Source organism: Segatella buccae ATCC 33574 (genome assembly GCF_000184945.1).
GTDB classification, from domain to species: domain Bacteria; phylum Bacteroidota; class Bacteroidia; order Bacteroidales; family Bacteroidaceae; genus Prevotella; species Prevotella buccae.
Genome location: NZ_GL586311.1, coordinates 1,457,435 through 1,515,105, shown reverse-complemented (window position 1 = coordinate 1,515,105; position 57,671 = coordinate 1,457,435). Strand labels below are relative to the sequence as shown.

44 protein-coding genes and 1 tRNA gene (1 of these 45 cut by a window edge) are annotated in these 57,671 nt (G+C 51.8%); 32 read left to right on the top strand and 13 right to left on the bottom strand.

All coding sequences use genetic code 11. The features are described from left to right. Together HMPREF6485_RS05645 and HMPREF6485_RS05640 are read left to right on the top strand one after the other, a co-directional pair. Positions 1-867, top strand: partial view of a diaminopimelate dehydrogenase gene (locus tag HMPREF6485_RS05645; RefSeq protein ID WP_004340094.1) — the 3' portion only. Its footprint begins 33 nt before the window's first position; 867 of the gene's 900 nt are visible here — the last part of the coding sequence; its start codon lies off the left edge, out of view; the stop codon is at positions 865-867. A gap of 144 nt (positions 868-1,011) precedes the next feature. Then, positions 1,012-1,407, top strand: a complete 396-nt coding sequence (locus HMPREF6485_RS05640; RefSeq protein ID WP_004345283.1) for an FMN-binding protein — start codon at positions 1,012-1,014, stop codon at positions 1,405-1,407. Positions 1,408-1,907: 500 nt separating this feature from the next. Here the strand turns inward: HMPREF6485_RS05640 and HMPREF6485_RS05635 are convergent, their stop codons facing one another. Then, complete coding sequence (locus HMPREF6485_RS05635) at positions 1,908-3,314, bottom strand: C1 family peptidase (protein WP_004345281.1); 1,407 nt, start codon at positions 3,312-3,314, stop codon at positions 1,908-1,910. An 80-nt stretch (positions 3,315-3,394) separates the two neighbouring features. On the opposite strand from HMPREF6485_RS05635, the gene dxs reads away from it, so the two are divergent. The 4 genes from dxs (at position 3,395) to HMPREF6485_RS05615 (ending at position 9,254) form a co-directional block, all read left to right on the top strand. Further along, complete coding sequence (gene dxs / locus HMPREF6485_RS05630; protein WP_044125874.1) at positions 3,395-5,362, top strand: 1-deoxy-D-xylulose-5-phosphate synthase; 1,968 nt, start codon at positions 3,395-3,397, stop codon at positions 5,360-5,362. A 50-nt stretch (positions 5,363-5,412) separates the two neighbouring features. Continuing rightward, on the top strand, positions 5,413-6,750 hold the full coding sequence (trkA, locus tag HMPREF6485_RS05625; RefSeq protein ID WP_004345279.1) for a Trk system potassium transporter TrkA: 1,338 nt from the start codon (positions 5,413-5,415) through the stop codon (positions 6,748-6,750). Positions 6,751-6,755: 5 nt separating this feature from the next. After that, positions 6,756-8,213: a TrkH family potassium uptake protein gene (locus tag HMPREF6485_RS05620; protein ID WP_004345277.1), complete on the top strand. Its 1,458-nt coding sequence runs from the start codon at positions 6,756-6,758 to the stop codon at positions 8,211-8,213. A gap of 78 nt (positions 8,214-8,291) precedes the next feature. Then, positions 8,292-9,254, top strand: a complete 963-nt coding sequence (locus HMPREF6485_RS05615) for a type I phosphomannose isomerase catalytic subunit (RefSeq protein WP_004345276.1) — start codon at positions 8,292-8,294, stop codon at positions 9,252-9,254. An 80-nt stretch (positions 9,255-9,334) separates the two neighbouring features. Here HMPREF6485_RS05615 and trpS read toward each other — a convergent pair whose 3' ends face one another. The 3 genes from trpS to HMPREF6485_RS05600 all read right to left on the bottom strand — a co-directional run bounded on the left by trpS (position 9,335) and on the right by HMPREF6485_RS05600 (position 13,460). Beyond that, positions 9,335-10,423, bottom strand: a complete 1,089-nt coding sequence (trpS, locus tag HMPREF6485_RS05610; RefSeq protein WP_044126287.1) for a tryptophan--tRNA ligase — start codon at positions 10,421-10,423, stop codon at positions 9,335-9,337. A gap of 751 nt (positions 10,424-11,174) precedes the next feature. Then, the gene (locus tag HMPREF6485_RS05605; protein WP_004345271.1) at positions 11,175-11,843 is read right to left on the bottom strand and encodes an FKBP-type peptidyl-prolyl cis-trans isomerase; all 669 of its coding nucleotides are present in this window, start codon (positions 11,841-11,843) and stop codon (positions 11,175-11,177) included. Positions 11,844-11,888: 45 nt separating this feature from the next. Beyond that, positions 11,889-13,460 carry a glycine--tRNA ligase gene (locus HMPREF6485_RS05600; protein WP_004340085.1) on the bottom strand — a complete coding sequence of 524 codons (1,572 nt, stop codon included), beginning with the start codon at positions 13,458-13,460 and terminating at the stop codon, positions 11,889-11,891. A gap of 106 nt (positions 13,461-13,566) precedes the next feature. On the opposite strand from HMPREF6485_RS05600, the gene HMPREF6485_RS05595 reads away from it, so the two are divergent. Next, on the top strand, positions 13,567-16,305 hold the full coding sequence (locus HMPREF6485_RS05595; RefSeq protein ID WP_004345270.1) for a DNA gyrase/topoisomerase IV subunit A: 2,739 nt from the start codon (positions 13,567-13,569) through the stop codon (positions 16,303-16,305). A gap of 62 nt (positions 16,306-16,367) precedes the next feature. Here HMPREF6485_RS05595 and ftsZ read toward each other — a convergent pair whose 3' ends face one another. Next, positions 16,368-17,831 carry a cell division protein FtsZ gene (gene ftsZ / locus HMPREF6485_RS05590; RefSeq protein ID WP_004345268.1) on the bottom strand — a complete coding sequence of 488 codons (1,464 nt, stop codon included), beginning with the start codon at positions 17,829-17,831 and terminating at the stop codon, positions 16,368-16,370. A gap of 99 nt (positions 17,832-17,930) precedes the next feature. Here ftsZ and HMPREF6485_RS05585 point away from each other — a divergent pair, with 99 nt between their 5' ends. Both HMPREF6485_RS05585 and HMPREF6485_RS05580 read left to right on the top strand, forming a co-directional pair. Continuing rightward, a complete protein-coding gene (locus HMPREF6485_RS05585) occupies positions 17,931-18,518 on the top strand; it encodes a hypothetical protein (protein ID WP_044126285.1) in 588 nt (195 codons plus the stop codon). 117 nt (positions 18,519-18,635) lie between these two features. Continuing rightward, positions 18,636-18,717, top strand: a tRNA-Leu gene (locus HMPREF6485_RS05580). Between the two features lie 331 nt (positions 18,718-19,048). Here the strand turns inward: HMPREF6485_RS05580 and HMPREF6485_RS05575 are convergent. The 5 genes from HMPREF6485_RS05575 to HMPREF6485_RS05555 all read right to left on the bottom strand — a co-directional run bounded on the left by HMPREF6485_RS05575 (position 19,049) and on the right by HMPREF6485_RS05555 (position 27,028). Then, positions 19,049-19,897 carry a TraB/GumN family protein gene (locus tag HMPREF6485_RS05575; protein ID WP_004345265.1) on the bottom strand — a complete coding sequence of 283 codons (849 nt, stop codon included), beginning with the start codon at positions 19,895-19,897 and terminating at the stop codon, positions 19,049-19,051. Positions 19,898-19,916: 19 nt separating this feature from the next. Then, positions 19,917-22,742 carry a M16 family metallopeptidase gene (locus HMPREF6485_RS05570; RefSeq protein WP_004345263.1) on the bottom strand — a complete coding sequence of 942 codons (2,826 nt, stop codon included), beginning with the start codon at positions 22,740-22,742 and terminating at the stop codon, positions 19,917-19,919. A gap of 248 nt (positions 22,743-22,990) precedes the next feature. After that, complete coding sequence (locus HMPREF6485_RS05565) at positions 22,991-24,391, bottom strand: MATE family efflux transporter (protein WP_004345262.1); 1,401 nt, start codon at positions 24,389-24,391, stop codon at positions 22,991-22,993. A gap of 731 nt (positions 24,392-25,122) precedes the next feature. Next, entirely contained in the window at positions 25,123-26,166 is a 1,044-nt protein-coding gene (locus HMPREF6485_RS05560) for a DUF4435 domain-containing protein (protein WP_004345259.1), read from the bottom strand. 40 nt (positions 26,167-26,206) lie between these two features. Beyond that, complete coding sequence (locus HMPREF6485_RS05555; protein WP_004340067.1) at positions 26,207-27,028, bottom strand: AAA family ATPase; 822 nt, start codon at positions 27,026-27,028, stop codon at positions 26,207-26,209. Between the two features lie 113 nt (positions 27,029-27,141). Here HMPREF6485_RS05555 and HMPREF6485_RS05550 point away from each other — a divergent pair, with 113 nt between their 5' ends. From HMPREF6485_RS05550 to HMPREF6485_RS05525, 7 genes are all read left to right on the top strand, one after another. Then, entirely contained in the window at positions 27,142-28,059 is a 918-nt protein-coding gene (locus tag HMPREF6485_RS05550) for a DMT family transporter (protein WP_004340065.1), read from the top strand. A gap of 207 nt (positions 28,060-28,266) precedes the next feature. Next, on the top strand, positions 28,267-29,562 hold the full coding sequence (locus tag HMPREF6485_RS05545; protein WP_004345258.1) for an O-acetylhomoserine aminocarboxypropyltransferase/cysteine synthase family protein: 1,296 nt from the start codon (positions 28,267-28,269) through the stop codon (positions 29,560-29,562). A 63-nt stretch (positions 29,563-29,625) separates the two neighbouring features. After that, a complete protein-coding gene (cysK, locus tag HMPREF6485_RS05540) occupies positions 29,626-30,573 on the top strand; it encodes a cysteine synthase A (protein WP_004340061.1) in 948 nt (315 codons plus the stop codon). A gap of 507 nt (positions 30,574-31,080) precedes the next feature. Next, positions 31,081-32,349, top strand: coding sequence for a C10 family peptidase (locus tag HMPREF6485_RS05535; RefSeq protein WP_004345257.1), 1,269 nt, complete (start codon positions 31,081-31,083; stop codon positions 32,347-32,349). Then, positions 32,346-32,735, top strand: a complete 390-nt coding sequence (locus HMPREF6485_RS05530) for a BACON domain-containing protein (protein WP_004345256.1) — start codon at positions 32,346-32,348, stop codon at positions 32,733-32,735. Before HMPREF6485_RS05535 ends, HMPREF6485_RS05530 begins: the two co-directional genes overlap by 4 nt. Positions 32,736-32,760: 25 nt before the next feature. Further along, positions 32,761-33,135 carry a BACON domain-containing protein gene (locus HMPREF6485_RS13500; RefSeq protein ID WP_004340054.1) on the top strand — a complete coding sequence of 125 codons (375 nt, stop codon included), beginning with the start codon at positions 32,761-32,763 and terminating at the stop codon, positions 33,133-33,135. Positions 33,136-33,350: 215 nt separating this feature from the next. Continuing rightward, positions 33,351-34,226 (top strand): AraC family transcriptional regulator, encoded by an 876-nt coding sequence (locus tag HMPREF6485_RS05525; protein WP_004345255.1) that lies wholly within the window; start codon positions 33,351-33,353, stop codon positions 34,224-34,226. Between the two features lie 860 nt (positions 34,227-35,086). On the opposite strand, the gene rmuC is transcribed toward HMPREF6485_RS05525, so the two are convergent. Together rmuC and nhaD are read right to left on the bottom strand one after the other, a co-directional pair. After that, entirely contained in the window at positions 35,087-36,412 is a 1,326-nt protein-coding gene (gene rmuC / locus HMPREF6485_RS05515) for a DNA recombination protein RmuC (protein WP_004345253.1), read from the bottom strand. Next, positions 36,409-37,773: a sodium:proton antiporter NhaD gene (gene nhaD / locus HMPREF6485_RS05510; protein ID WP_004345252.1), complete on the bottom strand. Its 1,365-nt coding sequence runs from the start codon at positions 37,771-37,773 to the stop codon at positions 36,409-36,411. Before nhaD ends, rmuC begins: the two co-directional genes overlap by 4 nt. A 147-nt stretch (positions 37,774-37,920) precedes the next feature. Here nhaD and HMPREF6485_RS05505 point away from each other — a divergent pair, with 147 nt between their 5' ends. The 3 genes from HMPREF6485_RS05505 (at position 37,921) to HMPREF6485_RS05495 (ending at position 41,880) form a co-directional block, all read left to right on the top strand. Then, positions 37,921-39,396: a rhamnulokinase gene (locus tag HMPREF6485_RS05505; RefSeq protein WP_039857094.1), complete on the top strand. Its 1,476-nt coding sequence runs from the start codon at positions 37,921-37,923 to the stop codon at positions 39,394-39,396. 67 nt (positions 39,397-39,463) lie between these two features. After that, positions 39,464-40,717: an L-rhamnose isomerase gene (locus HMPREF6485_RS05500; protein WP_004345250.1), complete on the top strand. Its 1,254-nt coding sequence runs from the start codon at positions 39,464-39,466 to the stop codon at positions 40,715-40,717. A 149-nt stretch (positions 40,718-40,866) separates the two neighbouring features. Then, a complete protein-coding gene (locus tag HMPREF6485_RS05495; RefSeq protein ID WP_004345248.1) occupies positions 40,867-41,880 on the top strand; it encodes an L-rhamnose/proton symporter RhaT in 1,014 nt (337 codons plus the stop codon). 212 nt (positions 41,881-42,092) lie between these two features. Here HMPREF6485_RS05495 and rhaD read toward each other — a convergent pair whose 3' ends face one another. After that, positions 42,093-42,902, bottom strand: coding sequence for a rhamnulose-1-phosphate aldolase (gene rhaD / locus HMPREF6485_RS05490; protein ID WP_004345247.1), 810 nt, complete (start codon positions 42,900-42,902; stop codon positions 42,093-42,095). 111 nt (positions 42,903-43,013) lie between these two features. Here rhaD and HMPREF6485_RS05485 point away from each other — a divergent pair, with 111 nt between their 5' ends. From HMPREF6485_RS05485 to HMPREF6485_RS05425, 13 genes are all read left to right on the top strand, one after another. Beyond that, positions 43,014-44,021 (top strand): hypothetical protein, encoded by a 1,008-nt coding sequence (locus HMPREF6485_RS05485; RefSeq protein ID WP_004345246.1) that lies wholly within the window; start codon positions 43,014-43,016, stop codon positions 44,019-44,021. Next, positions 43,996-46,074, top strand: a complete 2,079-nt coding sequence (locus HMPREF6485_RS05480; RefSeq protein ID WP_004345245.1) for a hypothetical protein — start codon at positions 43,996-43,998, stop codon at positions 46,072-46,074. Before HMPREF6485_RS05485 ends, HMPREF6485_RS05480 begins: the two co-directional genes overlap by 26 nt. Positions 46,075-46,805: 731 nt before the next feature. After that, positions 46,806-47,789: a virulence RhuM family protein gene (locus tag HMPREF6485_RS05475; RefSeq protein ID WP_004345244.1), complete on the top strand. Its 984-nt coding sequence runs from the start codon at positions 46,806-46,808 to the stop codon at positions 47,787-47,789. A gap of 143 nt (positions 47,790-47,932) precedes the next feature. Next, positions 47,933-48,541 (top strand): DUF6621 family protein, encoded by a 609-nt coding sequence (locus tag HMPREF6485_RS05470; RefSeq protein ID WP_004340031.1) that lies wholly within the window; start codon positions 47,933-47,935, stop codon positions 48,539-48,541. Between the two features lie 24 nt (positions 48,542-48,565). Then, on the top strand, positions 48,566-49,804 hold the full coding sequence (locus HMPREF6485_RS05465; protein WP_004345241.1) for a saccharopine dehydrogenase family protein: 1,239 nt from the start codon (positions 48,566-48,568) through the stop codon (positions 49,802-49,804). A 126-nt stretch (positions 49,805-49,930) separates the two neighbouring features. Continuing rightward, positions 49,931-50,956 carry a recombinase RecA gene (gene recA / locus HMPREF6485_RS05460; RefSeq protein ID WP_004345239.1) on the top strand — a complete coding sequence of 342 codons (1,026 nt, stop codon included), beginning with the start codon at positions 49,931-49,933 and terminating at the stop codon, positions 50,954-50,956. Positions 50,957-51,020: 64 nt separating this feature from the next. Further along, positions 51,021-51,563, top strand: coding sequence for a rubrerythrin (gene rbr / locus HMPREF6485_RS05455; RefSeq protein ID WP_004345237.1), 543 nt, complete (start codon positions 51,021-51,023; stop codon positions 51,561-51,563). A 211-nt stretch (positions 51,564-51,774) separates the two neighbouring features. Then, positions 51,775-53,679: a molecular chaperone DnaK gene (dnaK, locus tag HMPREF6485_RS05450; protein ID WP_004345235.1), complete on the top strand. Its 1,905-nt coding sequence runs from the start codon at positions 51,775-51,777 to the stop codon at positions 53,677-53,679. A 207-nt stretch (positions 53,680-53,886) separates the two neighbouring features. After that, the gene (locus HMPREF6485_RS05445; protein WP_004345233.1) at positions 53,887-54,444 is read left to right on the top strand and encodes a helix-turn-helix domain-containing protein; all 558 of its coding nucleotides are present in this window, start codon (positions 53,887-53,889) and stop codon (positions 54,442-54,444) included. 13 nt (positions 54,445-54,457) lie between these two features. Further along, the gene (locus HMPREF6485_RS05440; RefSeq protein WP_004345232.1) at positions 54,458-55,714 is read left to right on the top strand and encodes a site-specific integrase; all 1,257 of its coding nucleotides are present in this window, start codon (positions 54,458-54,460) and stop codon (positions 55,712-55,714) included. A gap of 14 nt (positions 55,715-55,728) precedes the next feature. Then, the gene (locus HMPREF6485_RS05435) at positions 55,729-56,475 is read left to right on the top strand and encodes a hypothetical protein (protein ID WP_004345229.1); all 747 of its coding nucleotides are present in this window, start codon (positions 55,729-55,731) and stop codon (positions 56,473-56,475) included. A 99-nt stretch (positions 56,476-56,574) separates the two neighbouring features. After that, complete coding sequence (locus HMPREF6485_RS05430; RefSeq protein ID WP_004345228.1) at positions 56,575-56,931, top strand: helix-turn-helix domain-containing protein; 357 nt, start codon at positions 56,575-56,577, stop codon at positions 56,929-56,931. 11 nt (positions 56,932-56,942) lie between these two features. Further along, positions 56,943-57,671 (top strand): VapE domain-containing protein (locus HMPREF6485_RS05425; RefSeq protein ID WP_004345226.1); only part of this gene is annotated, 729 nt, incomplete at its 3' end.

Here is a 57,671-nt window from a genome sequence, read left to right as displayed (position 1 = left end):
GGCAACATCGGACAGTACACGGTCGAGGCTCTTGAAGCCGCCCCCGATTTTGAAATTGCAGGCATCGTGCGCCGCCGGGGCGCACAGGACAAGCCCGCCCGGCTCGCCGCGTATGAAGTGGTAGACGACATTGCCCGGCTGAAAGATGTGGATGTGGCCATTCTTGCCGCCCCCACGCGCAGTTGTCCCGAATATGCAGAGAAGATAACGGCCCTCGGCATCAACACCGTTGACAGCTATGACATCCATACCGGCATCCTCGACTATCGGGCCAAGCAGATGGAAAACAACCGGAAGACCCACACCGTGAGCGTCATTTCGGCCGGATGGGATCCGGGGTCCGACTCCGTGGTGCGTGTGCTCATGGAGAGTCTGGCACCCAAGGGACTCAGCTACACCAATTTCGGTCCCGGTATGTCAATGGGACACAGCGTGTGCGTGCGCAGCAAGGAGGGGGTGAAAAACGCCCTCTCGGTCACTATCCCGTTGGGTGAGGGCATCCATCGCCGCATGGTCTATGTGGAGTTGGAAGACGGTGCCAAACTCGAAGACGTGACAGCTGCCATCAAGGCCGACCCCTACTTTGCCCACGACGAGACTCATGTGTTTGCCGTGGCATCGGTCGATGACGTGCGCGACATGGGCCATGGGGTGCATCTCGTGCGCAAGGGTGTGAGCGGAAAGACGCAGAACCAACGTTTCGAGTTCAATATGAGCATCAACAATCCCGCCCTCACGGCCCAAGTGCTGGTCAATGTGGCCCGCGCCTCGATGCGCTTGCAACCGGGGTGCTACACCATGCCGGAAATTCCGGTCATCGACCTGTTGCCCGGCACGCGCGAAGAGGTGGTCGCCACACTCGTATAAGCGTTTATGGAAGGCCTTGTAAAGGCTGTAAAAAATACAAAAAAGAATTAAAATAGGGGAAGCGTCGCAGGATGTTTCCCCTATTTTGTCTACATTTGCATCTTGATTTGACAAGTGATTTTCAATTTTAACAGATATAACCAAATGAAAGGTATCAAGTATTTGGCCGCTGCAAGCATGGTGGCCGCAGCCGTGGTTTTCATGAGTGCAAGCGACAGCAGCATCTCTCAAAGTGGCGACACCACCGTGGTCAACACCACGCTTATAGGCAAGAACATTCGCGGATTTAAGGGACAAACTCCCGTGAAGATATTCATCAAGGACAACAAGGTGGTGAAAGTGGAGGCTCTTGACAACAAAGAGACTCCGAAATTCTTCAACCGCGCCAAGGCCGTTCTTGCCGAGTTCAGCGGCAAGAGCGTGAGCAAGGCCGACAAGATGAAGGTCGACGGCGTGAGCGGAGCCACCTACTCGTCGAAAGCCCTCATCGAAAACGTGCAGACGGGCTTGAAGTATTATAAAGAGCAAGCTAAGAAATAAAGATTATAAAGCAAGGAAGTAAAGAGGTAAAGGGGTAGAGATGCAGAATCCATACGGCCTTTTACCTCTTCTTTTTTACCTTTTCTCGTGCTATAGTACGAACTATTAAAGATTTCGAAAAAGGCTTACATGCCGTTTTTCCGTGCCCGTTTTCCCGGCCCATCTCATTCCTCTCTTTTGCCCAATCCGCCTCATCAATTTTCTCACTTGGCCCAAACGACATTGCGAAATGGCCACACTTAGAAGCTCACTCGGCCCCTTTCGCAATGTCATTTGGGCCGAATGACAACTCCTCAGTAGGGTGGAAAAGCCCCCTTTAGGGGGTTGGGGGTCTTCTCAGGGGAGTTTGGGGCTGTCAGAGTGGGGAAGTTTTAAAAAAAGGGAAACACCGAAGTGCTTCCCTTGCCAATGCAAAGATACGCATTTTTAGAACCAAATGCAAATGCGCAGTTAATATTGTTGACAAATATTTATGGTTAGGTTGACTTTCCGGCCGACCGTCAGTCGTCTGTCCCGAAGAGTGGGTCTTCGGGCATCACCATCACCGGCTTCTGCTCATATTCCTTGAGCAGCCGGGCAGGCACATACTTATTGTCTACCACCAACCGGAACATGTATTCGTTGAACCAGTTATCGGTCATCACCAAGTAGCCGTTCTGCCCGTAAGTGGGCCCCCAACTGTTTTCCACCTTCCACTTCAGCGGCTTTCCCTGTTCGTCGAGATCAACAGCCGTGAGCGTCATGGCGTGGGTGGAACCACTGTCGAAAGTGCTGATGCGATCGGCCTTGTTCATGGGGAATGTGGTCGCAAACAGACTGCCGTAGTCGTAGTTGTCGAGATCCATATAGCCACGCTTGCGGTCGAGCTGTTTGCCCACATCGTAGGAACTGTACATCTTGCGCCCGTCCTTGAGGCTGGCGATGGCCATGACGGCAATCTCCTCCATGGGCAGATTGAGATATTTCCAGTTGTGGCCATCGTAGGTGTGCCGGTCGAAATCCACCTCATAGGTTTTGTGATAGGCCCTCCGTGGGTCATTCATCACCATGATGAACGTGCCGTTGAGCCGTCCGCCCACCGTCTCGCGGTAGAAGTCGAGCGGCGTGTAGGTCTTCGCCGGTCCCACGGGCTTGCCGTCCTTGCCTGTGAAAGCATACTTGAATTCCTTCACAGGCTCGCCCAATGTGAGGGCGAGGATATGATAGATGGTGCCCAGCATCTCCGTCTTGCGGGCCTGCACGGCCTTAGTCCCCTTGCCGGCCGCCACCATGCGGCGCAGTTCGAGTCCGTATTCACGCAACTTCGACGCCAGCAAAGCCCGTACACGCGCAGTGTTTTCGCTCGAGTAGGTCTCGGGCATCACACTCATGGGCACCAATCCGTATTTCTCGACAAGGTCGGCCACGCCGCAGAAGGTGCCCCCGTCGCCAATGGGGTTTTTGAAGAAAAACTGCACGCGCGTATCATCCATGGGCTTCGCTGCACAGTCGATGACTCCCTGTAACATCAAGTTGGCCTTTTCCAGTTGGTCGTAGAAGAAAAGATAGGCTTGCGAAAACTCCACCTTCAGCGAGTCGCCGTGCTCCCGGGCGAAGTTGGCCCGCAGCACGTTGAATCCCGAAAACATCCAGCAGCGGCCCGAACTCTGCTGGTCGTGGATGCTCTGCTTGGGTGTCTCCACGCTGAAGTAGGTGTCCGCGGGTCCCGGGTTGGCATAGTTGCGGGCCAAGTCGTCTATCTTGTTGGCAGCGATGGCGTTGAAGAGAGCCTTGTCGGCAGCCGCAGACGGTTGCAGTCGGGCGATGCGTTGCAGCATGTCGGCAGACAGACCGCCTCCGGAGGTTTGCGAAAGGGCCGGCATAGCCGTCAGAAGCGACATGCCGAGGAGGATTGCTTTTGTGTTCATGAGTTTAATATTAGTTTTGATTTGCTTGCAAAGATAAGAAATTTAATGTACCTTTGCAAAGTTATTCATTACTAAAAATAATGGAAAAAAAGAATTTGGGACTGCTTAAGGAAATCAGATTTCCGGCCGATTTGCGGCAACTTGCCGTCGGCCAACTGCCCGAGGTGTGCAAGGAATTGCGCGAAGACATCATCGATGAGGTGTCGGTCAATCCCGGCCATTTTGCCTCTTCGCTCGGCGTGGTGGAAATCACCGTAGCCCTACATTATGTATATAATACCCCCGACGACCGCATCGTGTGGGACGTGGGCCATCAGGCCTACGGGCACAAGATACTCACCGGGCGGCGCGAGCAGTTCTGCACCAACCGCAAGCTGCATGGCATCTGCCCCTTTCCCACGCCCATGGAAAGCGAATACGACACGTTCACCTGCGGCCATGCCTCCAACTCCATTTCGGCGGCTTTGGGCATGGCCGTTGCTGCACAGCGCGAAGGGCGGGCAGGCGACCGCCCGGCAGCATCCGGAAGCAGCGGGCCGAGGCATGTGGTGGCCGTGATAGGCGACGGGGCCATGAGTGGCGGGCTCGCCTTTGAGGGGCTCAACAACGTGTCATCCACACCCAATGACCTGCTCATCATCCTCAACGACAACGACATGTCCATCGACAGGGCTGTGGGGGGGATGGAAAAATATCTGCTCAACCTCGACACCAACGAAACCTACAACCGCCTGCGCTTCAAAGCCTCACGGTGGTTATACGCCAAGGGGTATCTCAATGAGGAGCGCCGTAAAGGCATCCTACGACTGAACAACGCCCTGAAGTCGGCCATCAGCCACCAGCAGAACATCTTCGAGGGCATGAACATACGCTATTTCGGACCGTTCGACGGCCACGATGTGAAGAACATCGTGCGTGTGCTTCGCCAGCTCAAAGACATGAAAGGCCCCAAACTTCTGCACCTGCACACCAAGAAAGGTAAGGGTTACAAGCCTGCTGAGGCTGCAGCCACCATCTGGCATGCACCGGGCAAGTTCGACCCGGAAACCGGCGAGCGTATCGTGGACGACACCAGCAACCGGCCGCCCAAATACCAAGATGTGTTTGGGGAAACGCTGCTCGAACTGGCTCGCAGCAATCCGAAAATCGTGGGGGTGACGCCTGCCATGCCCACGGGATGCTCGATGAACATACTGGCCAAGGAGATGCCCGACCGCATGTTTGATGTGGGCATCGCCGAAGGCCATGCCGTGACCTTTTCGGGAGGCATGGCCAAAGACGGATTGCAGCCTTTCTGCAACATCTACAGTGCCTTCTCGCAACGCGCCTACGACAACATCATCCACGACTTGGCCATCCTCAACCTGCCCGTTGTGCTCTGTCTCGACCGTGCCGGCATCGTGGGCGAAGACGGCCCCACCCATCACGGGGCCTTCGACATGGCTGCCTTGCGCCCTATCCCCAATCTGACCATTGCCTCGCCTATGGATGAGCACGAGCTGCGACGGCTCATGTACACGGCCCAGCTGCCCGACAAGGGCACTTTCGTGATACGCTATCCGCGCGGCCGCGGAGTGCTCACCGACTGGCGTTGCAAGCTGGAGGAAGTGCAGGTGGGCACCGGTCGCCGGCTGCACGAGGGGCGCGATGTGGCCGTGTTGACCATCGGGCCCATAGGCAACGAAGTGAAAAAAATAATCGAAGAGCTGGAAAGCATCCCCGACACATCATTATCACCTACCAGCCAACACCTATCACCCTCCATCGCCCATTATGACATGCGCTTCCTCAAGCCGCTCGACGACCTGCTGCTGAGTGAGGTGGCCGCCAATTTCAACCGCATCGTCACCATCGAAGACGGCACGCGCAAAGGCGGACTCGGTTCGGCGGTGCTCGAATGGATGAACGACAACGGCTTCCACCCTGAAATCACGCGTCTGGGAATGCCCGACGAGTTTGTCGAACACGGCACTGTGGAACAGCTCAAGCAGCTGTGCGGACTGGACAGGGAGTCGATCAAGCGGGCCATCTTGAAAGCGATACACTAAAAAGCACTGCCCAAAAGGCGGAGCGGAAAGACTAAGAAGTTCTTTTGAATATGAAAATCATCATTGCCGGCGCCTACGCCATAGGAACCCATTTGGCCAAATTGCTCTCGCGCAACAACGAGAACATCACTCTCATTGACGAAAACGCCGAGCGTCTCGCCAAGATAAGCACCGACTTCGACCTGCTTACGCTCGAAGCTTCACCGGGCAGCATCAAGGCCCTGAGGGAAGCCGGGGCGGAGAGTGCCGACCTCTACATATCGGTGACTCCCGACGAGGCTCTCAACCTCAACAGCTGTATGCTGGCCAAAGCCATCGGCACCAAGAAGACTGTGGCCAAGATAGACAGTCCTGAATACATAGCTCCTGACGCGCAGAAGTTTTTCTCCGACTTGGGGGTGAGTTCGCTCATCTATCCCGAGATGCTGGCAGCCGTGGACATTAACAACGGTCTGAAGATGTCGTGGGTGCGCCAGCGGTGGGATGTGCACGACGGGGCACTCGTGATGCTGGGCATCAAACTGCGTGAGAGTTGCGAGATTCTCAACCAACCGTTGAAGACCATCAGCGGGCCCGACGACCCCTACCACATCGTGGCCATCAAGCGGGGCGACGACACGATCATCCCCGGCGGTAACGACGAACTCAAACTCTACGACCTGGCCTACTTCATGACCACCCGCAACTACATCCCCTACATTCGTAAGATCGTAGGGAAAGAACACTATGTGGACGTGAAAAACGTGATGATCATGGGGGGCGGAAAGACGGCCGTGAGGGCGGTGAAGACCATGCCTGAGTACATGGACGTGAAAATCATCGAACAGGACGAGCACCGATGTGAGGAACTCAACAACATATTGGAAGACAATGTGCTCGTGATCAACGGCGACGGACGTGACATACCCCTTCTCACGGAGGAGGGCATACGCAGCACACAGGCCTTTGTGGCACTCACAGGCAATGCCGAAACCAACATTCTGGCCTGTCTTACGGCCAAGCGGATGGGGGTGCGCAAAACCGTGGCGATGGTGGAAAACCTTGATTATGTGGCCATGGCCGAGAGTCTTGACATCGGCACCATCATCAACAAGAAAGCCATTGCCGCCGGTCACATCTACCAGATGATGCTCGATGCCGATGTGATGAACGTGAAATTCCTCAACTCGGCCAATGCCGATGTGGCCGAGTTTGTCGTGGGTGAGGGGGCTAAAGTCACCCGTAAGCCCGTGAAAGACCTCGGATTGCCTCCCGGAGTGACCATCGGCGGACTCGTGAGGGAGGGTGAGGGAATGCTCGTTAATGGTAATACGCAGATAGAACCGGGCGACTCTGTGATGATATTCTGCCACAATGTGAACATGAAGAAGATAGAAAAGTTCTTCTGAAAGCCATGATAAATAAAGAACTTCTATACAAGATAATCGGTCAACTGCTCTTCTTGGAGGCCATGTTGATGGGCTGTTGTTTCGTGATAGCTTTCTTCTTTCACGAAGATGACACGCTGGCTTTTCTCGAATCAACGATTATCAGCATTTTTGCCGGGGTGGTGCTGAAACTCTTTGGCCGCCATGCCGACAACTCCATGTCGCGGCGTGACGCCTATCTGGTGGTCACACTGTGTTGGGTTATCTTCAGTCTCTTCGGCACACTGCCTTTCCTGATCAGTGGCTACATCACCCATTTCACAGATGCTTACTTCGAAACGATGTCAGGATTCACCACCACCGGGGCTACCATCATCGACGATGTGGAGGCACTGCCCCACGGACTGCTCTTCTGGCGGTCGCTCACACAGTGGATAGGCGGACTGGGTATCGTGTTCTTCACCATCGCCCTGCTGCCCTCAATGGTGGGGGGAAGCGTCAAAGTGTTTGCCGCCGAGGCTACCGGGCCCATCAAGACCAAACTGCACCCGCGGCTCTCCACCAACGCCAAGTGGATATGGGTTATCTATCTGGTCATCACCATGGCCTGCACCGCAAGCTATTGGTTGGGTGGAATGGGCGTGTTCGACAGCATCAACTATGCCATGACCACCACGGCCACGGGCGGTTTCTCCACACACAACACAAGCACCGAGTTTTTCCACTCGCCCACCTTGGAGTATGTCTGCACGTTTTTCACCTTTCTCTCAGGTGTCAATTTCACGTTGCTTTATCTCACGGTCATCAAGGGTAAGGTGAGTTTGCTGTGCAAGAACACCGAGTTTAAATTCTATCTGTTTCTGGTTGGCATCTTCACGCTCATCATTACCATCGAACTGATGGCACGCAACGGTTATGATGTGGAGCATGCTTTCCGTTGCGGTATCTTCCAGGTGGTGTCGTTTATCACCACCACGGGACTTTTCAACGATGATGCCGGCACATGGCCCCATGTCACATGGGTGGTACTGGCCGTGTGCATGTTCTTCGGAGCCTGTTCGGGCAGCACGAGCGGAGGCTTCAAGTGCATTCGTGGCGTGATGGTGCTGCATGTCATCAAGAACGAGTTCCGGCAGATTCTTCATCCCAATGCCGTGCTGCCCATCAAGATAGACGGCAGCAACGTGCCCAACCAGAAGCGCGTCACACTACTGGCTTTCCTCACGGTGTATCTCATCCTGTGTCTCATCACTTCGTTTACCATGATAGCGATGGGGATAGACAACACCAACGCCATCACCATCACGTTGAGCAGCATAGGCAATGTTGGGCCGTCATTGGGCCTCAACATCGGGCCCACCATGTCGTGGAGTTCTCTGCCGGATGTATGCAAATGGATGTGTGCAGTGATGATGCTCGTGGGCCGTCTGGAGATTTTCAGTGTGCTTGTCATCTTCACGCCCGAGTTCTGGAAAGAGCGGTAGAAAGAATGAGCGTGCTGTCTCAAGCCGATGTGGAAGTGGAATATTCATTTACTCACTACAACATAAAAAAACAACAGCATGAAACCGGTTAAATTTGAGACACTTCTGAAGTCTACCATCTGGGGAGGCGAGAAGATCATCCCCTTCAAGCAGCTTGCCATCAAGCAGGAAAAGGTGGGTGAGAGCTGGGAAATATCGGGTGTGAAAGACAATGAGACCATCGTAGCTGACGGCCCTTATCGGGGCTACAGGCTCAACGAATTGGTTGCCGAACTGAAAGATGCGCTTGTGGGAACGGAAAACTACAAGCGTTTTGGTGACGAATTTCCATTGCTCATCAAGTTTATCGATGCCCGCGACCAACTGTCCATACAGGTGCATCCCGACGACGAAACGGCTCGCAGGCAGGGCAAGAACCGTGGAAAAACGGAGATGTGGTATATCATGGAGTCGGACAAGGAAGCCCGCTTGAGGGTAGGACTCAAGAAGCCCATCACCCCACAACAATATAAGGAAATGGTGGAGACGGATATCATCACCGATGCCATAGCCGAATATGAGGTGAAGGAGGGGGATGTGTTCTTCCTGCCTGCCGGGCGCATCCACAGCATCGGGACGGGATGTTTCTTGGCCGAAATACAGCAGACAAGCGATGTCACCTACCGCATCTACGACTTCAAGCGGAAGGATGCCGAGGGGCATGAGCGTCAGCTGCACACCCGTGAAGCTGCCGAATGTATCGACTATCGGGTGCAGAGTAACTACCGCACGGAGTATGTACCGGTGAAAAACGAGGGTGTGATGCTGGTGCAGTGCCCGTATTTCTCTACCGTGGTCTATGACATCGACGAACCTCTGACGCTTGACTTTGAAGAGCTGGACAGCTTTGTCATCCTCATCGGACTGAAAGGGGAGGCCCGTCTCACTGACAATGAGGGCAACGAAACTGCATTCCGGGCCGGTGAAACGCTGCTCATACCGGCCACCACACGCAGGGTGAAGGTGGAAGGAGAGATGAAGTTTTTGGAAACCTACGTATAAAACACTTGCCAATAGACGCAAAAAGGAGAAGTCTCGTGCAGAGACTTCTCCTTTTTGTATAGGTGTAATGCGGTGTCCTGCTATTTCGCCTTAAACTTCTCAGCCTGCTGACGTATCAGTTCGGCATCGTTGAAATAGTCTATTCGCATGGCTTTGCGCACCTCATCCATGGTGGCAGCACCCACTTCGCAAGCAGCCTCAGAACCTTTTTTCAGGATATTGTAAATCTCAGGGATGTCTTGTTCCAACTCATGACGACGCACGCGCATAGGCTCCAGCATCTTGTTGATGACATTGTTGAGCAGCTTTTTGCACTTCATGTCACCTATGCCGCCGGCCGTGTAGGCCGCTTTCAGTTCGTCGAGATTCTTAAACTCGGGCCAGAACTCGGCAAAGTCGTCGTCGGTGGAGAAGGCATCAAGATAGGTGAACACGGCATTGCCCTCCACATGCCCCGGATCGGAAACGTTGAGATGGGTGGGATCGGTGTACATCGAGCGCACCTTCTGCCACACCTCTTCGGCCGAATCGCTCAAATAGATGCAGTTGCCAAGGCTCTTGCTCATCTTCTCCTTGCCGTCGGTGCCGGGCAGTCGGCGGGCTGTGGCATTCTCGGGCAGCATGATGGCAGGCTCGACAAGCACCTCACCGTAGGTCTGGTTGAAGCGGCGCACCAGTTCGCGGGTCACCTCCAACATCGGTTCCTGATCTTCGCCGGCCGGCACAGTAGTGGCCTTGAAAAGGGCGATGTCGGCAGCCTGACTCACGGGGTAGCAGAAGAAGCCAAGCGGGATGTTGGCCTCGAAGTTGCGCATCTTGATTTCCGTCTTCACAGTGGGGTTGCGCTGTACGCGGCTCACGGTGATAAGGTTCATCAGATAGGTGGTGAGTTCGGCCAGTTCCGGAATCTGACTTTGCACGAAAAGAGTGCATTTCTCCGGATCGAGACCGGCAGCAAGGTAGTCGAGGGCTACCTCCATCATGTTTTGGCGAATCTTCTCAGGATTGTCGGCATTGTCGGTGAGCGCCTGCACATCGGCCATGAAAACAAACATGCGTTCGTAGTCGCCGGCATTCTGCAACTGCACACGGCGGCGCAGAGAACCTACATAATGGCCCAAATGGAGCTTACCGGTCGGGCGGTCACCCGTCAATATAATCTTTCCCATTCTATGTTGGATTTCTTTTGGTGTTGTCTTTTGAATTGCAAAGGTAGTGATTTTCAGCATATCAGGCAACTTTTTTGAGGGCAAAATGGGGAACGGCAACCATTTGATGCAGGGATGAATAGCTGCATGGGGTACACACCAACACAAAAAGCGATGAAAGCTGTCTCCGCAAGATGTCGGATGATGGCGAATAATATCAACAAAAACGCATCCGCAAAAACTCTCCAACCAGAACGGAAAACCGACTTTAGACTATCGGAAAAGCCTGCCGATTTTCCCATTCGGGCCCTTCAAACTTGCGAAAGAGCCACACTTGAGAGCTGAAAAGGCCACAGTTGGCGCGCAACTGTGGCCTTTTTGCAAGCTCGTTTGGGCCCTTTCAAGTTCATTTTCGGCCCCAAATTCTTGTCAATAAAATTCAAGCTATTGATTGTCACCACTTTGGAAGCAGCACCAAAAATCGCTCATTTGCGCTAAGTGCTCGTTCGTTGCAAATATCGCAATCTGAGAGGCCGAAAACGGACAAATTGTTTAACAATCCACACTGCCCGAAGCTCTCCCCTACCGCACACCGGCTGACTTCAAAACGGGACAGCCCGTGAAAATAGGTAAAAACGAAATCAGGCAGCCTGTCCCTTGGTGGAACGGGCTGCCTGATGGTATGTTGTGTGATGGGATGTCGGAACTTGCAAACTTCAAATGCCCACGTCATCAAATGGCGCATGGCCTGTTTCTTACCGGTCTTACCGGTCTACTTCTTCGTTTTCTTGTTCGATGAAGCCGTCTTGCGGTAGAAACTGTTGAGCGTGATGTCGAAAACAAGAGTGGAATAAGCCGGAATACCGGTCTTGGTGACAGAGCCGTAACCCAATGCGGCAGGGACATAGATGCGCCATGTGTCCCCGATGTGCATGTGGAGAAGAGCCGTAGTCCACCCATCCATTCTGCCACTTGCAAGATAATTCCTAGGAAGCGCGGTCTTGGTATCGAGCGTTCCTTTGTAGCTTTGCTCGAAAACGTAGCCTTCAGGATAGCTTGTGGTAGGGATGAGCCGACCGCGATAGTGGACGCGAACGGAGTCGGTGATGAGCGGACTCTCCGTTCCCGTACCGCTCTTAAGCACCTGCACAGCAATGTAATCGGTTGACTGATAGGTGATGGAGCCCTTTCCGGAAGGGTAAGGCTGCTGCCCGTCGAGCGTCCAGTTGAGGTAGGTGCGCCACGTTCCGTCGCTGTTGGCCTTGGCGGTGGCATATCTTTCTGCAAAGAAAGTCTCGTTGCGACTCTGCCAGTCGGCGTATTCATCGGTGGTTCCGTCGTCTTCGCTGCAAGAGGTCAGAAGCAGGAAGGCTGACAGGAAGAATGGGATGGCCTTCAGCCATCCCTTCACCCGATAGGCGTCTTTATTGGATATGTGCATGGATTTTTCTTTTTATGCTTTTCGCTTGTGTCGTTCCAGGAAGGCTTAGGCCTCCTCGAAACCTTTTATTTCCTTGCCCAACTTCTTCAGCAGACCGGTGATGCTCACGCGGTCTTCGATGATGGATCGCAGTTGGCTGATGTCCACACGCTCCTGTTCCATAGTGTCGCGGAAGCGCAAAGTCACCTTATGGTCGTTGGGTGTGTCATGGTCCACCGTCACACAGAACGGTGTGCCCACGGCATCCTGACGGCGATAACGCTTGCCGATGGAGTCTTTCGGGTCGCCATAGTGCGTGTTGAAGTGGAATTTGAGGTCGTCTACAATCTCTTGTGCAAGCTCGGGCAGACCGTCTTTCTTGTCGAGCGGGAACACGGCACACTTCACCGGGGCCAGTGCCTCGGGCAGTTTCAGCACCACGCGGGTCTCGCCATTCTCCAGCTGCTCTTCCTCGTATGAGTGGCAGAGCACGCTCAGGAACATGCGGTCCACACCGATGGAAGTCTCCACATCATAGGGCGTGTAGCTCTCGTTCTTGTCCGGGTCGAAGTATTTGATGCTGCGACCGCTGTATTTCTCGTGCTGCGAGAGGTCGAAATCGGTGCGCGAGTGGATGCCCTCCACCTCCTTGAAGCCGAAAGGCATCTTAAACTCGATGTCGGTGGCAGCATTGGCGTAGTGGGCCAGCTTCTCGTGGTCGTGGAACCGGTAGTTCTCCTTGCCCATGCCGAGTGTCTCGTGCCAGGCAAGACGCACTTTTTTCCAATATTCAAACCACTTCATTTCCGTGCCGGGCTGGCAGAAGAACTGCATCTCCATCTGCTCGAACTCACGCATACGGAACACAAACTGGCGGGCCACAATCTCGTTGCGGAAGGCCTTGCCTATCTGTGCGATGCCGAAGGGCAGCTTCATGCGGCCCGTCTTCTGCACATTGAGATAGTTCACAAAGATACCTTGGGCGGTCTCCGGACGCAGGTATATCTTGTTGGTGGCATCGGAGAGCGAGCCCATCTCGGTGGAGAACATCAGGTTGAACTGGCGCACGTCAGTCCAGTTCTTGGTTCCGGAGATGGGATCCACAATGCCCTCATCGAGGATAATCTGCTTCAGGGCCTCGAGATCCGGGCCCTGCATGGCCTCCGTGTAGCGGGCGTGGAGTTCGTCGCGCTTCTTGGCATTCTCCAGAACGCGCGGATTCGTCTCGCGGAACTTCTGCTCGTCGAAAGCCTCCCCGAAGCGTTTGCGGGCCTTGGCCACCTCCTTTTCTATCTTCTCTTCGTATTTTCCTATCTGGTCTTCTATCAGATTGTCGGCACGATAGCGTTTCTTTGAGTCGCGGTTGTCAATGAGCGGGTCGTTGAAAGCATCCACATGGCCGCTGGCTTTCCACACGGTGGGGTGCATGAAGATGGCGGCGTCGATGCCCACGATGTTGCTGTGCAGCAGCACCATGCTTTGCCACCAATATTGCTTGATGTTATTTTTCAGTTCCACGCCGTTCTGGCCATAGTCGTAGACGGCGGCCAGGCCGTCGTAGATGTCACTGCTGGGGAAAACGAAACCATATTCCTTACAGTGACTCACTATCTTTTTGAAAACATCTTCTTGTGCCATAATAATCTTTAAATTTCGAAATTTGGTTGCAAAGGTACACCTTTTTCTCGGATATTCTTTGTATTTTTGCGTAAAATTAGAGTAATTAAGGAATTTAATAACTAGAATGGACGACGAGATAAAAGACAACGAACACTTGACCGGCACAGGCGAAGAAAACAACGAAGAAGTCACGGAGGACACGCATTCAGACTACAACCCCGTGAACAGATTCGACGCTTCGGCTGTGCATCACCTGAGTGGCATGTATCAGAACTGGTTTCTCGATTATGCCTCCTACGTGATCTTGGAACGCGCCGTTCCACATATCGAAGACGGACTGAAGCCCGTGCAGCGTCGCATCCTGCACTCCATGAAGCGGATGGACGACGGGCGATATAACAAGGTGGCCAACATCGTGGGCCACACGATGCAGTTCCACCCCCACGGGGATGCCTCCATAGGTGATGCCCTGGTGCAGATGGGACAGAAAGACCTACTCATCGACTGTCAGGGCAACTGGGGAAACATCCTCACGGGCGACCGTGCGGCAGCCCCCCGATACATCGAAGCCCGCCTCTCCAAGTTCGCTCTCGATGTGGTGTTCAATCCCAAGACAACCGACTGGCAACTTTCCTACGACGGACGCAACAAGGAACCGATCACGCTTCCGGCCAAGTTTCCGCTGCTGCTGGCGCAAGGGGCGGAAGGCATTGCTGTGGGGCTGAGCAGCAAACTCTTGCCCCACAACCTTAATGAAATATGCGATGCCGCCATCAAATATCTGCATGGAGAGGAGTTCCGCATTTATCCCGATTTCCCCACGGGCGGCGCCATTGACGTGTCGAAGTATAACGACGGACAGCGGGGCGGCGCCTTGAAGGTGCGTGCGAAGATAGAGAAGGTGGACAACAAGACGCTCGCCGTGCGTGAAATACCCTACTCGAAGACCACGGCCACGCTCATCGACTCCATCACCAAAGCCGTGGAAAAGGGAAAAATCAAGGCCCGAAAAATCGAAGACAATACGGCGGCCGAGGTGGAAATCCTTATCCATCTGGCTCCGGGGGTGTCGTCGGACAAGACGATGGATGCCCTTTACGCTTTCTCCGATTGCGAAATCAACATCTCGCCCAACTGTTGCGTCATCGAAGACAACAAGCCGGGCTTCCTCACCGTGAGCGATGTGCTGCGCCACAGCGTGGACCGCACGATGGGCCTGCTGCGCAAGGAGCTCCAGATACGCCGCAACGAGCTGCTCGAACAGCTTTTCTTCGCTTCGCTCGAACGCATATTCATTGAGGAACGCATCTATAAGGAGCGCAAGTTTGAGACAGCCAAAACGATGGACGAGGCCATCGCGTTTGTCGATGAGAAACTCACACCATTCAAGCCCGACTTCATACGCGAGGTGACACGCGACGACATCTTGCGCCTGATGGAGATTAAGATGCAGCGCATCTTGAAGTTCAACAAGGACAAGGCCGACGAACTCATAGCCAAAATCAAGGCCGAGGTGGCCGAAATAGACAAAGACTTGGCCCACATGACGGATGTCACGGTCAACTGGTTTGAGTTTATCAAGAACAAATACGGAAAGGAACATCCGCGCCGCACGGAGATTCGCAACTTCGACACCATCGAGGCAACGACCGTGGTGGAGGCCAACCAAAAGCTCTACATCAACCGGCAGGAGGGCTTTGTGGGCACAGGACTGAAAAAAGACGAGTTCGTGTGCAACTGCTCCGACCTTGATGATATCATCATTTTCTATAAAGACGGAAAGTTCAAGGTCGTCCGTGTGGCTGACAAGATATTCGTCGGGAAGAACATTCTGTGGGTGCAAGTGTTCAAGAAAAACGACAAGCGCACCATCTACAACTGTGTCTACCGCGACGGGCGGCAAGGGGCCTATTACATCAAACGCTTCAACATGACGGCCATGACTCGCGACCGCGAATACGACCTCACACAGGGCACTCCGGGGTCGCGCGTGATGTACTTCACAGCCAATCCCAACGGCGAGGCTGAGGTGATCAAGGTGACGCTCGATCCAGACCCCAAAAAGAAGCGACAGAACATCTTCCTCGAAAAGGATTTCTCCGAAATAGCCATCAAGGGGCGTGGAGCCAAGGGCAACCTGCTGACCAAACGAAGCATCCACCGCATAGGCCTGAAGAGCCACGGACACTCCACACTCGGCGGCCGGAAAGTGTGGTTCGACCCCGATGTCAACCGCATCAACTATGAGGAGCACGGCCGCTTTCTCGGTGAGTTTTCCGATGACGATGCCATACTTGTCATCCTCGACAACTGTGACTTCTACATCACCAACTTCGATGCCAACAATCACTACGAAGACAATATCCTGCGCATCGAGAAATGGGACGAACACAAGGTGTGGACAGCCGTACTTTTCGATGCCGACAACGACGGTTATCCCTACATCAAACGCTTTACGATGGATGCCACGCGCCGTCATCAGAACTTCTTGGGTGAGAATCCAAACTCCAAGTTGGTCTTCTTGACCGATGTGCCCTATCCGCGTGTGAGGCTGACCTACGGCGGGGTGGATGCCGTGCGGCCTGCGGAAGAAATAGACGCCGAGCAGTTTATCGGTCAGAAAAGCTTCAAGGCCAAAGGCAAACGGCTGACCACGTGGAAAGTGGAGAAGATAGAAGAACTCGAACCGACGCGTTTCCCCGAACCTGTGGACACTCCCAATGAGGAGAGTACAGATCGGGCAGAGGGTGATGCCGCTGTTGGCAGAGAGGAGGAAAACCTCGACCCCGACAAGGGAAAAAGCCAACAGCAGGTGATTGACGAGATAACGGGGCAACTGAGTCTGTTCCCCGAAGAAGAATAAAAACTGCCGGACATCCGCTTGGGGGATGCCCGGCAGTTTCCGTTATGCGCACTGACGATGGGTCATTCGTACAGGTCGCGGGAAAGGTTTTCCAGTGATTGGCGCAGCCGTGAGCGAATGCGCTCCACAAAAGGCATGGCTTTGGTCACGTGGCTTTGAGGTTCTCGTCGAGTCTCTTCCGCAGCCGGACGGGTAGGTTGTGGGGATTCCGCTTCAATGGGTGCTGCCTCTGTTATCACCGTTTCCTCCCGATGGGAAAACAGATTGCCCGTTGCCCCCGCCGATGAATTGCCTTCTTCCAGTCCAGAGGCGGTGAATCGGGAAAGCGACTTCGGCAGTTCTGATGTGCCGGTCGGGGCCGGCATCACTTCCGGGACAGTCGTTTCCTGCTGCGGGGAGACTTGTTGTTGTTCCGATCCGGATATTTTTGTGTGTAGGAGACTTTCCCTGTACAGTTTTTCTATCACCTTATTATAATATGTCTCCGTCTCGTTTTCGGGCAGTTGCTCTTTGGGCAGAAACTCGTTGTCAAGTCCCGTGGCAAGGATAATCACTTTGGCATCATCCCCCAGCGTGTTGTCATCGGAGGTGCCCCATATCACATCGATATTCGGATCCAGTTCATACATGAAAGCGTCTATCTCCTGCATCTCCCTCACAAAGAGCGGCGCCTTCTCACTGGTGTAGATGTTGAACAGTATGTTCTTGGCCTTCGAGATGTCACTCCCATAGAGTAGCGGAGAGTCAAGGGCATTGAGGATGGCTTTTTCCACACGCCTTTCCCCCTTCGCCCGTCCGATGGCCATCAGTGCTCCACCCCCTCCTTGCATAGTCGTCTCCACATCGCGGAAGTCGAGGTTGATGTTCCCCTCCACTGTGATGAGCTCCGAGATGCTTTTAGTGGCATCGCTCAAAATGCGGTCGGCCGTCTTAAAAGCGTCTTTCACAGTGATTTGCGCGTCCGAGTAGATGTCGCACAAGCGTTCATTGTTCACGATGAGCAGCGAGTCCACATTCCTGCGCATTTCCTCCACACCCTTGAGAGCCTTGATGATTTTATTGCGCTTCTCGAAAAAGAAAGGAATTGTCACGATGCCTATGGTTAGTATGCCCTTGCTCTTGGCTATGGAAGCGATAACCGGTGCGGCCCCCGTACCCGTGCCTCCCCCCATGCCGGCCGTGATGAAGCACAAGTGGGTATTGTCATCGAACAGCGAACTGATTTGCTCTTTCGTGTTTTCAGCTTCCCTGCGCCCCAACTCGGGATTGGCTCCGGCTCCCAGTCCGCTCTGTCCCAGCAATATTTTCACCGGCACGGGCGAGTTGGCCAAACTCTGACTATCGGTGTTACACACGACGAAAGCCACGTTTTCGATTCCCTCCCGATACATGTTGTTCACAGCGTTGCAGCCTCCTCCGCCCACGCCTATCACCTTGATGATTTCCTTTGACAGGTCTTCCACCGGGCCAAAATCCAATATATCTGTCATCATAAGCAGTTTTCTTTTGATGGCAAAATTACTCATTTTTCTCTGTATCTCAATGGTTCTGCAAGCCTTGTGAACGAAAAAATGCCGGCCGGATTGTTGCCGAAGCCCAACTTTTTTGTTATTTTTGTATCGTCTATGGAATCATACGAAGACGATAGCCCCGAACTGTTGGCCCACCAACTGCGCATCCTTGTGCGCCGCTTGCAAGCACTCGACCGCAACGACCTGCTGTTGAGTGCTATCGGTGTGCCCACACTCGAAGCCTTGCGCATCGAAGCCGCCAAAGGCACGTTGAGTCCACTCATCATCACTTCCGACTATCGCCTCATCCTTGAAGCCACTCATACCGAAGTGGTATTGTCACCTGTCCACAAGGCTGTGTATCTTCTGTTTCTTAACCATCCTGAAGGCATCGAATTCAAGCACCTCACTTCCTATCGTAGCGAACTGCTCTCGCTCTACCGTCGCCTTGCCCCCTATATGGAGGTGGAGCGAATGGAGGAAACCGTTGACCGCCTTACCAACCCACTCGACAACGCCATCAATGAGAAATGTTCGCGCATCAAGGCCGCCTTCTCTGCCCTCATGGACGAATATTCCGCCAGCTACTACATCATCGGCAGCCACACCACCCGCCATGTCGAAGGTTCCTCGCGCATCTGGTTCCGACGGTTAAAAATCATCACGCTGCCCCGTCGGCTGGTGAAATGGCAAGAACGATAACCAACTTTTGCCGACTGTTCACCATTGTGTGAGGGGGGCGGAGTGGCATTCAGCTTCTTTTTTCGACAACAATTTCTCCATTTCGATTATTCTTCGTATCTTTGCACTCACATTTATGCGCTCGTGGCGGAATTGGTAGACGCGCCAGACTTAGGATCTGGTAGTTCACGCTGTGAAGGTTCGAGTCCTTTCGGGCGCACAGACAAGAAGATAGACAAAGTGCCAAAAGATCGAAACAATCTTTTGGCACTTTCTTTTTAAGGCTGGAGTTGGAGACGGGCACGTATAGATTGGTTGCCATTAAATGCCACTTGGAGGAACACTGTCAGGCAAGGGAGTAGTGTATGGCTGGTTAAGACAAGCAGCAGCCAGATATCCTATCGCCCGAATACGAAACCTAAACGCAGCTTTTAAGGTTAAGGCCATAGCCTTTCGGCTGTCAGAACGGACGCTGATACATGGAATCATCCCACTATCTTCGCCATCCGATCAATTCGAATCATTCGCCGAAAAAGCAAAAGAGGACAGGGTTATCTTACTGCCTCCACTGTATATCCGGCCTTCCTGAGCTGTTGCAACAAGCCGTTCTCTCCTCCGAGATAGGCCGCTTCAAGCACCACAAAGGTGGGAGCAGCCTGCATGATGGCCGGCAGGGCTTTAGTCCAACGGGCTATCTTCTTGCCACACACGTGCGAGGTGGCCTTGGTCACGGCATCAATATCCTGTGCCGTGAAGGCATCTGCAGTCTTGTTGAGTTCGGCAAGATGCACCTGCTCGTTCTCCAAAAAGTTCACAAGACTCTTCACCTGCTTATCGAGCGGAGCCTCATAGCCGCACGCCGTAAACTCCTCACAGGTAGAGAGACCATAGACCGGTTCGTGGTTTTTCTTGGCCTGCGCCTCAAAATACTGGTCAAAGGTGTGCGTGGGGTCATATTCACTCATGTGGTTGGCTACGAAGAGCAACTTCTCCAGTTCCTCCTCCATGCCCGCCGGAGTGATGTCGGCATAGCGGCGCTGCGAGTAGGGACTGTTGAACCCCACCTCAGTGTACTTCTTCAGGAACTTGTCAAGCAGCGCGAGCTGCGAGGGCGTGAGCAGATTTTTCAGCATTTGACCGCCTTTCAGCTTGCGTGCATCGGCCAGCGTATTGGTATAGGTACTCTTGTTCACCTCGAAATACATCTGTTCAGTGTTGTTGAGTGCATCCCGCAAACCAGCCACCCGTTCCACAGTGCCCACAGGGTTGATGAGCCGATAGGTGGCAAAAACATAAGAAGGCTTCCGGAGACTGTCCCCGGAAACCTTGTAAAGCAACTGGGCATGGGTCGCAAGCACTGACGCTGCGAACACAAATGCCGATAAAACCATTTTCTTCATAACTTTTGAGTTGATGTTATTATTTCTCGGGTGACATCATCACCTCGAGTTTGTTACCGCTCTTGATAACGACATTTTTGATAAACGCTGCAACCTTTTCGGGTGTGAGGGCACTCACCACCTTCTTGTAGTCGGTATGGAAGTCAAGTCCATACTCGTCATAGTCTTCGATGATGCTTAGCCAGTGGCCGTTTTTCTTGGCATCGTCGTCAGCCTGTTTGAGCATAAACTCCTTCACTTTCTGAAGGTCGGCTGCATCGACGGCATTCTCAGCCTCGGCCATGCCCTTCATCATCAGGTCGTAGGCCTGCTGTGCCTTGGCGGGATCCATGGGACAACCGGCAAGCAGCGAGTAGTAGGCTTGGTTGTCGACAGTTCGCTGGCTATACCCGTTGGCCCCTACAGAATAGGCGGCACTGGCCTCCTCACGAATGGTGCGGAGATACTTCATGCTCAGAATCTGTCCGGCAGCATCGGCAAGCACGTTGTTTTCAAGCGTGAGCGGAAGCTTGTCGGAACTCCAAATGGCATAGAGGATGGACTTCGGAGTCTCCATCTTGCGGCTGAAGTGGCATTTCACATCGCCCTTAGCCAGAGTCAGCACCTCCTTGTCAGCCACCTTGGTCTTCCTGGCAGGCAGCGAAGCGATGTACTGCTCGATGAGCGGACGCAGTGTGGCCTCGTCGAAATTACCGGCAAAGGTAAAAGTGTATTGCCCGGCATCGGCCGTCATTTCTTTGGCCATTTGGAGCACACGGTCGGCATTGATATTCTTCAGGTCTGCCATCTCCAATGGAGCGAAGAACGGGTTGTGAGCGTAGCGGGCATTCTGCAAAGAATCGGAGAACACAGCCTCGGGCTGCAGATTCTTGTTTTTGAGCATCAGCTCGAGTTGCTGCATGGTCGAACTGAGGGCTTTCTCGTCTTTGGCCAGTGCCGTGAAGTTGAGGTAGACGAGCTGCATCATAGTCTCAATGTCCTTCGGGGTAGACGAGGCATCGGCCCCTTTATGATAGAGCCCGAGACTGAGACCGGCACTCGCCTGCTTGCCGGCAAGGGCCTTCTGGAGCTCGGTGCTGGAGAAATTGCCCAGTCCGCAGGAGTTGATGACAAAATCGAACGCCTTGAGATTGGTGTAGTCGGCGGCTCCATACAGGTCTTTCCCGCCCTTGGCTTTGGCCGACATCACGATTTCATCGTCCTTGAAGTCGGTCTTTTTCAGTATCACTTTGGCCCCATTGGAGAGGATGAGTTTCTTGAAACCGAGTTTCTTGTCTTCCGTCTCCTTGGTAATTTTGCCTTTCTTGGGCAACTGCGAGATGAGCGGCTCGTTCTTCACGTTGTCCACGTAGGCTGCGATCTGCTCCGCACGCACCTTTGCGATGGTGCTCTTCAGGTCGGCCACGGTGTTGTAGGTCTTGCCTTCCTTCTCCTGCACCTGTGCTGTGATCACAAGGTTGGAGTCGCTCTCCGTGATGAGCTCCTTCGCAGCCTCGTTGACAGCCTCCAAGGGAATGTTGGGCACGAGCTGGTTCATGATCTGATATTCGTCCTCTATGGAGGGCATGGGCTCGTTGCCGAGATAGTTGCCCACATACGACTGGTAGTAGACCTCGTTCTTGGTCTTGTCCTTGTTGGTGAAACGCTTCTCGATACGGCTGAGATATTCCTCCTTGGCGCGGGCATACTCGGTGGCCGTGAAGCCGTGGCGACGGGCGCGCAACAGCTCGCGCTCCAGAGTGGCAAGGGCTTCAAGGTCTTTGCCCTCCTTGGGAACAACCACACCCATGAAGCAGTCCTTGGTCTTCGAGATGTCCAGATACTCACCATAGTTGGTGGCTGCGTAGGCGTAGGGGCAGTCGGGCTGATTGGCATACTCGTTGAGACGATTGGTGAGCATCATGTCGATGACGTCGATGACATAGAGGTTGGCCAGATAGTCGAGGCCCACCTTGGCCGAATCAGGGGTGGGGTCGGTCTTCATCATCAGGCTGATAAGCGAATACTTCTGCTCCTTGTCCGGATAGTAAACGTAGATGGCTTCCTTGTTGTCGGGCACCGGTTCAGCCACCACTTTGGCTGCGTTGGCAGGCACCTTCACGCCATTCCAGAGCTTCTTTATTTCCGCTTCAACATGGTCAACATCCACGTTTCCCACCACGATGATGGCCTGATTGTCGGGACGATACCACTTCTTATAATAGTCGCGCAGCACCTGCGGCTTGAAGTTGTCAACGATGCTCATCAGGCCGATGGGCAGGCGGTTGCCGTATTTGCTGCCGGGGAAGAGGTCGGGCAAGTGCTTCTCGTAGAACCGCTGATCGGCATCGGCACCCATCTGCCACTCTTGATGCACCACGCCGCGCTCCTTGTCAATCTCCTTAGCATCAAGCGTGAGACCGCCCGACCAGTCTTTCAGCACCAGCAGACAAGAGTCGAGGGCCGACTGGCGGTAGGTGGGCACGTCGCAGATGCGATACACCGTCTGATCAATAGAGGTATAGGCATTGAGATTGCTACCAAATTCCACTCCCAGTGTACGGGTGAAGTCGATGATACCGTTGCCCGGAAAATGCTCCGACCCATTGAAAGCCATGTGCTCCAAGAAGTGGGCTAACCCGCGCTGGTCGTCGTTCTCGTTGATGGAACCCACCCGCTGGGCGATGTAGAAGTTGGCCGTGTTGGCCGGGAACTCGTTGTGACGGATATAGTACACCAGTCCATTGTCGAGCTTGCCCACCCTCACATTCTTGTCCACCGGGATGGGAGGCATCTGAAACTGCGCCGCAACCTGTGCCGCATTAAGCAGCAACAAGGCTGCCACAAAAAGTTTTTGAATCTTCATAAATTATAATTTGAAGTTGGATTTGATGCTAATTTACATTTTTGCCCACAAATGTACCGTTTTTATTTTAAACAAACAAGAAACAATCTGTAAAATAATCTACTTGCAATCAACTATCATCATCCAAGCCGGAATATCCTTTCAATGCTTCAAGCTCATTCCTCCCACAACACAAACACCCCCACAGCGAGCTGCGAGGGTGACAATGGGCAGGAGTATTCTTATATATAATAAGGTGGAAAAGGGCATCAAACCATGGCCGGTTCGGACTTGGGCTTGAGCCCCTTGAGCCATTTTCCGCGGAAAAGGCGGTAGAGGAAGAGCGCACCGCGGAACGTCAACTCCACAGCCATGGCAAACCACACGCCTTTCAACCCATAGCGGGGAGCGAGCAGGGCAGCCATCGTAAGGCGCACGCACCATATAGAGAAAAGGTTGAGCAGGGCCGGTTTGAGAGTGTCTCCCGCCCCCACGCACACACTGTAGGCCACGATGCTGGCTGCAAAGAAGGGCTCGGCAAAGGCTTCGATGCGCAATACGGTGGTGCCCAATTCGCGAATGGCTTCCACGGGCGACAACACACCGATCATCTCCGGCGCGAAAACGAACATGACAACTCCCATGAGGGCCATCACGCCCATGCCCAATGCTACCGACATATAGGCAAAATTCTTGCAGAGATTGCGCCTGCCTGCCCCGAAAGTCTGCCCCACGAGTGTGGTGGCGGCCTCACCGATGCCGTAGCCGGGCATGTAGCACAGACTCTCGGCCGTGATGGCAAAGGAGTTGGCGGCTATGGCGATGTTGCCCAACGGTGCCACGATAAGGGTACTCACTATCTGCGCACCGCTCATCAGAACCGACTGCACGGCCATCGGCAAGCTGATTTTCAAGGCGTTGCGCACATAGTCCCAAATCCACTGGAAACGTTCATGGTCGAGGTTCAGGGCCAATATCTTGCTCTTGACGGCCGTGAGCCATACCGCGGGCATAGAGGTGCAGACATAGGCGCAGCAGGTGCCGAGCGCCGCGCCCGTCACGCCCAACTTACAGATGTAAATGAAGAAGTAGTTGAACATCACATCAAGCACACACAACACCACGCTCATCACGCTTGGCGTCTGCATGTTGCCCGAGCTCTTCAGCATGTCGCACGACAGGTGGAAGAGCAACATGAAAGGCAACGTGAGTGAGATGAGGAGGAAATAGAGCGAGGAGTCGCCTGCTATGTCGGCCCCTCCTCCGAGCCAATAGGGCAACGGCCTGTGGATGGCCACGCCGACAACCGCGAGCAACAGACTGAACACCAGGCCACAAATGAGTGAATGGCGGAACACCTGCCGGGCCTTCACAAAGTCGTTGGCCCCGATAAAGTGAGCCACTTGCACCGAGAAGCCCATAGCGGCCGCCCCCATCACACTGCCCATCAGCCACGTGGTGGACTCGACCAGACCGATGGCAGCCGAGGCTTCCGCTCCCAGATGGCCCACCATCGACGCATCGATAAAAAACATCATCACGTTGGTGATCTGTGCCAGAATGGAAGGGATACTCAATCCAACGATCAGATTGAGTTTTTCGCCACGCGTCATGGGTCGTCCCTCGCGTATGGATGCAAGCAAAGATTCTGTTTTCTTGTTGTTCAGCATATCCGTTGTCTATAGCCCGGGGAGTGTTCCTTCTCCCATTTGCTTGTCTGGCAGCAGGCCAAGGGCCGTTTTTGACGGCTGCAAAGTTAGCGAGAAAAGCCCGAATTACAAAATTATTCAGGTGGGATTTCCACGCTTCGGCCATCGCAAAAGAATAAGTGTGACAACTCGCACATACTCCCCATACGTTTTGCAAAATTCGACAACTGAACCCAAAACATCATTGGTCATGTCAGCTTTTTTCGACATCGATTTGCATTCCGGCCGTTTTTGTTATATCTTTGCACCAGCAAGGGGAGCGCGCAAGCGTTTCCCTTTTTTGATAACCAATCCACTAAAGGGGGCTTCTTCCCTGCTCTGGGTGATAATTCGACCCAAACAGCGTTGCAAAACGGGCCAAACGACCTTTCAAGTGTGGCCCTTTTGCAAAGTCGGTCGGGCCGAATGGGAAAAGTGGTGGGATGGATGAAGAAAATGGGACGGGTGAAAACGGGCGGCCGGATGAGCATGGAAAAATTGCGTGTAAGGCTTTTTCTCAATCTTAGTAAGTTTCGCACTATATCTTTTTTGGGGCTACTACCACCTGCTGAAAGGCAGCTCATCTCCCTGCGGAGAAAGGAACGCAGAAAAAATTCGCTTCATTCTGAACATTCGCCGACGCAAAATATTCTTCGGCGAATGTTCCGAACAAAGCGAATGCCGGCTGTGAAAAGGAATTCGTTTAAGGCAGCTCAGGCCTCTCCCCCATCCTCTTCCGGTGTTTCCGTCTTCCCGGCTTTTGTCTCCTTCAAATATCGCTCCACATCGGCAAGCACACGCTTGAAGGGAGCCGAATCCATATAGCCAAGATTTTTGCGCAGCAGGGTGGAGATGTCGCCCAGACTGTTGGAGTAGCTGGACAGTTCGTTGCGGCGCTGTGTGCCATGTACGCTCTGGCGCGAAATCTCGTTTTCGCGCTCGCGGATGAGCCGGTCGCACACCTTGTTGAGCATGGGCAACACGACATTATTGAACAGATGGTGGCCCTGTATATACAGATAGGTGGTGTCGGCAGTGACTCCGAGACGCTTCAGGTCGTCTTTCACACGCAGATAACTCTCCTTGGCCTCGGGATGGCGGTGGCGCAGATATTCCACCTTGCGCCCCACCTTGCTACGCAACCGGGCGAGCGACTCCTCCCAAGTGCGGAAACCGAAGTTGCCAAACTCGACGATGTGGTTAAAATCGGAGATGGTAAACTGGCCGTAATGGGGTGTGCGGTAGAACCAGATGCTCCACACAAAAAGGGGGAAAATGGCTTGGGAGTAGAGCCGGAGAAACTCGGCAAAGTCGAAGATGGCGTGGTCGTTGAGTGTCACGGCCACGCACACGTCGTGGAGCGACGGGCCATAGCACTGGTAGTTCTCGATGGAGTAGACATAGCTGTGGAACACGTAGGGATTGGCTATCACCTCGTGCGAAGTGGCCGTGGCTCCTTGCATGAGATAGTCGTAGTCGGCATCTACACAGGCTATCAGGTGGTCGCCGGTCTTGCCTTCGAGCAGATTCATCAGCACCGCTTTCTTGCCACGCTCGAGTTTGCTCGAACGCGTGGGCAGCATCACCTCAAAATAGCGTGTGTCGTCTTCAAAACGACTGAGCACCGTGCGCCAGAAGAACACGTCGTCATAGCTCTCCACGTAGGCGATGATTTTACTGCGCACCCGCTTCGAGTTCAGTTTGTTGGCCGCCTCGAAATAGCCGGAAGTGATATTGTCTCTCAGTCTTTTACCCATATCCGTTCTCCCCCAAGTGCTAAAAACTCCGTTTGTGTGGCTACTCGTTGTCGGTGATGTCGGTCACCTCGGTCACATGCTCCATCCACCCGTTCATGATGACCGCCGGACTGTGGGTGGTGAGGATGATCTGCACGTTGGGATTGAGTTGCAGGATGAGGTCGATGAGTTCCTTCTGCCAGTCCACATGCAGGCTCACCTCGGGCTCGTCCATGAACAACACGTAGGGACGGCAGTCTTCCACGAGCACCGTGAGCAGGATGGCCAGCATCTGTTTCTCGCCGCTTGAGAGCTGGTAGGGCAACAGTGTTTCGCCTATCTGCGAGAAGCGTATTTCGTTTTCGGTGCGTATGATTTTCTTGCCCGTTTCGGCAAACAGACGGTCCAGCATGTCCTGAAACAGCTTCTTGGGTGCCGAGATGCGCTGGGCGGCATCGGCCGCCTCGCCATTGCCGCTCTGCAAGGCATCAATGATGCGGTTGCCGATGTTCACCTGATAGTCGAGATATTTGCGCTGCAACTGGAACAACTGCCAGTCGAGTTCGGTAGCCAGCGACAGGTCGAGCTTGGTCACCGTCTCGGCATTCATCAGCGGCCGATCAAAAGAGCGGATGATATCGTAGCGTATCCACTTGGCATCTGCGGGAAACACGCGCAGACGCACACCTTTCTGCAAGTGGCTGGGAAACTCTCCACCGACGGACAATCCCTTCACCACCTTATTTAATATGGTGCTCTTGCCCACGCCGTTGATGCCACTCAGGATGTTCACCCTACGGTCGAGATTCCACACCACATGGCGGCGGCCGCTCCACAGGGCGTCGATTTCAATCTGTTCGATATAGTCTGCGTATTTCTGCATGATATTCCTTCGCTTGATTAGTTATCGCAAATATACTAAATTATCACGAATGGAGCATGGCTCGTTATGATTTATTTACTAACTTTGCATCGAATTAGACCATTCAACCGACAATGGATAACAAACGACCGCTCATCGCCCACCTCAGCATGTTTGCCGCATGTGCTTTTTGGGGACTGATGGCCCCTGTGGGCAAAGATGCCATGAACCACGGCATCGACGGCATCTCGATGGTGAGTTTCCGTGTGCTCGGCGGGGCCATACTCTTTTGGCTCACCTCGTTCTTCGCCCCCAAGGAGCATGTCCCTCCGAGAGACCGACTGCGCTTTGCCGGGGCCGCCCTCTTCGGACTGGTGTGCAACCAGTGCTGCTACACCATCGGACTGAGCATCACCTCGCCGAGCAATGCCAGCATCATGACCACCTCCATGCCCATCTTTGCCATGATACTCTCGTTTGTCATCCTCAAAGAGCCCATCACATTAAAAAAAGCCGGAGGTGTGGCGCTGGGATGTGCAGGCGCACTGATACTGATTCTGACAAGCGCCTCGGCCCTCAATGCCAAAGTGGGCGACCTGCGGGGCGACTTGCTCTGTCTGGGCGCACAGTTTTCCTTTGCTCTCTATCTGTCGCTCTTCAATCCGCTCATCCGCCGCTATTCGGTGTTCACCATCAACAAGTGGATGTTTCTTTGGGCTTCCGTCCTCCTTCTCCCCCTCACCTCCTCCCACGTGGCAGCCATCGACTGGCCCCACGTGCCCGTCTCCGCATGGATGGAGACCGGCTATGTAGTGCTCTTCGGCACCTACATCAGCTACCTGCTCACCATGATAGGCCAGCGGGTGCTGCGCCCCACGGTGGTGTCTATTTACAATTATGTGCAACCCATGGTGTCGGTCACAGTGAGTGTGCTCACGGGCATCGGCGTGTTCAAATGGAGCCAAGGGCTGGCCGTGATACTCGTCTTCAGCGGCGTGTGGCTGGTAACGAAGTCCCGATCGCGCCGGGACGGACAGCCTCACAAGCCCTGAACAGGCATCGGGAAACCAATATACCACAAACATGGTAGGTCAAATGCCCCAAGTGTGCGATTTCACAGCCAAGATTTTCATCGTACCTTTGCACCGTCCAAAGGAAACTGCGGACGCTTTAATATCAATAAATGTATTACCCCGGCCTACTCCGACCTCTCATTAGGGTCCACGGACGAAGCCTCAACGCAAGAAAGGACATTGAAAATGAGCAACGAAAAGAAACTTCACTTCGAGACACTTCAACTACATGTGGGACAGGAACAGGCCGACCCGACAACCGACTCGCGCGCCGTGCCCATCTATCAGACCACTTCCTACGTGTTCCACAACGCCCAACATGCTGCCGACCGCTTCGGACTGCGCGATGCGGGCAACATCTACGGACGGCTGACCAACTCGACACAAGCTGTCTTTGAACAGCGCGTGGCGGCTCTCGAAGGTGGAGTAGCCGGACTGGCTGTGGCCTCCGGTGCGGCCGCCATCACATACGTCCTGCAAAACATTGCCCAAAACGGCGACCATATACTCGCGGCCAACAACCTCTACGGCGGTACGACCAACCTCCTCGCCCACACACTCACCACGCAGGGCATAGAGGTCAGCTTCGTCAATCCGTCCGACTTCGAACAGGTGGAGGCCGGTTTCCGGCATAACACAAAGGCTGTCATCATCGAGACTTTCGGCAACCCGAACGCCAGCGTGACCGACATCGACAAGATCAGTGAAATCGCCCACGGGCACCATGTACCGGTCATCGTGGACAACACGTTCGGTACGCCCTATCTTCTACGCCCCATCGAGCATGGAGCCGATGTGGTGGTACACTCTGCCACCAAGTTTATCGGAGGCCACGGATCATCGCTTGGAGGTGTCATCGTCGACTCCGGAAAGTTCGACTGGAAAGCCGATGCCGACAAATATCCCACACTGGCCAAGCCCGACCCATCCTATCACGGGGCTGTGTTTGCCGATGTGGCCGGTCCGGCAGCCTTCGCCACCCGCATCAGGGCCGTACTCCTGCGCGACACCGGTGCCGCCATCAGCCCTTTCAACGCCTGGATATTGCTCCAAGGACTCGAAACGCTCAGTCTGCGTGTGGAGCGTCATGCCTACAACACGCGGAAGATTGTAGACTATCTGGCCCACCACCCGAAGGTGGAAAGGGTGAACCACCCCTCCCTTGACAGCCATCCCGACCACGCGCTCTATACCCGCCTCTTCCCCAATGGCGGAGGCTCCATCTTCACTTTCGAGATTAAGGGCGGTCAGGAAGCGGCCTGGACCTTCATCGATCACCTGCGCATCTTCTCTCTGCTGGCCAACGTGGCCGACGTGAAGTCGCTCGTGATTCATCCGGCGACCACCACCCACTCACAACTCAGCCCGGAAGAGCTGCGCGAACAGCACATCTATCCCTCCACCATCCGCCTGAGCATAGGCACAGAACATGTGGAAGACCTAATCGATGCGCTCGACGAGGCTTTCACCTACGTGGATTGAGAGGCCTATCGCAGGCGAATATAAAAAGACAAAAACAACATAAAAAGAAGAAAGGAATACGTTATGGCAAAGATTGCAAAACAAATCACCGACCTCATCGGTCACACACCGCTGGTCGAACTCGGCAAATACTCGGCTGCGCGTGGTGTGGAGACACCCGTCATCGGCAAAGTGGAATACTTCAATCCGGGAGGAAGCGTGAAAGACCGCATCGCTCTGGCCATGATCGAAGCAGCCGAAAAAGAAGGCAAACTAAAGCCCGGAGCCACCATCATCGAACCCACCAGCGGCAACACCGGTGTGGGGCTGGCTCTTGTGTCGGCCGTCAAAGGCTACCACCTCATCCTCACCATGCCCGAAACCATGAGCGTGGAACGTCGGAATCTGGTGAAAGCATACGGTGCGGAGGTGCGCCTCACGAGCGGCAAAGACGGTATGCCGGGGGCCATCAAGGCAGCCGAAGAACTGCGCGACACCATTCCGGGAGCCGTGATCCTCGAACAGTTTGAGAATCCCGCCAATCCTCAAAAGCACTACGAGACCACCGGCAACGAGATATGGGAAGACACCGACGGACAAGTAGACATCTTCGTGGCCGGCGTGGGGACCGGAGGCACCGTCTCGGGCATCGGCAAACGGCTGAAAGAGAAGAATCCCAACGTGAAAATCATAGCCGTGGAGCCGTCTTCTTCGCCTGTGTTGAGTGGCGGGAAGGGTGGGCCACACAAGATTCAGGGCATCGGGGCGGGCTTCATCCCCAAGACCTACGATGGCGAATATGTCGACGAGGTGTTCCAAGTGGAGAACGACGAAGCCATCCTCGCCGGCCGACAGCTGGCACAGCTTGACGGCTTGCTCGTGGGCATCTCGTCCGGCGCGGCAGCCTACGCAGCTACGGAAATAGCCAAACGCCCCGAAAACAAAGGCAAGAGAATCGTGGCCCTGCTGCCCGACACCGGCGAACGCTATCTCTCCACTGTGCTCTACGCATTTGAAGAATATCCGCTGTAAAAAGCGAAAAACAAAATAAAAGCCTCGCCCCCGGCCCCTCTCCGAGGGGTCGAGAGAAGCTGTTTTTAGGCGTAAGAAAAATTACACACAAACGTGAAGTCTATAAAGGAAACGACTATTTAAAACACAATATCGTATGGCAGCAAGTCACAATGGTCAAGCTGCCATAGCAAAAGTTAAAACAAACGGCTATCATTAAAATTATAACCTGAAATCACCTGTATACTTATATTTTTCATTAACTTTGCATCATGATGTAATAAATCATATTAATCTAAATGTTATGCAAACAACAAAGTTATTAAATCTATCGCTTGTAGTAGTAATGTTGACAGGATTCTGTGCTTGTCAGAGTCCAGATGAGGAAGTAACCACTGTTTCTTCTTCAGAAACATCAAATTATTCCCATGCCATCCCTGTGGAGGAGGCACTATCATCTCTTAATGATTGAAAGACAATCCAACGCGAGCTAATGGTTCACTTCCTAAAGTAACAGATGTAATATCGATGAAATTGGAACAAGTTGCTACACGTGCTACTACTATAAAAGATGCTGATAATGTGATGTATGTAGCTAATTTCCCTGATGGAAAAGGCTTTGCGATTTTGTCTGCAGATGACAGAATCGAAGCAAAAGTTATCGCTGTAACAGACAAAGGAAATCTGACAAAAGCGGATGTAGACGCTGTTGCTTCCTTCTTTAAAAACGAAGAAAGTTATATAGATCCCAGTTACCCAACAACGGGAGAAGGGCTATTTACAGTAAAGGATTATCCTAGTGAGGTTTTTCTAAATCCAAATACATTTTCCACCTATGATGAAAGTCAAAATGACAATTGGGTAGGCAACTTCTCTGACAATGATAGTGCATTAAATACAAGGGCAAGAACAAAATGTGGAACCAATATGTGCTTGTCACTTTGTGTGAATTATATTGACGACCAAATGGGACGTGCAGGCGGTGGTGGTAGTGGTGGTGGCACATGTAGTACCAATAAGATTAATACCACTTATTCAGACTGGAAAAATATTCTGCGCACCAACAACCTACTTGGTACGTATGCTGACTGGCATCAGAACACGCCATTCAATGATCTATACCCTAAGAAAAGAAGATACATATTTTTTGGATGTAGGAGAAAAGCACCTGCCGGATGTTTCCCGTTAGCTTTGGCTAAGATATTGACTAATTTCAGAGAGCCTCAAAGATTTTCATATAATGGAACTACTGTTGACTGGAATGCCCTTGATAACATATATTCGTCTCAAGGTAAGACTGCAGCTGCAATATTGCTCAAAGGTATTGCTGAATGGTGTGGATCCATGTATTTCTATCAGGGAACCTTTACTTTTCCTTCAAAGGCTTCTTCTTTCCTAAAAGACATGGGGTTTAACAATGTAAAGAGATTCAACTATGATTATAACAGGGTGACTTCCATGATAGATAATGGCTGCCCCGTAATTATTTATGCGATTCCCGGTATAAAGGTTTGGAATAGTCATGCTTGGATTATCGATGGTTATAAAATAAAAGCAAGACAGGAAATTACTAAATACTACAGAAATGGTGTTTTGATGAGTACAAGTACAAAACCTGATACATGCAGAATGGTACATTGCGATTTTGGGTGGAATGGACATTGTAATGGATACTATGTCGATGGTGTCTTCAAACTCAATAGCAACGACAATGACTACGACTATCCTTGGAAAGGCGGAAAAAATACAAAATACAACCATCATATACGAATAATAACATATACAAAACCTATATGATAAAGAGAATAAAAAAGAATAAACTTAACATGACTGTATTTTTGTTTATTCTGTCCCTATTTGCTTCCTGTGGCCCAAGTGACAATTTCGGCTATCCTTCCAAAATCGTGTTTGGAAGAGAGGGAGGAACCAGAATTTGCTCCGGAACAAGTAGCTGTTATGTTGTAGAAATTACCAACTACAATGGTGATGGCAAAACCTCCCAAGCATTAACCTTGGACTCCTTGGAAGTCACTTATGATTGGTTGACAATAAAAAGCAAAAGACCCAATAGGATGCAATTGGAAATGACAGCGGCTCCGAATCACACAGGGAAAAGACGTACACTCTATGTACATGGTATGGTGAATAACGATGCTGCGGAGATTAAAGTGGTACAGTATTAGAATTTAATTTAAGAACAAGAAATCTATGAGACGAAAAAATATAATTGTACTTTTGTTCATTCTGTCCCTATTTGCTTCCTGCGGATCAAATGACAATTTCGGCTATCCTTCCAAAATCGTATTTGGACGAGAGGGAGGAACCAAGCTTTGTTCTGGAACAGACTACTGTTATGTTATAGAAATTACCAATTACAATGGTGATGGCGAAACCTCACAAGCGCGTCCTCAGGATGACTCTTTAGAAGTCACTTATGATTGGTTGACAATAAAAAGCAAGAGACCTAATGTAACACAATTGATAATGACAGCGGCCCCGAATCATACCGGAAAAAGACGCACACTCTATGTGCATGGTGCGGTTGACGACTATTCTGCGGAGATTAAAGTGGTGCAGTATTAGAACTTTATTTCCGATTCTACTGATTTTTTGTAGAATAAAAATATGAAATAAGTTCCCTCCTATGGGATGTCTCGAAGCTATAACAAAGAAGCTCACGTCCCCTCTCCGAGGGGAGAGGGGACGGGGGTGAGGCTTCTTTTATCCCCATTCTTTTCTCCCACTCAGTTTGGCGGTTTCCTGTTTTTTTTATAATTTTGTCACCAAACTCGAAACCTATGCAAACCAGCAAATATCTTGTTGCCAATATGCGCGATGCACAGTGGGGACTCACCGTGAGCACCGTGGGGCATGAAGAGATTCAGGCCGGAGACCCCTACCCTACACAAGGGCATGCCGACGGCTACTACTTCGACACACGGAAAGGGCGCGAACTGAATGAGTATCAGTTGCTCTATCAGCCCGAGGGCGAAGGCGTGTTCCGCTCGGCCCACAAGGAGGAGACCGTCATCAAGGCCGGCGACATCTTCATGCTGTTTCCCGGCGAATGGCACACCTATCACCCGTCGCCCGAACGAGGATGGAAAAGCTACTGGATAGGATTCAAGGGCAAGAACATCGACGACCGCGTGAGGGCGGGCTTCCTCTCGCCCGAGAAGCCCATCTACCACGTGGGCTACAGCAGCGACATCATACGCCTGTATGAAGAGGCCTACAAGACAGCCTACGAGGAGGCGGCCTACTCGCAGCAGACGCTGGCGGGCATCGTGAACCACCTCATCGGCCTGATGTATTCCCTGGAGCGGAACATCATCCTCAACAGGGAGCAAAACTATGTAGACATGGTGAACCGCGCCCGTCTGCGCATACGCAACGGACTGGAGGAGGAACTCACCATACAGCAGATAGCCGAGGAGATGGGCGTGAGCTATTCCAATTTCCGCAAACTATTCAAGGAGTTTACGGGCATTTCGCCGGCTCTCTACCAGCAAGACTTGCGCCTGCAACGGGCCAAGGAACTGCTTTCCACCACCGACATCAGCATCAAGGAAATAGCCTACCGGTTGAATTTCGAGTCGCCCGATTACTTCTCTTCGAAATTTAAAATCAAGACGGGCAGCCGTCCCAGCGAGTTCCGCCACAAGATGAGATAAGAAAAAGAGGTGCCCGGAACAGTCGCTCCTTATGGGAAATGAATCTATGCCACCGGCCACACGCCAGAAAACCGATAAAAGGTATCTCTACAAGATGCCGGATGGAGACGAATAATATTAACAAAAACACTTCCGACAAAACTCTCCATCCGGAACGGAAAACCGGCTTCAAGCCATCGAAAAAGCTCGCCGAATTTCTCATTCGCCCTCTTCAAACTTGCAAAAGAGCCACACTTGAAAGCCGAAAGGGCCACAGTTGCATCGCAACCGTGGCCCTTTTGCAAGCCCGTTTGGGCCCTTTCAGGCCAGTTTTCGCCCCCCCAATATGTGTCAGCAAAATTCAAACGACTGATTATCAGGACTTTGGAAATATCGCAAAAATCGCTTATTTGCACCCGAGTGATTGTGCGTTGCAAATATCGCAAGCAGAGAAGCCGAAAATGAACAAATAGTTTGACAAGATTCTGTCCGGCAGTCTCTTTCTCTCAAAAGACCCACCCCGGCCCTCCCTGTAGGGAGGGAGTGAAGGACAAGGGCTGATTGAGGAAGACCTACCCCAAAAAATTCTCCGACCCTCCCTACAGGTGAGGGTCGGGGTGGGGGCTCCCTCAAACTCTTCGGAACCCGAGAAAAAACAAAAAGAGCACCATATTCTCCCGAACACGGCGCTCCAATTTTCTTTTTGCTACTCTCACGAGTAACTTCAAGACGACTAATAACAACCCACCAAAAGGGTGGGTCAACTCAAAGTTTATATAAAATATAAAATGTTCTTAAGAGCTTAATTTGCGTCTACAAAGTTATCAAATAGTATTGAGCGAGCCAAATATTTTAATGCTTTTTTGCATAAAATCTCCATTTTATTGACTCAACTCCTCTCGCGGCTCCGGAATCCGGCGGTTGGGATTCTCTTTTGCGCCGAGGCTGACCAGTTCGCGGCCTTTCTTTACGACACTCTGATTACCCGTCACCAGCTTGTTGCCGGCATCATCGAAAGCCTTGTTCACCCGCTGTATCCGCTCGCCCAACTCGTTGTAACGCTTGATGAAATCGCCCAGGCGGTCGAGCAGTTGCTCGGCCAGTCCGAACACCCGCTGCTGATTTTCGGCCTGCCGGTTTTGCACCCATGCCACATGAATAATATGGAGAATGGCCACAAGATTTTGCTCGCTGGTGACAAACACCTTCTTCTCGAAAGCCTCACGCCAGAGCGTGGCATCATTGGCTAAGGCCACCTGCAACGACGACTCGAAAGGCATGAACAGAATCACGAAGTCGACCGCCTCGCGGGGAGCCTTGACATACCTGCTGTAGTCTTTGCGGGCCAGTTCGTTCACATGGCGGCGCACGCTGGCGATGTGTTCCTGCAAGTATCGGGTCCGCTCCTCGTCGGTCTCGGCATTCACATACCGTTCGTAGGCCACAAGCGACACTTTGGAGTCGATGATGGCATCCTGTCCCTGCGGATAGTGCAATATCACGTCGGGCTGCATCTCTGCCCCGGTCTCATCGTTCTTGATGGGTCGTCCGTTCTCGTCGCGCAAGCGGGTCTGCACTTCGTAGTGTACGCCCTCGGTGAGTCCCTGTCCGGCCAACAGGTCGCCGAGAATGATCTCACCCATGTTGCCCGTCACCTTGTTGTCGCGACGCAACACATTGGTGAGCGACTCCGCCTTCTCGCCAATCTCGCGGCTGCTGTCCATCATCTGCCGAATCACTTCGCGAAACGACGCATTCTCCCGCGCCGCATCCTTCGAATTGGTGTCGAGTGCCTTGCGCATCTCGCTGATAGCCTCTTTGAGCGGAGTGGTGATGTGTCCCACATTCTCAGCATTGGCCTCCTTGAGTTTTTCGGAACTGTGCTCCAATATCTTTTGTGCTGCCAAGGTCATGCCCTGCTGCGCAGCCTTCAACTGTTCGGCAAACTGCTCACGCTGTTGCGACATCTGCGTTTCGAGCAGTGTACGCTGGTGGGCCGTCTGCCGCTCATACTGCTCACGCTGTTCCTGCAACCGGCGGTTAAACGACTCGGCCTCACGCTCAATCTGTTGTCGCATCAAATCAATCTCGGCCTGCCGTTTACCGGCCTCCACCTTGAGGCCGGCATTCTCGCGACCGAAATAAAGATAGATGGCAATGGCTCCGAGAAGCAATCCGAGGAAAAAACTGACCGCAACCATCATCATGACACGACCAAGATATATTGACGAATCACCCAATAGCAGAAGATGCCCACCAGATAGCCCACCAAAGCTATCCAACTCACATTCTTCATATACCAACCGAAAGTAATCTTCTCCAAGCCCATGACCACTACACCGGCCGCACTGCCGATGATGAGGATAGAACCACCCACACCGGCACAATAGGCCAACAGTTGCCAGAAGATGCCGTCGACAGCCATGTCGCCCACGGCCTGAATGGGATACATGCCCATGCAACCGGCCACCAAGGGCACATTGTCGACTATGCTTGAAAGTACGCCGATGATGCCCGTCACGAGATAGTGATTGCCATTGAAAGTCGTGTTGAGCGAACCACCCAAAGCAGTGAGCACGCCCACCTCCTCAAGACAGGCCACGGCCATAAGGATGCCGAGGAAAAAGAGGATGGTGCTCATATCAATGTGAGAGAGCAGTGAGGTGACACGCTTATGGAAGGTCTCGCGACCGGTCTGCCGGTGCAACTGGCGGTAGAAAACCTCTGTCACTGTCCATAACACGCCGAGCACAAGCAGGATGCCCACAAACGGGGGCAAATGGGTGATGGACTTGAAGACGGGAACAAACATCAAGCCTCCCACGCCTACACAGAAAATAGTCTTGCGCTGGCGACCCGAAAACTCCAACACCTCTCCGTCGCGGGGATCGTTAGCCATACCGTCGCTCCCATTTTCGAGTTCCCCTTTCAGTCGGGTCTGCATGATGAAAGCCGGGATAATCATCGACACCAGCGAGGGAATGAAAATTTCCTCTATCACTCCGGCAGCTGTAATCATACCGGCATTCCAGAGCATAATGGTCGTCACATCGCCTATGGGCGAGAAAGCACCGCCGGAGTTGGCGGCTATGATGACGAGCGAAGCATAGATGATGCGGTCTTGACGATTGTGTACGAGTTTACGCAATATCATGATCATCACGATGCTCGTTGTGAGATTGTCAAGAATGGCTGACAGGAAGAAGGTCATAAAGGCGATGCGCCAGAGCAGCGAACGCTTGCTACGAGACTTCATCACCTTGCGCACCCAGTCGAAACCGCCGTTCTGATCGACAATCTCGACAATGGTCATGGCTCCCATAAGGAAGAAAAGTGTGGTGGAGGTACTGCCCAGATGTTCTTCTATCACGGTGCTCACCTGATGGATGAGGGCTTCACCTGTAAAACCAGTAAGATAACTTCCCGGATCGACCATGAAGAGGGTCCAGCAGAACACGAACATCAGCAGCGCCACGGCAGCTTTGTTCACTTTCGTCACACTCTCCAAGGCGATGCACAAATAGCCGGCCACGAATACGACGATGATAGCAATAGTTAAAGTTGACATTATTATAATTTACTTGAGGTTTCTTCAGTTTGCAAAGATAAAGTAAAAAAACGGTAATCTCAAAAGTTGAGGATTAAAAATCAAATTATGCTGTTAGACAAGGAAAAATCATCCTACTTTTGCACACAGACAACTAAAAACCCCATCATGGAAAATAAGAAATGCTTTTTTGCCGTAGATCTCGGAGCCACCAGTGGCCGCACAGTGGTAGGTTCGTTGGCCGACGGCCGTGTGGAACTGAAAGAACTCACCCGTTTCGACAATGCCTTGATCGAGACCGGCGGACACATCTATTGGGACATCTTCGCGCTGTACAATGAGGTGGTCAAAGGATTGAAGCTCGCCGCCCGGCACCGATTGAACATCCGGAGCATAGGCATCGACACTTGGGGGTGCGACTTTGTGTGCGTGGGGACCGACGGTGCCATCCTCCGCAATCCCACGGCCTATCGCGATCCACACACTTTCGGCAAAATGGAGGAATACTTCGAGCAGGTGATGGATAAGAATAAGGTGTACGCCAAGACCGGCATACAGTTTATGAACTTCAACTCGCTTTTCCAACTCTATGCCATGCGCCGGGCCGGCAACACGGCTTTGGAACATGCCGACAAGATACTCTTCATCCCCGATGCCTTGAGCTATATGCTCACAGGCCGGACCGTGTGTGAATATACCGTGGCTTCAACCTCACAGATGCTGAACCCGCAGACGGGGGAACTCGATACGGAACTGGTGGAGAGCGTAGGACTGCACCGCGACCAATTCGGCACTATGCTCCACCCGGGCACCGTCATCGGCACACTCACCGGGGAGGTGCAACGCCTGACGGGGCTCGGAGCCGTCCCGGTGGTGGCCGTGGCAGGCCACGACACGGCCAGTGCCGTGGCCGCCGTGCCGGCAAGCGACCGCGAGTTTGCCTATCTGAGCAGCGGCACATGGAGCCTGATGGGCATCGAAACGCCCCAAGCTATCATCAACGACCGCTCACAGGCCCTCAATTTCACCAACGAGGGCGGCATCGAAGGCACCACACGCTTTCTGAAAAACATCTGCGGCATGTGGCTCTACGAACGTTGCCGCAAGGAATGGACAGACGCTCCGCAGTCGCACACCGAACTGCAAGCCGAGGCTATGAGGCAACCGGCTTTCCGGAGTCTCATCAATCCCGACGACAAGATGTTCGCCAATCCATCGTCAATGATAGAAGCCATCCGCGACTATTGCCGGAAAACGGGGCAGCACGTGCCCGACGACTATGCCGGGATATGCCGCTGCATCTTCGACTCGCTGGCTTTGCGCTACCGGCAGGTGTTCACTTGGCTCAAGGAGTTTGCCGACTTTGACATCAAGGTGCTCCACATCATCGGCGGCGGCTCGCTCAACAACCACCTCAACCGGTTTACGGCCAACTCCTGCGGGGTCACGGTGCTGGCCGGACCACAAGAAGGCACGGCTCTGGGCAACATCATGTTGCAGGCCAAAGCCTGTGGAGAGGTGGACAACGTGTGGCAGATGCGCAAGCTCATTGCCGACAGCATAGAACTGAAACGCTTCGAACCGGAAGATCGCGAGGTGTGGGATGCTGCCTACGAGCACTATCTGCGCATCACCGGCGAATAGTTGCAAAGGGAGCGGAACTCCCCCCGAGAAAGAATATCCATATCAAACAAACTAAAAATAAAAGATTATGAAGACTGACTTAATCGAAAAAAATTACGCGATTGCAAAAGAACGCTATGCCGCTTTAGGCGTTGATACCGACAAAGCTATCGAAACTTTGGAGAAGACTCCTATCTCCCTGCACTGCTGGCAGGCCGACGACGTGGTAGGCTTCGAGCGCGATGAGGCTGCCTCGGGCGGCATACAGACCACCGGCAACTACCCCGGCAAGGCCCGCAACATAGACGAATTGCGACAGGACATCGACAAGGTGACATCGCTGCTGGGCGGCCGCTTTCGCCTGAATCTGCACGAGACCTACGGCGAGTTCGGCAACGAATTTGTCGACCGTGACCAAGTGGAGGCCAAACATTTTGAAGGCTGGATGCAGTGGGCAAAGGAGCACAACCTGAAACTCGACTTCAACTCCACTTCATTCTCCCACCCCAAAAGCGGTTATCTGACACTCTCCAATCCCGACAAGGGCATCCGTGACTTCTGGATTGAACATACCAAGCGTTGCCGGCGCATTGCCGATGCCATGGGCAAGGCGCAAGGCGACCCTTGCATCATGAACATCTGGGTGCACGACGGCATGAAAGACTACACCGTGGAGAAGATGCGCTATCGCGAGATACTGAAAAACTCGCTCGACGAGATACTGGCCGAGAAGCTGCCCGACATGAAGTCGTGCCTCGAAGCTAAACTTTTCGGCATCGGAATGGAGGCCTACACCGTGGGCTCTCACGACTTCTACGCCGGCTACTGCTCTAAAAACGACGTGATTTACACGCTCGACACGGGCCACTACGAGCCCACGGAAAATGTCAGTGATGCCGTTTCATCGCTGCTGCTGTTCGTCCCCGAACTCATGCTCCACGTAAGTCGCCCCATGCACTGGGACTCCGACCACGTGACACTGTTCGACGACAACACGCGTAACCTCTTCCACGAGCTTGTCAGGGCCAACGCCCTCGACCGCGCCCATGTGGGTCTCGACTACTTCGATGCCTCCATCAATCGCATCGGCGCTTACATCATCGGTACGCGTGCCGCCCAAAAGAGTCTGTTGCAGGCCTTCCTCGAACCGCTCGACATCCTGCGCCGGTATGAGGATGAAGGCAAGTGGTTTGAACGTCTGGCACTCCTTGAAGAGGAGAAGACCCTCCCGTTCGGTGCCGTCTACGACTATTTCAACATGAAGAACAACGTGCCCGTGGGCGAGGAATACATCGCCGACGTGCAGCGTTACGAACAGGAAGTGTTGGCAAAGAGGGGATGACCACTCCCCTCTCCTCTCGAAGAGGGGCTGGAGTGAGGCTTCCATTACATTTAAGATGCTAATCCAAGCCATAACATCCTCTACTTTCCACTCCCCCCTCTCCCTCGAAGAGGGGCCGGGGGAGGGCTTTCATTACATTCCATCCAACCATGCAAATTATCATCGGACTACTCATCATCGCGATAGGAGCTTTCTGCCAGTCGAGCAGCTACGTGCCTATCAATAAAGTGAAAGACTGGGGCTGGGAGAGTTTCTGGCTCACGCAGGGCGTGTTTGCCTACGTGCTGTTCCCACTCTTAGGCGCATTGCTTACAGCCCCTGCCGGCAGTTCGCTCCTCGCCCTCTACGGAGCACACCCGTCAGAAAGCCTGATGGCCATGTTTTTCGGTATGCTCTGGGGCATCGGCGGACTCACTTTCGGTCTTTCCATGCGCTATCTGGGCGTGGCGTTGGGCCAAAGCCTGGCCCTCGGCACCTGCGCCGGACTGGGCACACTGCTCGGCCCGGTGTTCACCGGACACTTCGAGAAGCTCACTTCTGCTGTCATCATCGGAGTCATCGTGACACTCGCCGGCATCGCCATCATCGGTTTTGCCGGAGCCATGAAGAGTGCCTCACTCTCGGAAGAGGAGAAAAAGAAAGCCGTAAAAGACTTCAATTTCACCCGCGGCATTCTCGTGGCTCTGCTCTCCGGCTTCATGAGTGCTTGTTTCGCCATCGGTCTCGACTTCGGAGCACCTGTGGCTTTCGAGGGCTCGCAGCCCATTTTCGCTTCCCTTCCGGCCACCCTGCTGGTCACTTTCGGCGGTTTCATCATCAATGCAGGCTACTGCCTCTTTCAAAACCGGAAAAACCACACTTGGGGCGACTATGGCAAGACTTCGCTCTATGCCAACAACATCGTCTTCTGCGCTTTGGCCGGAGTACTCTGGTACAGCCAGTTCTTCGGTCTGGCATTGGGCAAAGGCTTTCTGGCCGGTTCCGCCACCCTGCTGGCTTTCTCTTGGTGCATCCTCATGGCACTCAATGTAACCTTCTCCAACGTGTGGGGCATCATTCTCAAAGAGTGGAAAGGTTGCAATGCCCGCACCATCTGGGTGCTCGTTGTAGGACTGGCCGTACTGGTGTTCTCCACTTTCCTGCCCCAGTTACTGGAAAAATAAAGAAAGAGTTTATTAGGATAATAGAAATAGAACAGGCGATGAGAATCGCCCGAGTCCGATTCCAACAACACGTTGGACGGACATAGGCATTTGCCTTAATAGATTGGTAATAAGAGAATCGGCTGCCAAGCGGGCAAGCCGATTCTCTTTTTTTGTTTCATCAGACAGACCGATCCGCGGCACTGCATCCACGCTACCGGTACACCATCACCCTATCTCGGCAGATTGAAAGCGACGGTCATCTCTTTCATCTGTTCTTCCGACATGCCATCGGGGGTGAAGCCCATGCACTTGGCGTCAATATAAATCTTGGCACTTTTGGAAAGCACATCGATCTGGTCGAAGGCATCCATCACATCAAGCCCTTTGGCAAACACCCCATGTTTCTCCCACATCACCACGTCGTATTCCTCCAGTGCGTTGAGCGTAGCATTGGCCAATTCTACACTGCCGGGCAGTTCGTAGGGCACCATACCCAATCCCAGCGGACAGAAAGCCTTGGTCTCGGGAATCATGCTCCAAAGAATGTTCGTCAGCACATCCTTTTTCATAAACTTCTTGTTGTGCGACATGGCAATGAGTTCGATGGGATGGGTATGCACCGTGGCCTTATAGGGACTGCCCTTCTCAATGAGACGGGCATGCACACTCAGGTGGCTGGGCAATTCGGAGGTGGGCAACACCTCCTTGTCGGCTATGATGGCATAGCTCTCGCAGTTGTCGAGCACCCTGATGATGCTGCCATTGTCCATCGGCCGGCGTGCAAGGTCGCGCATACGTTTGCCCGTGCCCTTGCAATAGAAGTAAGTGCCTTTGAGCGCAGGCAATGCTGTCCCGATGCGTTTCACCTCGCCGATGGCCGGCAAGGCTTTGATTCCATCGTCCACCAAGTCGGTAATGTTGACGGTGATGTTACCACCATTGCGCTCGGCCCAACCGTTCTGCCAGAGATAACCGGCTACTTCCGCTATCTTGTCGATTTCTTCTTTCAGGGCAGGACGGCCCTCTAAAACACTTTTCATATTAGTTTGCTTTGTATTAAATCATTCTTTCACAGGCCACTCTCAACCCTGCCAGTAATATGAAGACAAGGCAAGCGGACACCATCTATCTTTTGCAAAGGTAGAAAGGATATGTTCCAGCCACCACCAAGTTTTGATTTTTTTGCAGAAATATTTGATAAATCTATTATTTTATCTACCTTTGTTCCGATGAAACAAGCGTTGTTATATGCCTTTCTGTGCTGCCTTATGGGTGCTTGTCGAGCGTCGGAGAGGCCACGACAAAAACCTTTTAAACGGTCTGCCTACTACTGGAGCACGACCTTTGAGACCGACTCCGCCAACACCGACCGGTTGCTCGACAAGACAGACCGGCTCTATCTGCGCTACTTTGATGTCGTGCTTGACGAGCAGGGCGAGCCGATGCCCAATGCCACGGTGCGGTTTCGCAGCCGGATGCCGGACTCGTTGGAAGTGGTGCCGGTGGTATTCATCGTAAACGACGTGATGAAGCAAGACACTAAAGGACTGGCCGGAAAAATTCTCCGTCGCACGATGCAGATCAGCGAGACCAACGGTGTGGAGGGCGTGAAGGAACTGCAAATAGACTGCGACTGGACGATGACCACCCGAAAGGCCTATTTCGACTTTCTGCGGGAGCTCCGGTCGCTGGCCATGAAACGGGGACTGGCCCTCAGCACCACCATCCGCCTGCACCAACTGTCACAACCCACACCGCCCGTAGACCGTGGGGTGCTCATGCTTTACAACACGGGCGACTTCACCGACCTGCGCCAAGAAAAGCCCATACTCGACATGGCCGATGTGGCCCCCTACCTGCACCGGTTGGCCGACTACAAGCTCGGCTTGAGCACCGCCTACCCAATGTTCGGCTACCGCCTGCTCTTCCGCCGGGGCCACTATGTGGGAGTGCTGCACGAAGACAACCGGCTGGTGAAACTCCCGGGCGACAGCATCGTGGAACGGCGGACCGATCCGGCCGACGTGCTAAAGGCTATGACCGCCATCGACGGCGTCAGGGAAGATGCCAACCGGGAAATCATCATCTACGACATCAGCAACCGACATTCAAAAGAATATAAAATAAGCGATTATGAAAAAATCTATCGTCACCATTAGCCTGCTCCTGACGGCTTTCTTGCCGGGTAAGGCTTGCGGTCCCTATACCCCTACGCACAACTTCTACATGATGAACGTCTTCGGCTACGAGGGGCCGAGGAGCCTGTTCTATGACCAAGTGGACGACTTCTGGAAAGCCTACACGGGACGGGAACCCGAGCAATATTCCGATTATTTCAGCAACAACTCGGAGATGCTGCTGGCCGCAGCCCGACAAAAAGGTGACCGGGAGATGACGACCTACCTCAACTTTCTGAACCAATATACAGCCATTTGCGAGAAAATCAAGGAGACTTGGGACTACCCCACCAAAGAGGAACTGGAGCAGCGCGCAGCCACACTCACCTCAATGCACACTGCCGCCAAAGCCTATAAGGGCAAGCGGTTGAAGCCTCAATATGTGTTGCTGGAAATGCGTACCAACTTGTTGCTTGGCCAAGCGGAACAAAACCTGACCGTATGGAAGAAGCGCGCCTCGAGGCTGCCGGCCGGTGTGTTCCGCGAGATGTGCCGCAATCTCTATGCCAATGCCCTGCTCAAGGCGGGCCGCCGGCAGGAGGCCGCAGCCATCTATGCCGGGCAGGGAGACTGGGAGAGCATCAGTTGGCTGGCCTCGGGGGCCACCTCGGTGGAGGGCATCAAGGCTATGTACGACGAGGATGCCGACTCTCCCATGCTGCCCTATCTGGTGGAACATTTCGTCAACAGCGCACAGGAGGAGTTCGACTTGCAGGAACAATACGATTTCACATCCGACCAGACCTTCAAACCGCATGTGGACAAGTTCATCGCGCTCGCCCAAAGCATCATCAGGGAGGGGAAAACCAAGAATCCGGCCCTCTGGCAAACGGCCATAGCCATGCTGCACTACACGCAGGGGAAATTCTCCACAGCACTGAAAGAAGCCACAGAGGCCATGAAGATGGAAGGCCCCCAGCGCGTGAAAGACAACGCCCGTTGCGCCCGTCTGCTGGCTTTCACCCGGTGCAACAAGCCCGAGGGGAAGGCGGGGGCGTTCATTGCCGTCGAACTGGACTGGCTGTGGGGCCGCTCCTCGGTCAATAGTGCCTACGAGAAGAACTACTACGGGAGGATGCTTGACAGGACCATGATTCAGAATCTGTATAAACGCTATGCGGAGGCTGGCAATGCCAACATGCAGATGGCCCTCTATGCACTCAGCGGACAGGTGCCCGGAGGAGAGGCCGACAACAACCCCGGTCACAGCAACTTCGGAGAATATTTCGCCGAAATGGACAGTCACAAGGCCGAAGACCTCATCGCCTATTGGGCTTTCCTGCAAAGCACACCGACGGATGCGATGGGCCGGTTTGCCGTGAAGCACATCGTCTTCAAGGACAAAGACTATTTCAACGACCTCATCGGCACCAAGTTCATCGCCGAAGGCCGCTTTGCCGACGCGTTGTCCTATCTCTCGAAAGTGCCGCTGAGCACCGTCAACGGGCAGGGCATCAGCTTCTACATGGCCGGGCGCGACTTCACCAAAGACCGTTGGTTGCAGCGGCAGCGGCTGGACGACAGCGAACTGTGGGGAGACACCCCAAGGCCCGATGTGAAGAGCAATCAGAAAATAGCCTTCTGCCAAGACATGATACAGCTCACAAGTGCCTATAATCTGGCCAACGCCAAAAGCCGCCCGCAGGCTGCTTACACCTTGGCCAGCCGCTACTTCCAGTCGTCTTGCTACGGTGACTGCTGGTATCTGACCCACTACGCTTGGACATGCACTGACAGCGCCCGCACTCAAGAGAAAGATTTCGCCCAACAGGCCTTGCAACTTCTCGGCGAATCAGCCCTCAGCAAGGATGCCCGCTTGCGGGGTAAGAGCCTCTTTGCCAAGGCTTTCGTGACAAGGAGCGTGGGCGGCAGTGGCCAATGGTATGACCTACAGCCTGAAGGCGTGTTGCTAAACGGCGAGGCGGAAATCAAAGCCTACGACGAACTGGCTCTCTTCTGCCGCCGGAAACCGAAGGTGATGGCCCCCTACGTGTCCTGTTGTGACGTGCTGCGCCGATATATGGCCAGCAAGTAAACAAACGGACTGACCGGGGAAGACTGTCAAACTATTTGGTGTGTTTAGGGCCTCTCATACTGCGATATTTCCGCCGAGTGCCCAATCGGATGAAAATACGTGAGTTTTGACGACATTTCTAAAACACTGACAATCAACCGTTTGAATTTTATCAACATCTTCCTACGCTCGTTTTTAGCCCTAAAAAGGCCCAAACTAGCTTGCAAAAGGGCCACAGTCGCATTGCGACTGTGGCCATTTCACGACTCAAGTGTGGCCCTTTCGCATCGTCGAAGGGCCCAAACGGGAAAACAGGTGTGAACGTATGGTGTCTTAAGACCGCCTTTTCCACATAATCGGCAGGCTACATCGGGAGTTTCAAAGCTAAATGCAAGAATCTCAATGACACGAAAATGTCGTGTTTATTCTTACCTTCTTCCCATCACACAGCTTTTAATCTCTTGCCTCATTCAAGTGAGTTTTTCGAGTGTTTGCCTTATCCATAGCGTGGCGCACAGCTCAAAACGCAAGACGTGAAAATACATCCATGGCGTGAGAAATGCTACCATAAGAAACGATTCTCTCAGATTTTATTGCTACCTTTGTCATGTCAGATGTTTTGCCCGTTTTGCTAATATGTATGCGTATAGGCTACATTTGCTGAGACGGACTTGCAAAAAAGACATTGATGCAAACGCAAGAAACAGGGCAAATACTTTCCAGTCCCATTAAACGTCTACATCCAACAAACTATGGAAGAAAAGAATAAAATGATCATCTACACCGATGAAAGCGGCTTGACCAAGATAGATGTGAAGCTCGAGGATGACACCTTATGGCTTACGCAGGCTCAGATGTGTGAATTGTATCAGACCTCAAGAACAAATGTAGTGGAACACATTAAGCATATCTATGAAGAAGGTGAATTGCAGGAGGAAGCAACCTGTCGGAAATTCCGACAGGTTCGACAGGAGGGTAGCAGAATGGTCACCCGTGAGATACCTTTCTACAACCTCGACATGATAATCGCTTTAGGTTATCGGGTGCGCAGCATCATTGCCACTCGCTTCCGCCAGTGGGCAACGCAACGTCTGAAGGAGTATATAACCAAAGGCTTTACACTTGATGACGAACGCTTGAAGGCATTGGGTGGCGGCGGTTATTGGAAAGAACTCTTGGAACGTATTCGAGACATCCGCTCTACGGAGAAAGTGTTGTATCGCCAGGTATTGGAAATCTATGCAACCAGCATCGACTATGATCCCCGTGCCTCGGTGTCGCAGACTTTCTTCCAGAAGGTGCAGAACAAAATTCATTACGCCATCCACGGACATACGGCAGCCGAACTGATCGTAGAACGTGCCGACGCAGAGAAGGATTTTATGGGACTTCTCACCTTTAAAGGGAACCAGCCAACACTGGCAGAAGCGCGCACAGCCAAGAACTATCTGAACGAGAAGGAGCTCAAGGCAATGGGACAGTTGGTTTCCGGATACTTAGACTTTGCGGAACGACAGGCAGAACGAGAGCATCCCATGACAATGGAGGACTGGGCAAACTATTTGGACAGAATCCTCACGATGTCGGGAGAACAGCTCCTGCAAGATGCCGGTAAAGTGTCGCACGCCGAAGCTATGGATCATGCAACGAATGAATATCGGAAGTACAAACAACACACTATCAGCGATGTGGAACAAGATTACCTTAACGCTATCAAGCGGTTGGGAGAGTTGTAGCGGTTGGGGGAATTAAAATAAGACACCCGTTGACGGAATTAATTTAGTGCGTACTTAATTCCGCCAACGGTCTAGAGCGTGCCCACAAAAGAAAAACACGCTTTTCTTTTGCAGTTCCGTTGGTTTGCACTATCTTTGCATCTATGAACGCATTAGATGCAAACAATATCAAATGGAGCGAAAATGTCATCATTGCCGATGCCGACTATCTTGACAGCGTGGCTTTCAACCTGACGGTGAACTTCGAACGCATGATAGGCCGCCGCATACCGCCTGCCGACATGGCGCAATGGATTGTCTGCACGGCACTTGACGGCGGGTTGCGAGAGGGAAAACACGACACACAGGTGGTCTTCATACACAACAGGAGGAACTCACGGATGGAGAACTTCAAACCGGCTGACTATGAAAAGGAACTCAACGGACAGGCGTTCACGGACGAGCGGTTGGGCGAATTTGCGCTAAGTGCATTTCCCGTGGAGGAAGACATGGTTGGGAAAGCCGACTTCCTGCTCGACATTGCCCGCATCGTATGCGACCAGAAAGGCGTCAGGCGTGTGATGATTGTGCCCGACAGCGAGACAGGCGACCTCTACGACCGCCTGCGCGACATGCTGAAAAAAGTGGATGATGACGACAAGCGCGTCACGCTCTTTGCCATGAGCCCCATGCCGGGTGGTAATTTCCGACAGGAGATTCTCGGCTACTCGCTGATGAGCGCACTGGGCATCAAGGCAGACGAAATAAGATAAAATAAAAAACAACATAACTGAAAGATGAGTAGAATACTGATGATTGGTGCCGGTGGCGTGGCTACCGTGGCGGCATTTAAGATAGTGCAGAATGCCGATGTGTTTACAGAGCTGATGATAGCCAGCCGCCGCAAGGAAAAATGCGACGCACTGGTGAAGTCTATCCACGACAAGGGTTACAAAATGGATATCAAGACGGCCCAAGTGGATGCCGACGATGTGGAGCAGCTGAAGGCACTTTTCAATGACTTCAAGCCCGAACTGGCGGTCAATCTGGCTCTGCCCTATCAAGACCTCACCATCATGGATGCCTGCTTGGCCTGTGGTGTAAACTATCTCGACACGGCCAACTACGAGCCCAAAGACGAGGCCCACTTCGAGTACAGTTGGCAATGGGCCTACAAAGAAAAGTTTGAGAAGGCCGGTCTTACGGCCATTCTCGGTTGCGGCTTCGACCCGGGGGTGAGTGGTATCTACACGGCCTATGCTGCCAAGCACCACTTCGACGAGATACAATACCTCGACATTGTGGACTGCAATGCGGGCAACCACCACAAGGCTTTCGCCACCAACTTCAACCCGGAAATCAACATCCGCGAAATCACGCAAAAGGGGCTATACTACAAGGATGGCGAATGGATTGAGACCGAGCCACTGGCCGTGCATCAAGACATCACCTACCCCAACATCGGCCCCCGAGACAGCTATCTGATGCACCACGAGGAACTCGAATCGCTCGTAAAGAACTATCCCACCATCAAGCAAGCCCGCTTCTGGATGACCTTCGGACAACAATATCTGAACTATCTTGACGTGATCCAAAATCTCGGTATGTCGCGCATTGACGAGATAGAATACGAGGCTCCACTGGCCGACGGCTCGGGTAAGACGGCACGGGTGAAGATCGTTCCTTTGCAATTCCTCAAGGCCGTGCTGCCCAACCCGCAGGATCTCGGAGCCAACTATGAGGGGGAAACTTCCATCGGCTGCCGCATACGCGGACTCAAGGACGGCAAGGAACACACCTATTATATATACAACAACTGCAAACATCAGGAGGCTTATCAGGAAACGGGGATGCAGGGGGTGAGCTACACCACCGGTGTGCCGGCCATGATCGGTGCAATGATGTTCTGTAAGGGACTGTGGCGCAAGCCGGGAGTGTGGAACGTGGAAGAGTTCGATCCCGATCCGTTCATGGAACAGCTGAACAAGCAAGGGTTGCCTTGGCACGAGGAGTTTGACGGAGACTTGGAACTCTAAGCTTCACCGACATCTCCGAAGAGAAAAGACACTCACAAAACAAACATACAAACCATTAAACAAAGAAGTCCCGAGTCGCAGTAAGAGTTCAAACAACTCTTTCTGAGAGTATGGGAGACACTGAATATGGCAAAAGAAGAAACGACTGCACAAAACGCCAATGAGGGCAAGCTGAAAGCCCTTCAGGCGGCAATGGCCAAGATAGAAAAAGACTTTGGCAAGGGTTCCATCATGCGCATGGGCGACGAACAGATAGAGAATGTAGAGGTGATACACACCGGCAGCATCGCCCTCGATGTGGCACTGGGGGTAGGCGGCTATCCGCGGGGGCGCATCATCGAGATATACGGTCCGGAGTCATCGGGTAAAACGACACTCGCCATCCATGCCATCGCCGAAGCACAGAAGGCAGGAGGCATTGCGGCGTTTATCGATGCCGAACATGCTTTCGACCGCTTCTATGCCGCCAAACTCGGGGTGGACGTGGACAATCTGTGGATTTCGCAACCCGACAACGGCGAACAGGCACTTGAGATAGCCGACCAGCTCATCCGCTCCAGTGCCATCGACATTCTGGTCATCGACTCCGTGGCTGCCCTCACGCCTAAAAAAGAAATCGAAGGTGACATGGGCGACTCGGCCGTGGGCCTTCAGGCGCGCCTCATGAGTCAGGCCTTGCGCAAACTGACCTCCACCATCTCAAAGACCAACACCACTTGCATCTTCATCAACCAGCTGCGCGAGAAGATCGGCGTGATGTTCGGCAACCCGGAAACCACCACCGGTGGAAACGCCTTGAAGTTCTACGCCAGCGTGCGTCTTGACATACGCAAGACCACCAGCATTAAGGATGGCGATCAGATCATCGGCAATCAGGTGCGCGTGAAAGTCATCAAAAACAAGGTGGCCCCGCCTTTCCGCAAGGCCGAGTTTGAAATCACTTTCGGAGAAGGCATCTCCAAGGTGGGCGAAATTCTTGACTTGGGCGTGGAATATGACATCGTGAAGAAGAGCGGCAGCTGGTTCAGCTACAACGGTTCCAAACTGGGACAGGGGCGCGATGCCACGAAAAACCTACTCAAAGACAACCCCGAACTCTGTGAAGAGCTCGAAGCCAAAATCAAAGAGGCTATTGCCGCGAAACAGGCATAAACCGTCAGCCTCCCCACGTGGGAAACTGACAAACCAGTATAACAACATCCAAAAACAAAACATTATGAAAGAACTTAAAGGAACAAAGACAGAGAAGAATCTGATGGAAGCCTTTGCCGGTGAAAGTCAGGCACGCACCAAGTACACTTTCTATGCCTCCAAGGCCAAGAAAGAAGGTTATGAACAGATCGCAACCCTCTTCATGGAGACCGCCGAAAACGAGAAAGAACATGCCAAGCTGTGGTTTAAGTATCTGCATGGCAACGACATGCCCGACACGATGGCCAATCTGGCCGATGCCGCTGCCGGTGAAAACTACGAGTGGACCGACATGTACGAACGCATGGCCAAGGAAGCCGAGGAGGAAGGATTCACGGAAATCGCTTTCAAGTTTCGCGGTGTGGGAGCCATCGAGAAGCACCACGAGGAGCGCTACCGCAAACTGCTGAAGAACATCGAAGACGGTATCGTGTTCAGCCGCGATGGAGACACCATCTGGCAATGCCGCAACTGTGGACACATCGTCATCGGCAAGAAGGCTCCCGGCGTATGCCCCGTCTGCCTGCATCCGCAAAGCTTCTTCCAGATTGAGGCTTTAAACTACTAACGACTACCTTTCTTAAAGGTGCGACTTGTACCGACAAAGGAAGAATCTTCACTACACACAAACTGCCAAGTTGTCACCGCGACTTGGCAGTTTCTTTTGTTGGCACACCATTTGTTATTTCTTAGGCGAACGCAAGTTCTAAGGATGCAGACTCAAAAAGAAGCATCCCGGTTTTCATTAAAGTAAAATAACAAAAATAAAATATACGATTATGGGAAAGATTATTGGTATCGACTTAGGAACCACCAACAGTTGTGTTGCTGTATTTGAAGGCAACGAGCCGGTGGTCATTGCAAACAGCGAAGGCAAGCGCACAACTCCTTCCGTTGTAGGTTTTGTGAAAGATGGTGAGCGTAAGGTGGGCGATCCTGCCAAGCGTCAGGCTATCACCAACCCTACCAACACGGTTTACTCCATCAAGCGTTTCATGGGTGAAACATACGAGCAGAGCCGCAAGGAGGCAGAGAGCATGCCTTACAAGGTGGTCAACGAGGGTGGATTCCCCCGGGTGGACATCGAAGGACGTAAATATACACCGCAGGAGATTTCGGCCATGATTCTCCAGAAGATGAAGAAGACTGCCGAAGACTATCTTGGTCAGGAGGTGACGGATGCCGTGATCACGGTTCCGGCCTACTTCTCCGACTCACAGCGCCAGGCTACCAAGGAGGCCGGACAGATTGCCGGACTGAACGTACAGCGTATTGTCAACGAGCCGACAGCCGCAGCTTTGGCCTACGGTGTGGACAAGGCTAACAAAGACATGAAGATTGCCGTGTTTGACCTCGGTGGTGGTACGTTTGATATTTCCATCCTTGAGTTCGGTGGCGGTGTGTTTGAAGTGCTGTCTACCAACGGTGACACCCACCTCGGCGGTGACGACTTCGACCAGGTAATCATCAACTGGCTGGCTGACGGTTTCAAGGCTGACGAGGGCATCGACCTCCGCAAGGATCCGATGGCTATGCAGCGTTTGAAGGAAGCTGCCGAGAAAGCTAAGATAGAATTGAGCTCTTCGACCTCTACGGAGATCAACCTGCCTTATATCACAGCTGACGGTGGTGTTCCCAAACACTTGGTGAAGACACTCACCCGTGCTCAGTTCGAGCAGTTGGCTCACGATCTCATACAGGCTTGTCTGGTTCCTTGCCAAAACGCCATCCGCGATGCCAAACTCTCTACCAGCGATATCGATGAGGTAATTCTCGTAGGTGGTAGTTCTCGTATTCCTGCCGTACAGACACTCGTGAAGAACTACTTCGGCAAAGAGCCTTCAAAGGGTGTGAACCCCGATGAGGTGGTGGCCGTAGGTGCTTCCATTCAGGGTGCCATCCTCAACAAGGAAGGCGGCGTGGGCGACATCGTGTTGCTCGACGTGACTCCGCTTACTCTCGGTATCGAGACTATGGGTGGTGTGATGACCAAGCTCATCGACTCCAACACGACCATTCCTTGCAAGAAGAGCGAAGTGTTCTCTACTGCTGCCGACAACCAGACCGAAGTGACTATCCACGTGCTTCAAGGTGAACGCCCGATGGCCGCACAAAACAAGAGCATCGGCCAGTTCAATCTCACAGGCATAGCCCCGGCCCGCCGTGGTGTTCCTCAGATTGAGGTTACGTTTGACATCGATGCCAACGGCATCCTCAACGTGAGTGCCAAGGACAAGGCTACCGGCAAAGAGCAGAGCATCCGCATCGAGGCTTCAAGCGGCCTGAGCGAGGATGAAATCAACCGCATGAAGGCCGAAGCCGAACAGAATGCTGCTGCCGATAAGGCTGAGCGTGAGCGCATCGACAAGCTCAATCAGGCCGACTCGATGATCTTCACCACCGAAAACTTCATTAAGGACAACGGTGACAAGATTCCGGCCGACCAGAAGTCCGGCATCGAGAGTGCCCTCCAGCAGCTCCGTGATGCTCACAAGGCTGGCGACATTGCTGCCATCGACACAGCCATCAACAACCTCAACACCGTGATGCAGGCTGCCAGTCAGCAAATGTATCAAGGTGCCGGTGCACAAGCTGGCCCTCAGCCGGGCGCAGATGTCGGTCAGCAGGAGCAGCCAAAGCAGGATGACACCATCCAAGATGCCGACTTCGAGGAAGTGAAGTAAAAGTGCTAATAAACGCTAATCAAAAATAAGTAAATCCCAGTAACATAATAAGTTGCTGGGATTTTTATTTCTTAATAATAATTAAATCTTATTGTTTTTAATCGTTTTTGTGCTTATATTTGTACCATATTTGTGCCGCGACTTAATGGGAGATAAAGTGCGACTTAATTTAAAAGATAAATTGATAATCAAATAGATACAAATAGTATGGCGAGTGCAAAATTTCAAATAGAGCGGAAATGCGAAATTTGTGGTAAATCTTTTATTGCAAAGACGCTAACCTCCAAATACTGCTCTAAGAACTGTTCTCAAGCAGCATATAAGCAAAGGAAAAAGGAAGAACAGTTGGAGGCATTGAAAAGAGAAAAGGCAGCGAGAGTTCCGAAGAACCAGCCTTATCTCTCAATAGCTGATGCAACTGCATTATTTGATATTGGACGAGATTCCCTTTATCGCTTAATCAGGAATAAACAAGTCCGTTATTATAACCTCGGACTAAGGATGATACGTATTTGCAAAGCTGATTTACAAGAACGCTTCAATCTACGTCCTTACGATGAAAGAAGGAAAGAAAAACAATCGGAACTAAAGACTTATCGGCTTGAGCCTGAAGATTGTTATACTATTGGAGAAATAGCCAAGAAGTTTGGTCTCCATGATAGTACTGTATATCTGCATATTCGCAAATATTCTATTCCAACAAGGCAGATTGGTAATTACGTCTATGCGCCAAAATCAGAGATAGACAATTTGTATAAACACTAACCCACGACATACAATGAGAAAGGAACTTGATAATACAAAGGCAACAGTACGATTGCGAAAGAGTGCCTATCGAAAAGAATGGTACCTGTATATAGAAAGCTATCCTGTGAGAGTAGCTGGAAAAGATTCTCCACAAAGAGTGCGTGAGTATCTAAACAGAACAATCACTACTCCTATTTGGGATAAAAGCAGAACTGCTCGTACAACCGAAGCAAACCAAACATTCAAACCAAAACGAGATTTGAACGGAATTATCTTGTGCAAAAGTGAGATAGACCAAGAGGCCTGTATTTATGCAGATAGTGTTAGAAAACTACGGCAGCGTGAATATGATAATGCAAGCTTGTATAGTGACACAGAAACAGCACAAGCAGAACAGAAAGAACGATTACAACAAAATTTCATTAAGTACTTTGATAAGGTGGCAGATAAGCGACACCATAATAGTTCCCTTTCAATTCAAACAAACTGGGAACGAGTACATGTTTTGTTGAGAATGTTTGCTGGAGATACGCTACTTTTTTCACAGATAGATAATAGATTAGCAGAAGATTTCAAGTTTTTCTTGTTATCCGCTCCTTGTGGTGGAAGTAAAAAAGGGACAATATCACGAAACACAGCTTCCACGTATTTTTCTATTTTTAAGGCTGCACTCAAACAAGCATTCATAGACGGATATTTGACTATAGATTTATCTGCAAAAATCAAAGGCATACAGGAACAAGAATCCCGAAGGGAATACTTAACTCTTGATGAACTGAATAAGTTAGCTAATACTCCTTGTGAACGGGATGTACTTAAACGAGCTGCACTATTCTCAGCTCTAACAGGATTAAGACACTGCGACATTCAAAAACTAAAATGGAATGAAATAGCCATCGAAGGAAACCAAGCCAAACTTCTCTTTACTCAGAAAAAGACAAAAGGGGTGGAGTATATGCCTATTTCGGAGCAGGCTTTTAAACTTTGCGGGGAACCAAGACAACCAGAACAACTTGTTTTTGAAGGGTTACCAAATCCTTCTTGGATTTCTCGTCCATTAAGGGCATGGATTGAAAAAGCTGGTATTCAGAAACACCTCAGCTTTCATTGCTTTAGGCACACATTTGCTACCCTTCAACTTGCAAACGGAACAGACATTTATACTGTAAGCAAGATGCTTGGGCATACAAATGTCAAAACAACTCAAGTATATGCAAAGGTTGTCGATGAAAAGAAAAATAAAGCAGCCAATGCTATTCAAATAGATATTGAAAATGATAAAACTTAATTCGACAACATAATATGAATACCAAATATTTTGAACATATTGTAGTATATCTGTCCGTTCTTGTTGTTTGTGTCATCATTGCGTTGTTTGCAAGAGTGGTTGCCTTACGTTTAGGGGTTGATGAATTTACTGCACAAATAGTCTTTTGGAGTGTTATTGCCATAGGCATCATCATTTATTCTATATTGTCTATTTTGGTTGAGGGACTATTTACGGCATTAGTCAAGTTTTTCTTTCCAAAGAAACAAGAAGAGAAAACAAATGATAAAGCATCCGACGCTGGGGCTGGACAAGTAGTAGACGGTGTTGGCAGTCCATCTTCCGCACAACAGCAACAATCAATGGACTTTGACTCAATTCGGCAACAGCAACAAAAGTTAATGGACCAGAAAGTACAAGATAAACGTGCTATAGCTATTAAATATACTCAACAGCAATTCGCACCTTATATTTCAGATAAAGATTTGCTCAAGCTTTGTGAATATATAGAGTTGTACTCCGCTAAGCTTCCCTTATCACACGTTGAACCAATTAATATTAAAGGTTTAGTTGCCTTAGACCTGTTTCATTTTGGTTGGAATATATGGAACCATTTTAGAGTTGGCAAACAAGATGAAATTTCGCAGTTCCTTAAGCAGGTTTTTGCCATCACATTCAAAGATGTGGAAGTTGGAAGCATAAAAAGCCATCTCCGTGATGATGAGAAGAAAGGCACTATACCTATTGTACAAAGCCTTTCAGACCACCAAATAACAGAATAACACACAAACCTATTGTGTTTTTATAGTGTTTCTTCAGTGTCTTAGGACACAGAGGAAACACTTTTTTCATTTGCACCGTAAAAATCAATAACAAGTATTATGGTACAAAATGAAATCACTTTTGAGAACTTGCCAAAGGCAGTTGCTCACTTAGTCAGCGAAATTGCTGAAATCAAGAATTTAGTATGTAAAGGACAAACACCTGTTGTCTCTCCCAAACGCATTCCTATTGGAATAGATGATGCGTGTAAACTAATAGGGAAAGCCAAGCCCACTGTTTACACCTTAGTACGAAAACGCTTACTACCTTGTTATAAGAATGGTAAGCATCTCTATTTTTTTGAAGATGAGTTATTGGCATGGATTGAAGGAGGTAAGAAAAAGACTGTTGCCGAAATCAACGAGGAGGCAAAAACTTTTATCTCTGAGAAACATTCTGATTCTTCCCTTTTATAAATATATGTATTATGGAAAAGGAAAGAGCTGAAGGACGAGCCAAGCAATCTAAGAATGAACGCATAGAGCAATTCTTGAAAGAGCATTATGCTTTTCGTTTTAATACAGTTAAAAGTAGAACAGAGTTTCGAGAACAAGATTCTAATACTTCATTCCGTCCTCTTACTAAGTATGATATTAATTCTATGCGTCGGCTGGTAGATGGGACTTTGGGAATATATACTCCAGCAGATAATATTCGAGCAATATTGGAGAGCGACTTTTGCAATAAAGTTAACCCAATTCGTGAGTATTTGTTGAATCTTCCAAAGCCTAAAGGTGAAGATGAATCTGAAATTATAAGGTTGGCAAATTGTGTTGTGGTGAGAAATCCTGATAAATGGAAACACTACTTTGTAAAATGGTTGGTTGCTGTCGTAGCCAATGCTATGGATGATTTACAGTGTCGTAATCATACATGTTTAGTTCTTACAGGTGAACAAGGAAAATTCAAAACAACTTTCCTTGATTTATTCTGTCCAGAAGAACTGAAGAGTTATCTTTTCACAGGAAAGATAGACCCACAGGGAAAAGATGTACAAACATTGATTGCAGAATATCTTTTTATCAATATTGACGACCAGTTAAAGGCTCTCAATAAGAGAGATGAAAATGAGTTGAAGAATTTGATAACGACACCAAGAGTAAAATATCGCAGACCATACGATACTTACATTGAGGAGTATCCTCACTTAGCAAGC

Coding starts and splice junctions, on each gene's coding strand:
- recA (WP_004345239.1), top strand. CDS start 49,931: ATGGCAAAAGAAGAAACGACTGCACAAAACGCCAATGAGGGCAAGCTG.
- dxs (WP_044125874.1), top strand. CDS start 3,395: ATGGAAAAAAAGAATTTGGGACTGCTTAAGGAAATCAGATTTCCGGCC.
- HMPREF6485_RS05485 (WP_004345246.1), top strand. CDS start 43,014: ATGTTCCAGCCACCACCAAGTTTTGATTTTTTTGCAGAAATATTTGAT.
- trpS (WP_044126287.1), bottom strand. CDS start 10,423: ATGGGAAAGATTATATTGACGGGTGACCGCCCGACCGGTAAGCTCCAT.
- HMPREF6485_RS05545 (WP_004345258.1), top strand. CDS start 28,267: ATGAGCAACGAAAAGAAACTTCACTTCGAGACACTTCAACTACATGTG.
- HMPREF6485_RS05620 (WP_004345277.1), top strand. CDS start 6,756: ATGATAAATAAAGAACTTCTATACAAGATAATCGGTCAACTGCTCTTC.
- ftsZ (WP_004345268.1), bottom strand. CDS start 17,831: ATGAGTAATTTTGCCATCAAAAGAAAACTGCTTATGATGACAGATATA.
- HMPREF6485_RS05635 (WP_004345281.1), bottom strand. CDS start 3,314: ATGAACACAAAAGCAATCCTCCTCGGCATGTCGCTTCTGACGGCTATG.
- rhaD (WP_004345247.1), bottom strand. CDS start 42,902: ATGAAAAGTGTTTTAGAGGGCCGTCCTGCCCTGAAAGAAGAAATCGAC.
- HMPREF6485_RS05445 (WP_004345233.1), top strand. CDS start 53,887: ATGGCGAGTGCAAAATTTCAAATAGAGCGGAAATGCGAAATTTGTGGT.
- nhaD (WP_004345252.1), bottom strand. CDS start 37,773: ATGTCAACTTTAACTATTGCTATCATCGTCGTATTCGTGGCCGGCTAT.
- HMPREF6485_RS05565 (WP_004345262.1), bottom strand. CDS start 24,391: ATGCTGAACAACAAGAAAACAGAATCTTTGCTTGCATCCATACGCGAG.
- HMPREF6485_RS05595 (WP_004345270.1), top strand. CDS start 13,567: ATGGACGACGAGATAAAAGACAACGAACACTTGACCGGCACAGGCGAA.
- dnaK (WP_004345235.1), top strand. CDS start 51,775: ATGGGAAAGATTATTGGTATCGACTTAGGAACCACCAACAGTTGTGTT.
- HMPREF6485_RS05640 (WP_004345283.1), top strand. CDS start 1,012: ATGAAAGGTATCAAGTATTTGGCCGCTGCAAGCATGGTGGCCGCAGCC.
- HMPREF6485_RS05525 (WP_004345255.1), top strand. CDS start 33,351: ATGCAAACCAGCAAATATCTTGTTGCCAATATGCGCGATGCACAGTGG.
- HMPREF6485_RS05585 (WP_044126285.1), top strand. CDS start 17,931: ATGGAATCATACGAAGACGATAGCCCCGAACTGTTGGCCCACCAACTG.
- HMPREF6485_RS05465 (WP_004345241.1), top strand. CDS start 48,566: ATGAGTAGAATACTGATGATTGGTGCCGGTGGCGTGGCTACCGTGGCG.
- HMPREF6485_RS05600 (WP_004340085.1), bottom strand. CDS start 13,460: ATGGCACAAGAAGATGTTTTCAAAAAGATAGTGAGTCACTGTAAGGAA.
- rmuC (WP_004345253.1), bottom strand. CDS start 36,412: ATGATGATGGTTGCGGTCAGTTTTTTCCTCGGATTGCTTCTCGGAGCC.
- HMPREF6485_RS05440 (WP_004345232.1), top strand. CDS start 54,458: ATGAGAAAGGAACTTGATAATACAAAGGCAACAGTACGATTGCGAAAG.
- HMPREF6485_RS13500 (WP_004340054.1), top strand. CDS start 32,761: ATGAGACGAAAAAATATAATTGTACTTTTGTTCATTCTGTCCCTATTT.
- HMPREF6485_RS05575 (WP_004345265.1), bottom strand. CDS start 19,897: ATGAAGAAAATGGTTTTATCGGCATTTGTGTTCGCAGCGTCAGTGCTT.
- HMPREF6485_RS05555 (WP_004340067.1), bottom strand. CDS start 27,028: ATGCAGAAATACGCAGACTATATCGAACAGATTGAAATCGACGCCCTG.
- HMPREF6485_RS05430 (WP_004345228.1), top strand. CDS start 56,575: ATGGTACAAAATGAAATCACTTTTGAGAACTTGCCAAAGGCAGTTGCT.
- HMPREF6485_RS05500 (WP_004345250.1), top strand. CDS start 39,464: ATGAAGACTGACTTAATCGAAAAAAATTACGCGATTGCAAAAGAACGC.
- HMPREF6485_RS05470 (WP_004340031.1), top strand. CDS start 47,933: ATGAACGCATTAGATGCAAACAATATCAAATGGAGCGAAAATGTCATC.
- HMPREF6485_RS05570 (WP_004345263.1), bottom strand. CDS start 22,742: ATGAAGATTCAAAAACTTTTTGTGGCAGCCTTGTTGCTGCTTAATGCG.
- HMPREF6485_RS05550 (WP_004340065.1), top strand. CDS start 27,142: ATGGATAACAAACGACCGCTCATCGCCCACCTCAGCATGTTTGCCGCA.
- cysK (WP_004340061.1), top strand. CDS start 29,626: ATGGCAAAGATTGCAAAACAAATCACCGACCTCATCGGTCACACACCG.
- HMPREF6485_RS05605 (WP_004345271.1), bottom strand. CDS start 11,843: ATGCACATATCCAATAAAGACGCCTATCGGGTGAAGGGATGGCTGAAG.
- HMPREF6485_RS05530 (WP_004345256.1), top strand. CDS start 32,346: ATGATAAAGAGAATAAAAAAGAATAAACTTAACATGACTGTATTTTTG.
- rbr (WP_004345237.1), top strand. CDS start 51,021: ATGAAAGAACTTAAAGGAACAAAGACAGAGAAGAATCTGATGGAAGCC.
- HMPREF6485_RS05495 (WP_004345248.1), top strand. CDS start 40,867: ATGCAAATTATCATCGGACTACTCATCATCGCGATAGGAGCTTTCTGC.
- HMPREF6485_RS05505 (WP_039857094.1), top strand. CDS start 37,921: ATGGAAAATAAGAAATGCTTTTTTGCCGTAGATCTCGGAGCCACCAGT.
- HMPREF6485_RS05535 (WP_004345257.1), top strand. CDS start 31,081: ATGAAATTGGAACAAGTTGCTACACGTGCTACTACTATAAAAGATGCT.
- HMPREF6485_RS05615 (WP_004345276.1), top strand. CDS start 8,292: ATGAAACCGGTTAAATTTGAGACACTTCTGAAGTCTACCATCTGGGGA.
- HMPREF6485_RS05560 (WP_004345259.1), bottom strand. CDS start 26,166: ATGGGTAAAAGACTGAGAGACAATATCACTTCCGGCTATTTCGAGGCG.
- HMPREF6485_RS05475 (WP_004345244.1), top strand. CDS start 46,806: ATGGAAGAAAAGAATAAAATGATCATCTACACCGATGAAAGCGGCTTG.
- HMPREF6485_RS05480 (WP_004345245.1), top strand. CDS start 43,996: ATGAAAAAATCTATCGTCACCATTAGCCTGCTCCTGACGGCTTTCTTG.
- HMPREF6485_RS05435 (WP_004345229.1), top strand. CDS start 55,729: ATGAATACCAAATATTTTGAACATATTGTAGTATATCTGTCCGTTCTT.
- trkA (WP_004345279.1), top strand. CDS start 5,413: ATGAAAATCATCATTGCCGGCGCCTACGCCATAGGAACCCATTTGGCC.